The organism is Psychrobacter sp. Ps7, assembly GCF_022129225.1.
Taxonomy (GTDB): Bacteria; Pseudomonadota; Gammaproteobacteria; order Pseudomonadales; family Moraxellaceae; genus Psychrobacter; species Psychrobacter immobilis_A.
Map to the genome: position 1 here is coordinate 3608 of NZ_JADQAH010000007.1, position 57671 is coordinate 61278.

Consider the following 57671-nt stretch of genomic DNA (forward strand, 5'->3'; position numbering starts at 1 on the left):
TGACAGTTTGACAGTTTGACAGTTTGACAGTTTGACAGTTTGACAGTTTGACAGTTTGACAGTGAAGAAGGATAGTTTGTTATTATTTTACTTAAGCCACCTTCGGGTGGTTTTTATATTTATGACTCTCAAATCAAGCTCGAACTCCAATAGCAAACAGGACAACTACCAGTATCATCCTGCTACTTTGATGCAACTAGGGCTTGATAGAGAAGTAAACGACCACAGGGCAATTAATAAGGCATTGGAAAACAGTAATAATAAATAGCAAGCCAACACCTACCAACAAATATCATTGACACTGATTAATATGTACAAGTAAGCATCTAAAGGATTACAAAATGAGTCACTTTATTATAGACGAAGGATTTGATTACTTTTTAGAAAAATTCGGTCAACCTGATTGGCAACAACCGGTTGATCAAGCTACCTTAGATTATTATCGTGGAAAGTTACCTAGTAAACTTCTTTTTTATTGGCAGCATTTTGGTTTTTGTCGCTTTAAACAAGGGCTGTTTTGGATGGTTAATCCTGCTGATTATGAAGATGAATTAGCTATCTGGCTAGATGAAGAAATCACGCGGAAAGATAACTATTATGTGATCGCTCGTAGTGGCTTTGGCAAGCTCTACGTTTGGGGAGAAAAAACAGGTCATGCCTATACAATCACTCCGACTCGTGGTTGGGTATATCAAGAAGAAGGAGACAAAAAAGATATTGCAGAAGGGTACGCAGATAAAAAGTTAGAGCTATTTTTTGGTTTTAGTAAGCTAGATCATACAGATATATATGACAACAACGACAAACCACTATTCAAACGCTGTATCAAGAAGTTTGGTGCACTTGATTATGATGAAATGTTTGGCTTCGTTCCCGCCCTTGCGATTAGTGACAATGCTTCTATCAAAAATATAGATAAGATGAATATCTTTGTACATCTCAATCTTTTACCCGACTTGATTGAAATCCAATACATAGACTTTAAGAAGTTGGGACAAATGGCCTTCGGCGTTGAAGATTCATCAAACTTGCCTGATTTAGATAATTTGAAATGATTCATAATGACATAAGCCACCTTCGGGTGGTTTAAATACAGATACACTATCCTAGCAAGTCTTACTCATATCAATGGCGTACCTAGTAGACTCAACCTTTTAAGGCTTATGGTCGACAAAGGTGGCGACGCGCATATTGATACAGGCACTAGCGAAATTTTAGAAAAAATTAAAAAATATAGAGTAGAAGAAGCAGTACCTTAAGAAATCTAAGACACTGCTTTTTATCTAAAATACCTCCACTCTTAAGCACTCATTATTTAACTATTGTGCTTGGCTATCCAGTTTTGCATTTGCTCAATTTCAGGCTGCTGCGCGTTAATTACTTGTTGTGCCAATTGACGCATTTCTTCATTTTTGCCATACTTTAGCTGTATCTTTGCCATATCTACTGCGCCAATATGATGCGGCAACATACCGCGAGCAAATGCCATATCTGGGTTAGGGTCAGCGATACCTGCCATCATTTCACTATGCATCGTATCCATACCTTTAGCATAAGCTGTCTGCATGGCTTCAGTATCAGACGTTGGCTCAGCAGCATCAGGATGGTTGGCAAGCCAGTTCTGCATTTGCTCAATTTCAGCTTTCTGAGCGTCAATAATCTCTTGTGCCAACTGACGCATTTCTGCATCCTTACCATACTTTAGCTGAATCTCTGCCATATCAACAGCACCCATATGATGACCGAGCATTCCTTGGGCAAAGGCAGCATCGGGATCGTTGTATGCCATGCCTGCCATCATCTCATCATGCATCTTAGTCATAGAGTCGTTATACTCTCCATGCATGCCCGTCATCGCATCACCTGACATATCATGACCTACATGAGCATCCATCGCGCTAGTGTCTGTTGTAGCATTATTAACGGGAGCCGCCTCGTCTTTGACAGTAGCCTCTGTTACGTCATTCGTCGGCTGACAAGCGCTAAGCATCATCACGGCACTGACACTAACTGCAAGCATGGCAAGACGTGAATTTCTTATCATTTTCATGGTAGATCCTTAATTACGATCATTTGGTAGTTATGGTTCATATAAAAACTGGCAAATCAGCTAAGATCCACCAGTTGGAAAAATCATTTAATTTATGTACTAAGAGCAGTGTGTTTTAAGGTTATTTACTCTAATGCTTCGATCAGTGCCTGCATCTCTTGGATTTCACGTTTTTGTGCTTCGATGATGTCGTCAGCAAGTTGCTGTACTCTAGGGTCTTCTATATCGGCTCTTGAGCTGGTTAAGATCGCAATTGAATGATGCGGTATCATAGCCTGCATCCAATCCACTTGATCGACGGTTGCTTGAGATCTGACGCCCCAGATACCCACGGTAAATAGCAATACGCTAAGACCATAAATCATTAAATTGACCTTAGTTTTCTTGTACATATTGCTCATAAAGGCGAGCATAATCACTGCCATGCCTGCGCCCATATATAGCGCCATATAAGCTCTGGTCTCACTAAAATAAATATGATCCCACTCATAAGTATTGAAGTACATCATGATATACATCACCACGGTAGACGTCAGAATCATGAGGGTGAACTTTACGTAAGGGTTCATCTGTTTTTGCTCTGTATGATTCATCAGTCAGTCTCCATCAATGCTGCTATCAGTACTACAATGAGTAGCTGAAATTTAAAAAAACTATCTAAATAAAGTATTGGCTTATAGCTGCTGCTCTGCGGACTCAATCTCAGCGTATACTTGGTTTGTGCCATCTTTATTGATTTGCATAATTTGGTATGGCATAAACTTATCTTGATATTCCATACCAGGGCTACCGACAGGCATACCCGGTACCGCCAAACCAATGGCTTGCTTTGGTGGATTTTGCAAAAACTCAGCCACATACTTAGCAGGAACATGACCTTCGATGACATAACCATCACTGGTAACGGCGGTATGGCAAGAACGCATCTCAGCAGGCACGCCGTAACGCTCTTTAAATAATGACAAGTCTGCAACATCATGGGCAGTTGTCGTTAACCCATTATCTTCTGCGTGCCCTATCCATTCTTTACAACAGCCACAGTTGGCATCTTTATAGACAGTGGCTGACACGTTCTTGAGCAGGTCTGGGTTGTTGGCTGGTGTCTCTGTCACTGTTTGCTTACTCTGTATAGCGTTTGCCTCACCACTGCTGGCGTTAGCGGCATTGGCAGTAGAGGTGCTAGCATTAGAAGCATTGCTGTCAGATTGCCCACATGCTGATAATATGGCAGCGGTTAATAAGACCGCTGACCCTCGAACAAACTTAACGGTAAAAGGAATCATAGAGGCTTCTCATAGTGTTGAATATTTCATAGTATTGAATATTAAAATTAGGATGTATTGGAGCCAAACTAGCATAGCCACTCTGACAGTCAGATGACGCCAAGATGACAATTTTGTCATCTTCTAGACTGAGCATAGGTTTATTACCAGTATTCCTCTATGATTGATAACAATAGAGACATTTTATATTGATCTCATCCTAAATAATTGGCGCGAGTATGCTATGAAAGTATTGTTAGTCGAAGATGAGTTATCACTTGGCGACTACATTAAAAAAGGTTTAAGCGAGGCAGGTTTTATCGTTGAGCATAAAACCACAGGTTTAGATGGGTATCATGCTCTGATGACTGAGGACTTCAATGTCGTGGTGATGGATGTGATGCTGCCTGATGTCAGTGGTTTTGAGCTGGTCAGTAATTATCGCGCTGCTGGTAACACCATCCCTGTGTTATTTTTGACCGCAAAAGATGACCTTAGCGACCGCATAAAAGGCTTCGAGATTGGCGGTGACGACTATCTCACTAAACCTTTTGCCTTCGCTGAGCTGTTGGTCAGAATCAAAAGCTTACTACGCCGTGCCAATCAAGCAGATTACGCCAGCACAGTGCTTCAAATGGCTGATTTAAAACTGGATATCGCCAAACGTAGCGTGCATCGAGATAAGGGTTCTATCAAATTGACGGCCAAAGAATTTGCGCTATTGCAGTTTTTACTTGAGCATCAAGGCGAAGTATTGCCCCGCTCTGTCATCGCTTCACAAGTATGGGATATGAATTTTGATAGCGATACCAATGTGATTGATGTGGCGATAAGACGCTTACGAAGTAAAATCGATGATGGCTTTGAAAATAAGCTCATTCATACCGTACGCGGTATGGGCTATAAACTAGAAGCGGACAATATCGCCGTTAAAGTCAATAATGAAACTAGCATTGATATGAGTAATGAGGCTAATACGGTTTCTAAACTCAATCATGTTGAAGTGAAATAGCATGGCATATAAATCTGAGCATCGACGCTTGTCATTACTGTGGCGCACTACCCTAGTATTAACGGTGTGTGTGCTGATATCTCAAGCTTTTTTGTACATATGGATACAGCGTTCGGTTAATGATCATTTTGAACAAATGGACTCAGAGATCCTGACTCACGCTGCGTTTAATTTACGACAGTACATGACAGAGGTGACATCGGATGATCAGCGCTCTGACAACCTTTCCGACCCTGCTCATCTCGCCAATACAGCATCATCTGTGGTAGATATCTTTCGACCAGATTATGAAGTTAAAACAATTATCACTGACCATAATGGACAAGTCATCAATAGTCAGCCAAAGGATTTTATTGATAAACTCAATGACTCCCAATTGGTCGAAAAACTATGGCAGCAGCACCGCGATCAACCCTTTGACTTGCAGCTTAATCATCGTCATTATCGCGCGCTGGTCATTGAGCACTCTAATCGCTTGGCATTAATCGCGCTACCGATTGATGTGCACCATCAATACCTTGCCCAGTTTAATCACCATCTTATTCTGATACTTATTGCGATTACTTTTATCTTGGTATCAGTGGCGGCTTTTAGCGTCTATTTAGGGTTCGCTCCCTTAGCGACCATCAGTCAAAAAATGGCACGTATCAACGCCGAGCAGTTAGACGATAGAATCATCGTCTCTGAAATGCCAAGCGAGCTGCGACCCTTGGCTGACGCTTATAATGCCATGATGGATAAACTCGAACACAACTTTGCCTCATTATCACAGTTTTCAGATGACATTGCTCACGAACTGCGCACACCACTGGCAACGTTAAGCACTCAAACTCAAGTAATGCTCAGTAAACCTAGAGACCATCAAGAATATGTCGAGCAGCTACATCATCAACACGACACGCTCAAGCAACTATCCCTGCTAATTAACAATATGCTATTGCTGGCAAAAACTCAAAAAGGCCTCTACGATTCACAACGTCATCTTGTCGATACCGACTCACTGATAATTAAGCTCATCGATTATTTTGAGCTGATAGCCGAAGAGCGCGGTATCTCTTTTGAAAAAAAGGGTGCATTTGATGTGGTATTAGGGGATGAGAGCTTGTTACAAAGGCTGTTTGCCAACTTGATATCCAATGCGATTTACTACGCCGCCAGCGACAGTATCATTACTATTACTGCCGTTTCTAAGACTGCTAGCCTCATAAAACATAACGCTCACGCCCTTAGAGAAACGGTTCAGCAGCCATCGCTAAACATCACCATCACTAATCGCTTGCAGACGCCTCTAACTCAAGCGGAAGCAGATAGACTGTTTGAACGCTTTTATCGTCATCGCAAATCCAATAATCAGCATTCGGGCACAGGATTGGGATTGGCCATCGTACAAGCAATCGTCAATGCCCATAACGGCAAAGTCAGTATTACCATTAAGGATAAGTATTACTTTCAAGTTAACGTACAGTTATTAAAAGAATCATAGGGCGGGTTTGATCGAGAAATGGTCACCTTTTGGTCACCGAGCAGGTGGTCAGCAAGGAGGTGATCAGCGATTTTCAAAAGTTAGAATGTATGCAACCAAACTGATAAAGAATACACTATTGAAGATAGACTATTCCCTATCAGTTGATAAAGAAAAATAGCCACCCTTTATAGATAAAGGCTGTAAGAGGAATTTTAAACACAAAAAAACCCCAAACAAAATTATGTTTGAGGCGAAACTTGCTTAAACTCGAGAGTTTAAATTTGTTTTAGCTTTTTACTAAATATGGCGCAGCGGACGGGACTCGAACCCGCGACCCCCGGCGTGACAGGCCGGTATTCTAACCAACTGAACTACCGCTGCTTAGGTCGTCTTAGCATCTTCTCGTATTACAGAGACACTCGCTAAAAAGAGTGGTGGGTGATGACGGATTCGAACCGCCGACATTCTGCGTGTAAGGCAGACGCTCTACCAACTGAGCTAATCACCCTGAAAAGCGTTAAAAAATTGCACTGCAATTTTAGCTTCGCAATTTAAAACTCCTTAAAAGGAATTTTATAGAAAGTCTAATCTTTAAAGTTGTCACGCTTTAAGTCAGTAAAAATTCTAACAACATTGAACTTAATTAAGTCCCCTTGCTGTGGGTGTGTATTATATAGATTTACACATGGCTGTCAAACAGTATTTTCAGTTTTTTAACCTATTTTATAGGTTTTTATTTATTAATCTGACAAGCCTATGTTTTCATTGGATTTATATTTTTATAAAAAACCAATAAATTTTCAAGCATGACCCTATTTACTGGCTAATGCTTGTTCGATATCCATTTTCATGGCTTCTGGTTTGGTGGTTGGCGCATAGCGGTCAATGACCTGTCCATCTTTACCAATTAAAAACTTAGTAAAATTCCATTTGATACCCTCTGTTAATACGCCACCCTTTTGCTCTTTGAGCCAATCAAAAATAGGATGAGCGTCTTTGCCATTGACATCAACCTTCGCCATCATTGGGAAACTGACACCATAGTTCTTTTGACAAAATTCGCCAATCTCCTCATTACTGCCTGGATCTTGCCCACCAAATTGATTACAAGGGAAACCAATAACGACCAATCCTTGATTTTTATATTGCTGATATATTGCTTCTAGGCCTTCAAATTGCGGCGTAAATCCACATTTGCTCGCGGTATTGACGATTAATAACACCTTACCTTGATAATCAGCAAAGGCTTTTGCAGTACCGTCCATACGCTCAGCAGTAAAATCGTAAATCGTGCTCATCATTTGTCCTTAAATCGATTAGTTATTATTTTGATAGTCTTTTAAGCCATGCTCATTTTTCAATAACATTGAAAACGTTAATAATACTAATAACTGGCAAGGCAGCATCTCGCGCTTCCATGCCATGACTCTAAAATACTCTAAGCAATTTTTTTAACAATTACTTTTCAGATTTATCTAAATCAATAGACACAGAATTGATGCAATAGCGCATCCCCGTCGTCTCGCTTGGGCCGTCAGGGAAGACATGACCTAAATGTGCGCCGCAGTTACTACAGGTTACTTCTGTCCGCGTCATGCCAAGCGAATTATCCACATGCTCCTCAATAGCGCTGTTATCAACTCCTTGGTCAAAACTTGGCCAACCACAGCTGGCATCAAATTTATTGCTTGAGTCAAATAAGCTCGCACTGCAGCCTTTGCAGCGATAAATACCGTCATCAGTCGCATCGTTATATACGCCCGTAAATGGGCGTTCTGTACCCTTTTCACGCATCACGTGATATTCATCAGCACTCAAACGCTCTTTCCAATCAGCTTCTGTTAATTGGCTGATCTCTTCTTGGCTAAGTTGATTGTCTTGCATAATGTATCCTTAATTTGGGTATGTATTATCTCATCCATTAGCATTAGCTTTTATCTGCTATTAACTAACACTTTATCGCCATATTTTTATAAAAACGATGGGTCTTATCTATTGTTTATCCACTCAATATTCAAGGCATACATTACAAGAAAACCATCATAAGCAAGTGATAGCGTAAGGTATTGAAAAAGCTATAATAAATAAAATACAGCAAATTTTCTTAACATATCAATGAATACAGATGTAGCCATAATAATAACTCTCTGAAAGAAGTTTGATATATAGGGCGTGTCCTCAATTCAATTGCTTATCTTCTAAATGAGCTAAAAATGGCTAAATTTTGCCAAACATCGTCAAATAGCTTAGCAATATCTCAATATTATTTGCACTACTTTCCTTGTCTGACGACAATTTATCTCATTTTTATTATCATTTTTAAAATAAGGACACGCCCTAGTAGAGCAGAAATGAGGCAACGATAATACTACCAATGCAAGTTATTCTTGCATTGGTAAATACACTACCCTTAAAAACAGCTTGCATTGATACTGATAATGCAATAATATCTTGCATTAAGGCTCAATTAAAACAAATGCCTGCTTTCCTTCTCTCTATTACCAACTACTGAATAAAGGCTTGAATGATTATGGCTGATGACAAAAATAAAAGCACACAAGCCGAAAGACTGGTACAGCTACGTCGTGATAAAGGGCTGACTGCTGAACAATTAGCGCAAGCCATGACCGCAGCAGGCGCAAAAGTCAGTCGCGGGGCTATCTCAAATTGGGAGCGTGGCACCAATGGCATTGTGTCATCTAAGCTGCCAACGCTCGCACACATTTTAGGCTGCAGCGAAGGCTATCTGTTACGCGGTGAACTAAAAAACGACAGTAATAATAAAGAGGTGAGTAAGAGCGCTCATTCTCATAATAAGAATAGTCAAAATACGTCATCTGCTCAAACTGACGAGATACATGACTCCCAAGCCAATCAAACAACTACAACTCCTACTATAGATACAAACTCACAAAATAACCCTATGAGTGGTCACACTATGAACACAATAAAAAAATCGGATAAATTACAAAATGTTTGCTATGACATTCGCGGTCCGCTACTACAAACAGCCAATAAGATGGAAGCCGAAGGCAAACGTATATTAAAGCTGAACGTCGGTAACCCAGCCCCCTTTGGTCTAGAAGCCCCGCATGAGATTTTGCGCGATGTGGCGATGAACCTACCAGACGCGACCGGTTATTCCGACTCGCAAGGGATTTTTTCAGCGCGTAAAGCTGTCCTACAGTACTATCAATCAAAGGGGTTGCTATCGGCAGTTGATGTCCGTGACGTCTATTTGGGCAACGGAGTTTCTGAGCTGATTGTAATGACCATGCAGGCTTTAATGAATGATGGTGACGAAGTGCTTATCCCAATGCCAGACTACCCGCTTTGGACGGCAGCGGCGAACCTAGCTGGCGGCACAGCGGTACATTATCGCTGTAATGAAGACGATAATTGGCATCCTGATATCGAAGATATTAAATCTAAAATCACCTCTAAAACCAAAGGTATCGTGGTGATTAACCCTAATAATCCAACGGGTTCACTTTATAGTGATGAATTGCTGAAACAAATTATTGAGGTCGCTAAAGCGCATGATTTAATCATCATGGCCGATGAAATTTATGATCGTATTCTTTATGATGATATGGTACACACCCCAATGAGCACCTTGACTGATGATGTGCTGGTGCTCTCATACAATGGATTATCAAAATCGCATCGTATCGCGGGATTCCGCGCAGGTTGGATGATGGTGTCTGGCAAAAAGCACCATGCCACTGACTTTATCGAAGGCTTGGACATGTTAGCGTCTATGCGCTTGTGTTCCAACGTCCAAGGTCAATACGCTATTCAAACCGCGATGGGCGGCTATCAAAGCATGAAAGAGCTCACGTCAGAGCGTGGGCGCTTATATAAGCAGCGTGAAATGGCCGTGTCACGACTTAATGCGATCAAAGGTATCTCTTGTACCATGCCACAAGGCGCGTTTTATTGCTTTCCAAAGATGGATCCTGATGTTTACCCTATCGAAGATGATATGGCATTTATGATGGATTTGCTTGTTGAAGAAAATGTCTTAATGGTGCAAGGAACAGGCTTTAACTGGGATAAGCCCGATCATTTCCGCTTGGTATTTTTGCCAAACCTACATGATTTAGAAGATGCCATGGACCGCTTAGATCGCTTCTTTGCCAAAAAACGCAAACAATTTGGTACCGAATAGACCTTAATTTGACATAAAAAAACGCTTATCGGCATGATGCTGATAAGCGTTTTTTATTTGGAAACGTGCTTATAAATAACGTTAAATAAGACTTAATAAGCGTACGTGTTAAAAAATATTGACCAAAATAATATAACTGATTGCAGACATTGCCGCTGCTGCAGGAAGAGTAATGATCCATGCCAAACCGATAGGTTTCATCAACGCCCAATTGGTGTCTCTATTGACGATACCGATACCAAGTACCGCGCCAACTAGCGTATGCGTACTTGAGACGGGCAGACCCATGGTTGACGCGCCCATTACCACTGCAGCCGCGGCCAATTCAGCTGAAAAACCAGAAGCGGGATGCATTTTTGCCAAATTTGTACCAACCGTTTGAATGACTTCTTTACCAATGAACCAAAGACCAACGATAAGCGCAACACCAAAGGTCAGCATAACCGCAGGCGGTACAGCGGCTTCAGTCGCAATGCTATTGGTACGGATAACATCCATAATCGCAGCAAAAGGGCCTACTGCATTGGCAATATCGTTTGAGCCATGGCTAAAGGCAAAAGCAGAGGCGGTAAAGACTTGCATCCAGCTAAACATAATAAACGTCGCTTTGGTCAAATCCTCTTTATGTTTACCGCGGATACTCTTGGTATAGATAAAGGTCGCAAGCCACACCAGCGCCGCGATCATACCCATGATTAAAAAGCCTTGCAGCGTCGTCATGCCATTATTGACATTCTTTAGACCCTTAAAGATGACCAAAGAGGCCATGACCGCGCCGCCTGCTGCCGCAATGATAGGAACCCATTGCTTCAACGCTTTTAGCGTATCAAGGTTGCTGCGTTCATTTTCAATCTCATAAAGCTGTTTATAGTAGTCAGTCTCTAAATCTTCAACATCGCAATCATCATCTTTATAGATTTCTTGATCACGTAACATCGCTGACGTATAGGCCAGCTGTTCTGATTCTGTTAAACCGTCCAAAAATTCTTTGTGGTTTTGTTTTAAGGTTTTTTTGTCGCCTTTCAAAGTCGCAATGTGCGCCTCTGTTCTATCATTATATTCAATGATGTTTTTCTTAATCTGTCCATATAATACATAGGACAAAACGCCGCCCAATAGCGGTGACAATACCCAAGAAATCGCGATGGTGCCTATCGTACTCCAATTCACCGTTGATAATGCCATTTCAGTACCACCTAACGTGATACCTAATACAACAGAGCTACCAACAACGCCGCCAATAATAGCGTGCGTGGTCGAAACGGGCAGACCTTTTTTAGTGGCAAATAACAGCCAAAATGCGGCAGCGATGAGCGCTGACAGCATGACATAAATGAATTGGTTGGGCGTTACTGAAAGACCATCTAAATCGACAATGCCGCTTCGAATGGTATCGGTGACTTCACCACCTGCCAGTACGGCTCCGGACACTTCAAATATCGCTGCGATACCCAGCGCTTGCGGGATAGTCAACGTCCCTGCACCCACTGAGGTACCAAAGGAGTTGGCGACATCGTTACCACCAATATTGAATGCCATAAAGACACCAAAAGCGGTGGCCACAATAAATAGCGTCGTCTGTTGACGCATCGTGTAATCTAGACCCCACCACAAAAAGTAGGAGGTCATCGCAATCAGTAAAATGGCAAAAAATAGATTTATTCTCATAGAACCGACTGATTTGGCTGGCTCTGTAGAACTGTTGCTAATACCCATACGTTGATACGTCCTGCGTAAGCTGATTGAAATTATAGGCGGTTGATGACATTGCGCGGCTATTAATAATGCTCGTGATAGCTTCTGACATTAATATAACGTATATGAAACGCGCAATATGCTTGCTAAAAAACGGTTTTTCTTACTGCTATCTTGGTGCTCTACCCTAACGCTTATCTTTTATTTACTCGTATTTTATTTTACGTAAAGGCAGTAAATAAGGTAAAACACATCACTCAATATGTCACAAAGCCGCAAGGAATATTGCCAAATCGTCTGATTACAGCAGCTTGCGGCTTAGAGATGTCGTAGTAATAATTTTGGTGCTAATAACTGCTATTGTAAGAACCTTTGCCAAACTTATTAACCAGAGTGATTAAAATGTCTGTGTCAAAGGGTAAAAACACTCTACTCACTCAGTGAGTTTCGTGCACAGCAGGAGCTATTACGCGCCTATTATATTAAATATAAGCGCATAATGCATGATGATATTGCAAGATTTGTAACTGCCAGCATATGTGTTAGAAAACATCCTGCTGTAACGCCGCATTATACTCTCTTTCCCTGAATTTATTTAACGTTAAATATATAATAATGACCAATCACATATCAGCTGCCACACACCGCTGATAGTTGCTTAATCGCATGATCTAAAACATCCAAACGTGCTTGACGCTTCTCATTGGTCGCGATGACGCACCACGGTGCGTACTCTGTATCGGTACGTGCCAGCATATCCGCCGCAGACTGCACATAATCTGACCATTTATCACGGTTGCGCCAGTCATCGTCCGTCAGCTTAAACTGCTTGTGCGGTGTCTCCTGACGTGCCTCAAAACGTTTAAGCTGTTCTTTTTTATCGATAGCCAACCAGTATTTGATAACGATTGTCCCCGCCGCGGCTAAATCCGCCTCAAAACGATTGATTTCATCGTAAGCACGCTGCCATTCCTCATCCGTGGCAAAACCCTCAATGCGCTCAACCAAAACGCGCCCATACCAAGTCCGATCAAAAATGGCAATACGGCTAATACGGTCGGTTTGCTCGTTCGGAAGTTTGGTCCAAAAACGCCATAGATAAGGATGTTGCAGCTCATACAGCATTGGCGCACTGATATTATAAATTTGATACTCGCGTGGGTCGAGCGGCGCAACCAACCTTTTAATCGCGCCACCTTTGCCAGCAGCGTCCATTCCTTCAAAGGCAAAAACGATATGACGCCCTTTGCGCGCACGCAGCAACTGGGCAAGGCGAACTTGTTTTTCTACCAACGCATCACGGTAGTCCGACTTATCAATCTCTGCATCATCGATATCTTTTAAAAATTTAGGAATTTTTACGGGTTCAAACTTTGCTGATTTGAGTGCTTGCTGAGCTTGCTTCTTAGCCTTCGATTTATTAGAGGTTTGTACTGTATTTATTTTACTACTCATTAGCGCGGTTTGCATCGCTTGTAGCACTTCATGGCAAAAATGGTCAGCCGCATCTGACTTGTCATCACCATCAATGATGATCCAATCATCTTGCTGGCGTAGCAGAACGGTAGCCACTTGATTAAAGGTTTCGATAACTTTTTTACTATTCCAGTCAATTTGGTATAAAAACTGCGGATCGGCTTCATCGTCATTCAGTCGCGCTTGCAACGTTTCGATATCGACATGGAACCAGCATTTAAGCAGTCGGGTTTGATTGGCAGCGAGGTCCTGTTCGAACGCTTGTAGTTTAATAAGCTGCTGCTGTAAATATGCTTGCCATTGCGCAATCGGTAACGCTTTGTCCTTGTCAGACTTGTCATTGTCAGGCTTTGTGCGTTTTGATTTTAGATTTTTTGACTGTTCCTTATTATCACTATCATTATCATTGTCTGACGTTGCCATACGCATGACGTTATAAAGCAAGTCAGCATACCAGTTGCCAAAATGAACCATCACATCGCCATGACGGGGTAACGCCTTGGTATGTGCCTGCCAAATCGGCTGATATGCTAAGGGACAATCACCAACGGTTGCCTCAACTTTAAGTAGTCGAGGATCTACCCATTGGCGCAATTGCTTGACAGCGGTACCCTTGCCTGCCTGCTCCATACCATTGACCAATACCAATAGCCCTGTTGGTTTATTGAGGATTGGCGGCGTCTGTTGCCGCGTTGCTCGTAGAGCATATTGGGCCGTGACCAGTGCCAATCTCAGTGCATCTTTGTCCATAGAAAACTGGCTCAGGGGATTGGGGGTTAGGCGCTCATCGACAATTTGCTCACTAAATTGTGTACTTAGCGCTTGTGGTGCGGTGGATTCAGTCGTCTTATTATTTTTGCTCATAACTGTCATCATCCTATGATTGAAAGCGTATTAGCGTCATCATAGCATTGCAGCAATTCGGTAAATAACGCTGCTATGTAACAGTTTGACATTTGTATTCTGCTTTATTTTCTTTTAAGGTGAACACAATCTCAGACACATGCTGTAATCACGCTCTATAAATACAAAAACCAAAAATATAAAACACGGTTTATCCTGAGCTTTTTATTCGCAACCTTTTAATCCTCTTTACTTTTATGCAGGTTTACTGACCATGGCCTCTTTAGCCGACTTACAACAACATTTGAACCGTTTTTGGGCACTGCCTTATCATGAAGATTTGGCATTAAACGATAAACTTAGCGAGGTGCAAGCTTGGCAACGAGATCGTATTCAGAACACTCATAAAACCTTATTTGAACAACCTCAAAATCAGCTGATGGCAGATTATTTTTTGACACAATTGTATGGCGGCGATGAGTTTAAATTGCTGGCCAGACAGTTAGAACGTATTGTGCCTAAAGCGCAAAAAGTTGAACGTTTTGCGCCAGCAGCGGCTTTAGAGACTGGCAGCATGGCAATACAAGCAGCTATCTTAGCGATAGAGCTAGATTTACATTTAGCAGAATGGCTATTGGCCCAAGATTTAGCCGTTAACGAAGACAGCATGCTGAACGCCTATCGTGCGGTCAATGAAGCCGACACCAGACGTATCCAAATTGGTCACTTAAAAGAGGTGTGCTATCGTACTGATAAATATATAAACTCTTTTATGTTGCAAAAAGCCTTTGCCTTAGCAAAAGGCACCGCCTACCGTTACAACTATCAGCCTTTGTATGAATTTATCGATTCAGGCTTTAAAGCGATGAAACCACTAAAAAGTGTCAGCGGCTTTATTGAACCATTTTGTGAGCGTGAGCTTGAGATTATTGACCGTGTTCATGAGACGGATAATGGCGGTAAGCCAATGACGTTTGGTGTATGATAGACGCATCATTTGCTTGGTTAGCTGCTATTTTATACCTTGCAAACCAATAATCATAAAAGTGAATAACAGGATAATGCTATGACCGATAACACCCATAATAACAACACGCATCTCAATCAAAAGCCTACCATCAATGGTCATTTACAAGATAAATTGGTCAGAGATAGCATCACCCACAATCAAAATATTACGGCACAAGTGCAAGCACGTCAAAGCTATGAAACTAATACCACGCTTAATATGGGGATTGATGCTGGCATCGAAAACAGCAAGAGAAATGACTTTACACAAGTCCAAGACCTACCAACGGGAACGCCACAAGGCCAACAAACCACTATGCCAAACCATACTACCAGCAACAACGCCAATAACAACACTGTAGACAATGCATCTGCACAAATACAAACCGCCAAACAAACACTTTTTAATCAGCGTGATGACATCAATAATCCGCATACGCCTGATACTGACGGTAATGAAGAAACGCATTTTGGCTACAAGACTGTAAATAAAGCTGAAAAACAAGCACGCGTTGCGGACGTATTTACCTCAGTTGCCAAAAAATACGACATCATGAACGACTTAATGTCATTTGGTATCCATCGTCTATGGAAGCGTTATGCCATTAGCTTATCAGGTGTGCGTGCGGGTCAACATGTGCTTGATATCGCTGGTGGTACAGGTGATTTAGCCAAAGTATTTAGTCGTGAAGTCGGTAGAAATGGCCATGTGGTGTTATCAGATATCAATGCCGCCATGTTAGAAGTCGGTCGTGAACGCTTAATCAATGCTGGCTGCAACAACGTCGATTTTGTACTTGCCAATGCAGAAACACTCGCGCCATTTGATGACAATAGCTTTGATTTGGTCACTATCAGCTTTGGTCTACGTAATGTCACGGACAAAGACGCAGCGCTCAAATCGATGTACCGTGTGCTTAAGCCAGGTGGACGTTTATTAATTTTGGAGTTCTCAAAACCTGTATTTGAGCCATTGTCTAAAGCCTATGATTTATACTCATTTACCGCCTTACCTATTATGGGCAAGCTGATTGCCAATGATTCTGAGAGTTATCAATATTTGGCCGAATCGATTCGTATGCATCCTGATCAACAGACGTTGAAACAAATGATGCAGCAAGCGGGCTTTGAAAATTGTGATTATCATAACTTGACGGCTGGTATTGTCGCTGTCCATCGCGGCTTTAAAGCGTAATATTAAGTTAAAAACTATCGTAATAGACATGCCATCACGTAAAGTGGTGGCAACTGACCTTTACAAATGATGCGCTCTTTTCAGGCGCTCAACTGACTATGCGAGAGCCTTATGCTGACTGTTCTACTTTTGGCGGGTGCCGAAAAGCTGATTAACCTTGCTATTGCTAGTGATGAAATTACCAAATCAGGATTGGCACCGCTTGCTGGCAAAGTGTTGCGACTCAATATGGCCATGCCTGAGATTCGTTTGGATATTTTATTCACTCATGAGCGTTTGCGTTTTGAGCCGGTGACAACCGAGAGTGTGTTTGAGCAAAGTGGCGCGATGAACGAGCACCAACAAGCCAGTATGGAGCGCGCACGGATTGGTCATAGTCGCCCAGACTGTACCATTACTGTAGATAACCCAGCGCAACTGCTGAATCTGATGCGTGGTGCCGAAGGCAATTTACCTATCGCGGGTGATTACAAGGTACTAATGCAGCTCAAACAACTGGTCGCAGGTTTCGATCCAGATGTTGCAGGACAGCTTGAGCCATTTATTGGTAAGCCGATGGCCAGTCAGTTACATCTACTTATATCACAGCTAAAAGGTAACTGGCGTCATAGTGCCAAACGCGCTTTTGACGATGTCAGCGACTGGGCTAATGAGGTAGCAGGTAATAGTGCTCCTGATCCTACCGAGACAGCAGAAGTAAACGATCTTAAGCAGCAACTGTTAAAGCTGCGGGCTGATGTCGAACGTGAAGAGGCCAAACTTGCTGCTATCAAAGATGAACAGGCACGATTTCTCAATAACTCGTTTCATCAATAACTGTTGTCGTCGATGATCGCTAAATTCTATTATCGATAGCGCTTTTTATAGATAAGTGCAATTTATAGATAAGTGCAATTTATAGATAAGCACAGTTTATAAATAAGTGCAGTGCCCACCCTATTTTCGACTTTCTTTAGAGTACCCATACCTCATGCTATTATCTCATCGCGCCCGTTTACTTGAGCTTTGGCGTATCGCCGCAACTTATCGCATCGATACTCATCTTTCTATCGAAGACGCGCCACAGCTGCAACCTTTGGCGCGTTTGATTCGCCTACATCCAGCGGCGTGGGGTAAAAAACACCAACCCAATGCGATTAAATATGCACTTGAAGACATGGGCACACTGTTTTTAAAGCTCGGACAACTATTGTCAACGCGTCGCGATTTAGTGCCGCCTGAGATTATCGAGCAATTGGTTCAACTACAAGATAAAGTCAAACCTTTCAATTCTGATGTGGCCATTACCCAAATCCAAGACCCTAAACACGGTCTTGGTCAATCGATTGGCACCTTGTTCGCACGCTTTGATGTCAAACCTCTAGCGGCGGCTTCTATTGCCCAAGTACATACTGCTGCGCTGCATGATGGTCGTGAAGTGGTGGTAAAAGTGGTGCGTCCTGATATTCGTACCACCATCATTGCTGATTTTGAGCTACTACGTGAGCTGGCCAATTGGGCATCAGCGCGTATTGAAGCGGCACGTGCCATTCATATCATCGATATTGTCGAAGACTATCGCCAAGTGATGTTAAACGAGCTGGATTTGATCTTAGAGGCAGACAATACCACTCAGATGCGCAACAACTTCTTGGGTTCCGCATTGATGTACGTACCAGAAGTCTATGATTCTGCCAAAAATGTGATGGTCATGGAGCGTATCCAAGGCGTTCCTATCTCGCAAGTTGAAGTGTTTGATAAGCTAGGTTATGACCGAGCAGCACTAGCAGAAAAAGGCTTAACGATATTTTTCACCCAAGTTTTTCGCGATAACTTTTTTCATGCCGATATGCATCCGGGTAATGTCTTTGTAGAGACGCCGCCGGTTAAAACGCTCACTGCAGATATGGCAGCGATTGACTTAGGGCACGAGCCGCGCTATATCGGGCTTGATTGCGCCATCATGGGTACGCTATCAAAAGACGATCAGCTCATTGTGGCGCGCATGCTGTTGGCGGTGATGAATAACAACTTTACGGCGATGGTTGATATCGTCAGTAGAGCTGGCTGGATTCCACCAAATACAGACAAGCATGCCCTAATGCGCGATATGAAACGCACGGTTGGACCTATGCTACAAAAGTCTATCAATGATATCGACTTTGCTGGTGTCTTAATGCAAATCTTAGATATCGCCCGTCGTCACCATATGAGTATTCCGCCGCAACTCATGCTGCTATTGAAGACCTTGGTTCATGTCGAAGGACTCGGTCGCGACTTGTATCCTGACCTTGATATCTGGTCACTTGCCAAGCCGATTTTAAGCAGTTGGATTAAAGAGCAGCTTGATCCGATGCGTAATTTACAACAGCTGCGTCAGCAGTTACCAGAGATTTTATTATCGACGACTGATATTCCAAAGCTACTGGATCAAGGCTTACAAAGCCTTGCCTCACAAGGATCACGCCAAGACAGTCAACTGCGAGAAATACAACAAATTCGTGCGGATATGCTTAATGATCGCCGCCGAGATTGGCTAGCACTGTCAGGTTTTGCCATTTTCATTGCCATTGCAACACAGGTTGTTGGCTGGCTCTCGCCTATCTTTTATATATTGGCTATTTTGGTTGTCGTTTGGCGTATTTTAGCCTAACGCTTCGTTATTTTTAATGAAAATAAGTATTGGTTAATAGCCATTACTATCTAATTTTTATTCAATAAGCTCTCACTCACTTTCATTGCTTTTTAGTAACATTTAAAGTGAGTGAGAGCTTAATCTTTACATTGCCTCATTTCTCATTGTGTCGTTAAAAAAGACGCCCTGTATAGGAGTCACCCATGTCTACCTCTAAAATATCAATTGCTAAAAAAGACCACAGCGAGGCTATTGCTGCCTTACAAACTCGTTTCGGTAAACAACTTACTACCAATATAACGGTACGTGAGCAGCATGGGCATACGATGACGTGGCTTGCCAATCAGCCACCCGATGCCGTCTTGGCAGTACAAGATAAGCACGAGGTAGCAGCTGCGGTGGAGATTTGCAATCAGTATCAAATGCCAGTGATTGCATTTGGTATTGGCTCATCCTTAGAAGGTCAATTAAATGCGCCATATGGCGGATTATGCATCGATATGCATGCGATGGATGGAATATTGCAGGTACATAATGAAGATCTGACGGTGACCGTACAACCAGGCGTCACACGTGAGCAGCTCAATCACTACTTACGTGATACAGGACTGTTTTTTCCAATAGATCCGGGTGCCAATGCCAGTATCGGCGGTATGGTCGCCACTCGCGCTTCAGGCACCAATGCGGTACGTTATGGCACGATGAAAGATGTGGTACTCGCGCTTGAGATAGTCACCGCTAGTGGAGAGATTGTCCGCACTGGTACCCGTGCCAAAAAATCTGCAGCGGGTTATGACTTGACGAGATTAATGATCGGCTCAGAAGGGACACTTGGTATTGTTACTGAGGTGACGCTTAAACTATTCGGCATCAGCGAGTGTATTGGTAGCGGTATTTGCCATTTCACAACGATTGAGGATGCCTGTCAGGCAGTGATGCTGACCATTCAAATGTGCTTGCCGATTGCGCGCATTGAGCTACTTGATGCCATGCAAATTAAAGCCTGTAATCAATATGCCAATCTTGATCTGGATGAGACGCCTACCCTATTTGTAGAGTTTCATGGCACAGATGCCAGCGTCGCTGAACAAGCTCAAATCTTTACGGATATTATCGAAGAATTCGGCGGTCGTGACTTTGCTTGGGATACCAATGAAGCCGAGCGCAAACGTCTGTGGCAAGCACGGCATAACGCTTATCATGCCAGCTCTGCTCTACGTCCTGAAGCCAGCGCCTTATCGACGGATGCTTGTGTGCCTATTTCACGATTAGCAGAATGCGTCAGTGCAACAGCAAAAGATATCGAAGCATCGGGTATGATTGGGCCTATCGTCGGTCACGTTGGCGATGGTAATTTTCATGTTTTGTTATTAGTCGATACTGAAAATCCTGAAGAAATCGCTACCGCTGACGGCATTATCAGCCGCCTTGCCAGCCGTGCAATTGAGATGGATGGCACTTGTACAGGTGAGCATGGCATCGGGCAAGGCAAACAAAAATATATGCAGCAAGAGCACGGTAATGCCTTAGTGCTGATGCAAGCGATTAAATCAGCTCTTGACCCTAACAATATCTTAAATCCGGGTAAAATATGGCCTGAACCTTTACCCGCTGTTTAATGGTGCTTATAAGAAATCAAAGCCTAAAAAATGCGCCTACGTTTAACTAGAGTATTAAACGTAGGCGCATTTTTTAGGCTAATTTCATAACATCTGGTCAATCGCCATCTGGGTCAGTACGCGTCCACGTGCAGTACGTAATACGTAGCCTTGCTGAATAAGGTATGGCTCAATCACATCCTCAAGCGTACCACGATCTTCAGCCATTGCTGCTGCTACCGCTTCAACGCCAGCTGGACCACCATCAAAACGTTCGTGCAATATCTCAATATAACGTCTGTCCAAATGATCAAGACCACGTCTATCAACTGCCAGCATATCGAGCGCACTGCCCGCAATCGCGCCATTGATGCTACCGTCGCCTCTCACTTCAGCATAATCACGTACACGGCGTAATAAACGATTGGCAATCCTTGGCGTACCACGCGCGCGACGAGCAATCTCCACCGCGCCATCTTCACTCATCGGTACACGCATCAAACGGGCGGCACGACTCACAATCGTGGTCAAATCAGCAATATTATAAAATTCGAGCCGCTGCACAATGCCGAAACGATCACGCAGTGGTGAGGTCAATAATCCTGCTCGCGTGGTTGCCGCGACTAAGGTAAACGGCGGTAAATCCAGCTTAATAGAACGTGCCGCAGGCCCTTCACCAATCATAATATCCAGCTGAAAGTCTTCCATGGCGGGATACAGTATCTCTTCAATAACGGAACTCAATCGATGAATTTCGTCGATAAATAGCACATCACCTTCTTCTAGATTGGTCAGCATGGCTGCCAAATCACCGGGGCGCTCAAGCACAGGTCCTGAGGTAGAACGCAAGTTGCCACCCATTTCACGAGCAATAATATTGGCAAGCGTCGTTTTTCCAAGACCAGGCGGACCAAAAATCAAAGTATGATCTAATGCCTCGCCTCGTCCACGTGCGGCGCCAATAAACACCTCCATCTGCTCACGTACCACAGGCTGACCAATATATTCAGCCAATAATGCCGGTCGAATATTGGAATCAGGCGCATCGCCTGCCCCTTCGAATGGATTAATCAAACGATCTTGCATCATAGGTTTTATCATTATATTAAAAAATTATTTTTAAAGAATAGGTATAAATAGCATAACCAAACGCTACGTATAAGTCATGCAAAACATCATAAAGCAGCGACTAAATAAAGCACAGCCTAAAACAAAAATAAGCGACAATGAATGTCGCTTATCTGTTTAAGAGTTATTGATACTTATTGATAGTAGTGAGCTGAATGAATCAAAATCCTGACAACTGTTGCAGTGTGGCTTTTAACAATCCTTGCGTATCGACAAAGGTATTACCATTACTCTTAGCGGCTTTAATCGCTTGCTGTGCCTCTCTTTCTTTATAGCCCAAGCTAATCAACGCGCCTTCTACCTCAGCGATGATGCTGCCCTCGTGAGACACCTCAGCAGGTTGCATGGCAAACTCTAAATGACTGCTATCGACTTCGATATTTTTCAGCTTATCTTTTAGCTCAATCAATAAGCGCTGCGCTGTTTTTTTACCGATACCCGGAATACGGGTTAATGCCGTCTCTGACTCTTGCTCGACATGCATCTTTAGCTCAGCAGCTGACATCGCAGATAGCATTGCTAACGCCATTTTTGCGCCAACGCCATTGATCTTGATCAATTGCCGAAAGACGTCACGCTCTTTACGATCGATAAAACCATAAAGCAGCTGCGCATCTTCGCGCACATGAAAGTGCGTCCAAATGCTCGCCTGTTCATTGAGACGCAACTGGCAAAATGACGGTAGCGGCAGCTCTATATCGTAGCCGACACCAGAGGTAGTCATGACACAGGCAGTCGGTGCCATCAAATACTGCACTTGACCACTAATCAATCCAATCATAATCCACTACCTTTATTAGAGCTGATATAAAAAATGAACTGAGCTGCTATTTAATGATAAATGCTATTAAATAAGCATATCTTGTTGGCAACGCTTATTTATAAAAATCGACCATACCTTCAAGGCTGATTGGACGAATTTTATGCGCTTGCCCAGCTGAGCCAAAGGCTTCAAAACGATTGGTACAGATATCTGACATTGCAACCATAGAGGCTTTGAAGTATTTACGCGGATCAAATTCGCTAGGGTTTTCTGCAAGGAATTTACGAATAGCGCCCGTTGATGCCAAACGCAAATCGGTATCGATATTTACCTTACGCACACCATGCTTAATCGCTTCAACGATTTGCTCAACCGGTACACCATAAGTCTCACCGATGTTGCCACCATTTTCATTGATAACTTTTAACCACTCTTGCGGCACTGATGACGAGCCATGCATGACCAAATGAGTGTTAGGAATACGGGCATGAATCTCTTTTACACGCTCAATCGATAGGATGTCGCCTGTCGGTGGACGGGTGAATTTATAAGCGCCATGACTGGTACCGATAGCAATGGCTAACGCATCGACGTTGGTGTCTTTAACGAACTGTTCTGCTTCATCAGCACTGGTCAATAGCTGCTCGTGATCTAATACGCCTTCTGCGCCAGAGCCGTCTTCTTCACCAGCCATACCAGTCTCAAGACTACCTAAGCAACCAATTTCACCTTCTACTGAAACACCGCACGCGTGTGCCATCTTGACAACTTCGCGAGTCACGCTGGCATTGTAATCATAATCCATTGGCGTTTTACCATCTTCACCGAGCGAGCCGTCCATCATCACTGATGAGAAGCCAAGCTGAATTGAGCGTTGGCAAATCGCTGGTGACATACCATGATCTTGATGCATAACGACTGGAATATGTGGCCACTCTTCGATAGCAGCAATAATCAGATGACGCAAAAATGCAGAGCCTGCATAACTACGTGCACCAGCACTAGCCTGTACGATAACAGGAGAATCACAGGCGTCGGCTGCCATCATGATTGCACGCATCTGCTCTAAATTATTGACATTGTAAGCAGGGACACCGTAGTTATTTTCGGCAGCATGATCTAGAAGTTGACGTAACGATATTAAAGCCATAAGACGCTCTCTGATTAAATTTTGAATATGATATTAAGAAATCATTCTTAAAAATACGATGTTGCAACAATTGCCCTAAAATCCTAGCCTGATAATAATCAGACCAGCAAAAAACCGGTGTTTTTTGATCGTAATTATTACGCCGTGATTATAGCAAAAATTGCCAGCGCTTCGTAGCGGTTAACCGACTATTTCTTTCTTTGCTTGATTCATAAAACAGAATGATAGCGAGTTTCATAAAACAATTTGATAAGTTCCATATGATACGCAGCTGATTGAAAAAATGGATAAAACTCGTACACCATATTCTTGACTGACTAAGGCCTGCCCTCAATTCAATCAATGGATATTTAAATGGGCTAAAGATGAGGACACACCCTAACCTCTAAATTGTGATTTTAAATACAAAAAAGCCTTGGCTATCACCAAAGCTTTTTAAATATTTTGAGGGCTTATACAGCAATCAATATCTGCAACCAACAGCTTAATAAGCTATTCATTAATCGATAAATTAGTAGATCAATGGCTTAGGTTCAGTTGCTTATGTATTGATGATTAGTACTGTTGTTCTGCTTCTACTGCGTTTTCACTGGCTTTATTCTCAACAGCAGATGCGCCATCGGCAACCACTTCAGCAGTTTTGGCAACGGCTTCATTTGCGCCTACCACAACTGCTTCACCAGTGTTTTTTAGTGCATCTGTAGCAGCAACACCGGCAGTTTCAGCGCCTTCGGCAACTTCAGTACCAGCATTTTGTGCAGCAACTTCAGCTTCAGCAGCGGCGGCTTCTGTTTCAGCAGCGGCAGTATCAGCGTTAGCAGCAACATCATCACCAGCAGACTCAACAGCAGCTTCGGCGTTCTCTTCTGTTTGTTGGCTACATGCAGTGATTGCAAAAGTACCAGCAAGTACGCTAGCAAGTAATAAATGGCGTTTTAACATAATAAATCCCTCATAAATAAAGCATGTCAAATACATGATTTGCGCTATTTTATAGAGTGCAAATTAGACATGCAATCATAATTTTCAGTATAGAAACAAATAATTACTACTTAATAATAATGAGTGGCCACTGACTCTTATTTCTCTTAAAACAATAAGATAAGAATAGTAGCCAAAATATTATTGATACAGCGTACATGAGATGGTGAGGCTAAATTGTACGGCTAATGTTACTCATCTGCTAAATATCGTTAAAGCGTTACGCATCAATCTGTAGAGCAGCAACCGCAGGCAATACTTTGCCTTCTACAAACTCTAAAAATGCGCCACCACCTGTTGACATGTAGCTAACGCCATCTGCCACTTGATATTTATCAATTGCAGCAAGCGTATCACCACCACCAGCGATCGAAAATCCTTCGCTGTTTTTAACGGCATTTGCTATGATTTGTGTGCCCTGACCAAAAGCATCGACTTCAAAAACACCGACTGGACCATTCCATAAAATGGTTTTTGCGTTGATAATAGCATCCGCTAATTGCTTAGCACTTTCTGGAGCGATGTCCAATATCATGTCATTTTCGCCAATCGTATCGACAGATTTGATGGTCGCAGTGGCTTGTTGTAATGAGCCTGTGAAGTCAGCAAAATCAATCTCATTTTTATCAGCAACGACAACATATTCAGGTAATAAAATCTCAGTCTTAGTCATAATGTCACGAGCTGTCTCAACCAAGTCCGCTTCATAAAGTGATGCACCAACGCTATGACCTTGCGCGGCTAGGAAGGTATTCGCAATACCGCCACCAACGATAATCTGCGAGCATAATTCAGACAAACTGTGCAGCACTTCTAGCTTTGTCGATACTTTTGAACCACCAACGATTGCTAACATTGGCTGTGCTGGGGTCTCAAGTGCCAAGCTTAACGCATCAAGCTCAGCCGCCAATAAAGGTCCTGCACAAGCTGTTTTTCCTGCTCGATGCATAGCTTGAGTAACGCCTTCTGTTGAGGCCTGCGCACGATGTGCGGTGCCAAATGCATCCATCACGAATACATCGCATAAATCAGCGTATTTCTGTGCTAAATCCGCATCGTTTTTCTTTTCGCCCTGATTAAAGCGCACATTTTCTAATAGCACGACCTCGCCTGCTTTAATTGCCACGCCTTTAGTAAGGTAGTCATTGTTTAAGCTAACGGGCTTTGAAAGTTGTGTGGCTAATTTATCGCTTAAATATTCAGCCACTGGTGCTAGCGAATATATCGATTCAGGACTGCCTTCAGCTGGACGACCTAAGTGTGAACAAACAATAACGGCCGCGCCTTTTTCTAACGCCATCTTAATCGTAGGCAAACTGGCTTGTAGGCGTGCATCACTGGCGACTTTACCGTTTTTAATAGGCACATTGAGATCTTCACGAATCAACACCACTTTATCCGTTAAGCTCAGCTCACTCATACGCAAAAAATTCATTACCTGCTCCTATGCATCATCTCTTGTTAATCTATCGGTTGGCTTTTTACTCATTACTGAAAATATTTATCAAATCGGCTGCTCTTGTCCATAGCTGTATAAAAGTAACCAAGCAAGAATTTGAGGCGGTGTATTCTAGCAGTTTTCTAGCAAGTGCTCATAAAGAACGCACTATTAAATTTTACTCGGGCGTGTCCTTATTTTGAAAATGGGGATAAAAATAAGACAAATGGCTAAATTTTAATAAAAATCAGTAACATTTCATGGTGGCACTTAGTAATAAGGCTGTTTAAGATACTATTAGCACTGATAATAAATAATACCTAAAATAAAAATAACCCATTAGGAGAACCCAATGAGTATCGACCTTCAAGCTGCCAAACAAAACCTACTAACACTTAAAGAAGAATATGAGACTCGTATCGATAAAATCGAAGATCATATCCAAAACCCGCAAGACGACCTCAATGAGCATTGGGAAGACCAAGCCATCTCTTATCGTCAAAATGACATGCGTACAAATTTGATGGTTGAAGCCCGTCAAAGTTTGATCTATGTCGAAAATGCATTAAGCCGTATTGAAAATGGGACTTATGGTAAATGTGAAGTCTGCGGCGAGCAAATTGAAGAGCAACGCTTACAAGCACTGCCTTACGCTACACTATGTATGGAACATGCTGAATAATGACTCATTTTACTCTAAGACAGCCATTCTAAACCAAAGTTCCAGTAATCAAGCAGGCGTTTTCCATTGAGAGAACGCCTGCTGCCATTGTTTACAGCGCGCAGCGATTTGATCCACGGGCAAATCCATAATATCTCCAACGACCGCCACGTAAGTAATGGGCAAACCTGCCAGCTCGGTGACATTTTCTGCCGTCAAGCCACCGATAACACATATCGCTATATTTTGCTGACAGCCATCTATGAGCTGCTGGCGCGAGATAATATTGGCGTTAGGTTTTGTATTTGAGGTAAAGATCGCACCCATAGCGGCATAGCTTACGCCCTCATTTTTTGCTTCTTCAACCAGTTCTATCTTGCCATGACAAGTTCGTCCGATCATTTGGTTGGCATGTAATTCGTGCTTAGCATCAGTGACTTCGCCATCTTGTTGACCCAAATGCACACCAACGCCGAGCTTGGCAGCCAGTTTAATATTGTCATTGATGACGACTGGTACGTTGTACGCTTTCGCCAACTCAACTATTTGTCTAGCCTCTTCGTATAGACGAGACTCACCATCAGGTAGCGCCAATATCTGCTTGCGACGAATTTGTAACAGCGCAATGAATCCTGTTGCTAATGCTGCTTCTAATTTGCGATACAGCAGCGCAAACTCATCGTCATTGGTCAGTAAATATAGCTTTGGCGCTGGTATAACAGTCGATGTTTGAATCATATTATTTTTCCTAGAGTGTGTCCTCATTTTAAAAATGGAGATAAAAATGAGATAAATTTTTAGCCCATGTAGAAGTCCATTGATTAAATTAAAGACACACCTTAAATTCAACACAATAAAAAGGCTGTTATATCAAATAACAGCCTTTTTATAAATGCTAAAACAGTAGAGTTATACCGTGCGGCGTGTCGCTAAACTGTTTAGAATATTTTTGGCATCACCCCAACGTGTGGCTGAGCTGTTCGCTCCTAAGATGACGATAATTGCTGGGCGGTTATTCACACGCGTTTCCATGACTACACAACGACCAGCTTCATTGATGAAACCTGTTTTTGAGATACCAATTGGATAATCACCGGCACGAACTAAGCTACTGGTGTTATTGGCTTTATAAGTACGGTTACCACTTGAGTAGTTAGACACATAAAAGTCATAGCTCTTAGTGGTCGAGAAACGACGAATCACGTCATAGTTACCCGCCGCGCGAACCATTTTAACCAAGTCATTTGATGAAGCGACGTTGCGCTTATCAAGACCCGTTGGATCACCAAAGAAAGCTGTGGTCATACCCAGATCTTGAGCTTTACGATTCATGGCACGTATAAAGGCGGTATAGCCACCTGGATAATTACGCGCTAAACTCTTTGCTGCTGGGTTTTCTGATTTCATCAATGCCATGAGCAACATCTCGGCACGATTCAAACGATCGCCTGATTTAAGGTTAGAGCTGGCACGCTTAGGGCCGACGAAATCTTCTGGATCGAGTGTGAGCTCTTCACGCATATCGAGACCAGCATCCAATACGACCATGGCCGTCATCACTTTAGAGATACTGGCCATTGGACGTGCAATGTCAGCATCTTTTTCATAAATAGATTCGCCCGTTTCAGCATCGATGACCGCAACACTACGCGAATCAGTGCTGATCGGTATCATGTTACTGCTACCAAATGAGCCACGATACGTTGTATTGTAGCTATTACTGCTATTGTAACTGTTATTACTACTACCGAAGCTATTGGCGTTGGTGATACTGGTCGTACCATTGCCACTATCAACTTTCTTGATAGCTGAGCCTTTGGATTTGTACATAATATTGCGTGCTTCAGACAAACTATCGGCACCGCCCCAACTCATGCGAGCACTAGAGCTAGTGTCAGCGCTACCATTAATAGTAAGTGCGGCTTGTGCAGCACTGCCCAAACTCAATGAAATCATAGCAGCGATTAATTGCTGTTTGGTTAATGGTAGTTGCTTCATTATGCCTCCTGCTGTCACGATGCTGTTAATTAGAGAATCAGTTACATACTAACTAATAGCAACAACGTACGTAGCGTTTATGAATGGGTTTATAAGTACTCGTATAGAGTTTTTGTATTTTTAGTGTATCATGGTTTGCATTTAAGTTTAATGTATCAAGCTGATTTAATAATTTATTTTGGTGTAATTCAAATTTTACTACAACCACTTTATATTACAGAAACATTGACTCACATTTCAGCAATATATCTTAACTTTGAACACTGTAATTATTCGTTTTTTGTTATATTAAACAATGGTATCTATCTAAAAGATTAGCAATATTTTATTTTTTTCAAAAACTAAAAAAACGACTCTAATGATTTTATTTTTTGTCATTTAGCGTCAATAAAAGCCTTCATTCTGACAAACAACAAAGAGTATCGTTATGATTAAAGTACTGGTAGTAGATGATCATGATTTGGTGAGAATGGGTATTAGTCGCATGTTGTCAGATAGTATCGATATCGAAGTAATCGGCGAAGCAGACAGCGGTGACATGGCCATCAAATTGGCCAAACAATTGCGCCCTGATGTGGTTTTGCTTGATGTCAATATGCCTAATATTGGTGGGCTTGAAGCAACCAAACGCTTAATTCAGCTGGATATGGGTATCAAAATATTGGCCGTCAGCAGTATGTCAGCGCAGCCGTATCCTTCGATGCTTATCAAAGCGGGGGTCAATGGCTATATTACGAAGGGCACGCCGCTCGATGAGATGATTCGCGCTGTCAAAAAAATCTATCAAGGTGGTCGTTATTTTAGCCAAGATGTCGCTGAGCAACTGGCTGATGTTTTGCTGTCAGATAATGCCAACTCGCCTTTTGACTTACTGAGTGATCGCGAAAAACAGGTGGCAATGATGGTCGTTAACTGTCAAAGCCCGCAGCAAATCGCTGACCAACTATTTGTGAGTGTCAAAACCATCAACACTTACCGCTATCGTATTTATGAGAAAGTTGGGGTTGATAGCGATGTGAAGTTAACACATTTGGCCATTCGTCATGGTCTAATTCAGCCATAACTCATTAGGGCGTGTCCTCAATTCAACTGATGGACATCTACATGGGCTGAAAATGGCTAAATTTTATCAAGTATCGTCAAATATCCTGATATTAATGGCGATATATTCCTTGTTTGATTGTAATTTATCTGATTTTATCTCTATTTTAAAATGAAGATACACCCTAGCAACTGTTCCCTTATTGCGGTCAATCTATGAAGCCTGCTACTAATATCGTTTCTGCTGTTACTCACTATTTGCATCGTGATGACACGCTATCTCCACCTCAATTGCGCAGGTTAGGGCTTATTTATAGCAGTTACCGCTTTGCTGTTAGTCTGTTTTCTCTACTGATGGTATATATCACCGCTCACTCTGACAACAGCCTCTCTCTACCAAGCTTTTTACAACAAACAACCCTTAGCTTTTATTTCCTGCTTAGCCTTATTTTACTTGGCTTGTTTTATGTCGTTAATCAGCAAATGCGGCGACAGTTGGCCTTTGGTTTAGTATTAGACGTCATTATATTAAGCTTGTTGTTATATACAGCGGGTGCGCCTGATTTACAGTTGACCATGTTGTATATGGTGGTCGTCGCAGCGAGTTTTATGTTGCTACACGGCTCGCAAGCCTTAATTATTACCCTACTCGCTATTATTTTTGTCATTTATCAGCAATTTTTTTATGCCATTGCCAATAGCATGAGCTTAGCAAATTTAGGGGACGCATTGCTCATGTCAGCCAGCTTTTTGGCGGTTGGTGGTTTGAGCTGGTCCATCTCACAGCGTTTGGTACAACTTGAGAAAGTAGCAGCGAGTCACGCTAAAGAAGTTGAACGATTAAACGTCATCAACCAAGAAGTCATCACGCAAATGGCTAATGGTGTCATCGTCATCGATAAACAGCATATCGTTTTAGCAAACCTTGCCGCTCACCAATTACTTAGCCTTTCGCCCACCCCTTCCGTATCATTGTACAACACCTCTATTGATATAAAAGATACTCGAAACAATACTCGCAGTGCACTATTATCTAACTTTCAGCAGCAGCTTGGTCAACAACACACGCAGCTATTTAAAGCCTGTTTGTCAGTAGCGGTAGGCCAATCACGCACCTTTATTTATGATTTGCCTGCAGTCGCAAACGCTTCCATATTCGGTAAACTGCGCGTACAAATCATTCCATTGAAAGATGACAGTAAACTGATAATGTTAGAGGACTTACGCCGCGAGCAAGCCAGTGCCCAACAATTGAAGCTGGCTTCTTTAGGGCAATTGACGGCGAGCATCGCCCATGAAATAAGGAATCCTTTGGCAGCGATATCACAAGCCAGCCAATTATTAATGGAGGATGTTATAGAAGCCAATCTAGAATTCGATACAGCAGATAATACGATAACGGCGACTATCTCAAATGACGATATGGCAGCGAATCATGAGCTTTATCAAATGATATTTTCACAAACAAAACGTGTGAATCGTATTATCGAAGATGTACTAAAACTGTCTCGCCAGCAAACCGCAAACCAGCAAGCGATTATACTGACAGACTGGATGCCAACATTTTTAGAGAACTACTTTCAAGGACACGATGTTTTTCTACATGTAAAAACACAACCGACCATATCATTCGACACGCATCAACTAGAGCAAGTCTTAATCAATTTAATTAACAATGGCTTGCGCTACAGTAGCTACGACCACCCTCATGCCTATGTGGAAATCGAGATTTATTGTGCGGATAACGATGTTATAATTGATATCTTGGATGCTGGTCGCGGGGTTAGCACCAAAGACCTAGAACATTTGTTCAATCCATTTTTTACGACAGATCAAGCAGGGACAGGCTTGGGACTGTATCTATCACAAGCTTTTTGTGAGGCCAACCAAACTCGTTTGCTTTATATTCCTGAACATGAGAAAACCTGTTTTCGCTTGATAGCACCTGCTATTAGTGCTGATACTCATGTAAATAAAACTGAACATAATGTTAATACCACTATTTTATAAATATTAACGTTACCAAGTATTAACATTACATAGAATACTTTGCCATTAAGGCCTCTTGGTTTTTACCATTTTATAGCTATTGAATACGATGAGATGATGTATGACAACAACCGCGCTAGTCGTTGATGACGAAGTGGATCTGTGCCGATTGATGCAAATTACTTTGACCAAAATGGGCATTAAAAGTGATGTAGCATATACTCTGTCACAAGCAAGATCATACTGGCAAGACAATGATTACGATTTTTGCCTGACCGATTTAAAGCTGCCTGATGGGTCAGGACTAGAGTTGGTAAAAGAAATCAGTAATAGCTCTAGTACGCCCATTGCCGTGATTACTGCTCACGGCAGTATGGATCTCGCCATTGAAGCATTGAAGCTTGGTGCTTTTGACTTTGTGAATAAACCTCTTGAGTTACCGCGCCTACGTCAACTGGTGGAAAATGCTTTAAAAGTTATTCATCAAGACAATGAAGCAAAAGCCACAGCCGAATGCTCACCCGAACAAAAACTGTTAGATAGTAGACTCATTGGTGATTCTGCTGTAATGCACCCACTGAAAAATACTATTTTAAAATTGGCACGCTCACAAGCACCTGTATTTTTGTCAGGCGCTTCGGGTACTGGTAAAGAAGTGGTTGCCCGATTGATTCATGATTTAAGCCCACGCCGTGATGGTAGCTTTGTACCAGTAAACTGTGGAGCAATACCATCAGAGCTGATGGAATCAGAGTTCTTTGGTCATAAAAAAGGCAGCTTTACAGGAGCTGTCGCTGACAAGCAAGGGCTGTTTCAGCAAGCCAATGGCGGCACGTTATTTTTAGACGAAGTGGCAGACTTGCCTTTAGCTATGCAGGTAAAACTACTGCGCGCCATTCAAGAAAAAACGGTGAGAGCCATTGGTGATACCAAAGAGGTTCCCGTAGATATTCGTATCTTGTCCGCCACCCACAAAAATCTAAACCAATTGGTACAAGACGGTGCGTTTCGACAAGATTTGTACTACCGTATCAATGTGATTGAGTTAAAACTGCCGACGCTCAATGCACGTCGTGATGATATCCCTGTATTAGCCAAGCACTTTTTAGCATTAATTGCTGATGAATGGCAGTTAGAGAACCCACCGATACTCACTGTTGAGGCATGCGAACGTTTGCAAGATCATAACTTTGCGGGCAACGTTCGTGAACTGCGTAACGTCCTTGAACGTGCAGTAACCCTAGCAGAGACACCGCACATTGACATCAGCCACTTGGGTTTGCCTGATATTGATATAACCCATCACCGCGCAGTCTCTCAAGATCAGAAAAGTGAGCCAGCGGTTGTCAATAATACTCAACATTCTGAGCGTCAAACAAACCATCAGATGGTCGCTCAATCGATAGAAAATAGAGAAAAAGTCATTCAATCTATGGATAAGACAATAGCGCCACAGGTCAAGCAAGTGACGACCAACTTACACCCTTATCGTACTAACGCTCAGCACTACCCTTCTATGATACAGCGTTCAGAAAGCCATCATGCAGAAAGCCCAAACCATACAGCCCGTCATAATCACGAAGAATCTGTCACCCATCGATCTATTCTGCAAGAAAGTGATGAAAAAGCAATTCTAAGCAAATTAAAGGATGGTCAGTTACCCTCTCAAGGGTTAGAACACTACCTACAAGAACAAGAAAAACAGTTGATTATTACCGCGCTAAAACAAACGGCTTGGAATAAAACGCAAGCAGCTGAACTACTAGGCACCACTTTTCGCTCGTTACGCTATCGCATGAAAAAACTAGAGATAGCTGAGGATCAATTCGAGCCATAGCATTTGCCATTTTTGAATAATGACAAATGCTATTTTAACGTTAATACATCGTGATAGCCTGTCTTTAAGTGAGCCTTACTGAACCCTTTTGCCTGCCACCGCTTGATCGACTTTGGCAGGTTTTCGGACAAAACGAATACCCGAATCAAGTGCTTTTGTTTTTAGTAAAGCGAGCGCTTGCTGCTCCCATGTACTTTCACTTCCTGACAAGGTCATATCAGGCTCTACACCGATTCCATCGATCTTATTGCCTGACGCTGTCATATAGTTGGCGACGGTGAGTTTGACAGCCTGCTCATCATTCAGTGGGATGACCGACTGTACAGACCCTTTACCATAGCTAATTTCACCAACGATTGTGGCACGTTTTTGTGCTTGTAAGCTACTGGCCAGCACCTCTGCCGCTGACGCCGAATAGCGATTTTGCAGCACCACCACTGGCAATGATTCAAGTATCGCCAGACCTTGAGTGGATAGCGTACGCGTATCACTTTGACGACCCTTTACTTGTACCACATCAGTGTCGCTCATAAACAAACTGGCTACACTCACCGCCGACGTTAGCACCCCACCTGGATTATCACGCATATCTAGCAAGATACCTGTAATAGGTGCGTCTAGATCTATCAAGCCTTCCAATAGTTTTTCACGGCTATTATTTTGAAAGGCAGGTAACTTGATAACAGCGATACCGTCAATGAGACTTGCCTCGACCGTTTGAGGGTGGCTGTTATTACGCTGCAAGGTCGTGGTATGTTTGCGGCGACCAGCTTTTGAGGTGACAACATCTACTTGCGTACCCGCAATCCCTGTCAAAAGTTGCTCGATATCGTTACTTTCTTTATCTTCATCAAGTTTGAAATCACCGACTTGATGTAAATAATCGCCAACCGCAATGCCCTTTTTATCTGCAGGCGATGCATCAATAACCTCTGTAATCACCCAATAGCCATCTGTAGGCTGATAATTGACTTTAATACCGACGTCACCCACATCACCTTCAGTAAAGGCACGCAGGTTTTCATAAGCCTCAGCATCTAAAAATTCAGCATGACTATCTAGCTTAGTCAACATACCACTCAACGCATTATTGAACAGCTCTTCATCGTTGACCGCATCTACATATTCACGGCGTACCAAATCCACTACCGCAACAAACGTCTTGAGCGTTTCTGGAGAAATGGCATTCAATGATACTTGCGCAACCTCAGGTGGAATACTGACATCGATCTCATTCGTGTCATCGGTCAAGGCACTCTCATCTGCGACACTGTCTATCGAATCGTCAACTTGGTCGGCCGACTCAAGCATATCAGCGACATCTGATAAATTATTAGTGTCATCTTCTGTGGCTATCTCATTAGCATTTAAGCTAATCAGTTGTAGACTGGCGGTGGGATTATTGATGGTCGCATTAGCTGGTGACCTCGCTGCTTGTGCGTACATACTAGCAGTACTGAGCCCAAGCAGACCTATCATCAATGCAGGTTTAAAAATAGTCGGCGCAGTGAATACCTTCATTGCTTGTTTGCCCAATCGCTTCGTCACTGGTAAGCGCATAAAATAAATAGAACGCATAAGAGAACTCGTTTAATAATAGAATTATTTTTATGGATATATGGATGAATATTTATCTCATAAGATAGCACCAAGAGCCAGTCTAAGACTAGGAGAGTATTGCAAGTAACATTCACGATAACTAATATGATTTCATCAAATGATGAGTAACGGTGTCAAGTTTGTTTAGCAGGCTAAATATCATACTTGCCCTTATTTTTCTCACTATCCAAACATTTAAAGATAAATAAAGTCAGCCAAATATCTCTTAAAAAACAAATCAAAAAAAGGAGAGACAATAAATATCTCTCCCCTTTCTATTACTTCTAACAACGCTAGTAAGTTGTCAATATAATAGTATTAAATGCCTGACTTACACCGCTGGAACCAGTAAGCTTTCGCCCGTCATTTCAGCAGGCTGCTCAATATCCATCAGCGCCAAAATAGTCGGTGCGACATCGCTCAACTTACCACGACTACGTACTTGTAGCTTTTTCTCACCCACATAAATGAGTGGCACATGTTCAGTGGTATGTTGAGTATGTACTTGACCGCTTTCGTAATCCTGCATCTGCTCACAGTTGCCATGATCTGCTGTGATAAGCATATCACCGCCAGCAGCGCGTACCGCTGACTCAATACGGCCAACACAGACATCTAGCGCCTCTACTGCTTTTACAGCCGCATCAAAAATTCCCGTATGACCTACCATATCACCATTGGCATAATTAACGATTAACACGTCATATTTGCCTGATTCGATGGCAGCCACTAATTTATCAGTCACTTCAGGCGCACTCATTTCTGGTTTCAGATCATAAGTCGCCACATCTGGAGAGGGTACGAGAATACGTGTCTCGCCCTCATACTCTTCTTCACGACCACCGCTAAAGAAAAACGTCACATGCGCGTATTTTTCAGTTTCAGCGATACGCAGCTGAGTTTTACCATTGTCTTGCAAATATTCGCCAAGTGTATTGGTCAACGACGTGGGATAATAAGCAACGCTAGTTTTGGGATTGTCTGCTAAAACGTCAGAATATTTGGTCAGCATCACAAATGCCGCAAGTTTTGGCTGCTTATTGCGGGCAAACCCTGAAAACTCATGATCTGGCAAGACAAAAGCTTGCGCCAGCTCACGGGCACGGTCAGCACGGAAGTTCATAAAGATAAGCGCGTCATTGTCATCAACGGTATATGGCACTTCATCACGGCCAATGACTACCGTTGGATTGATAAACTCATCGGTCTCGCGTGCCTTATAAGCAGCTTGCACTGCGCCATCTGCACGCGTAGACAGACGATCGGCTTTACCTTCAGTGATAAGCTCATAGGCTTTTTGGACGCGATCCCAGCGATTATCACGATCCATTGCATAATAGCGCCCAATGATACTGGCAATCTGTACGCGGCCGCCTTCATAATGAGCATTAAGCTTATTGATATGGTCCCGCAGACGATTAATATACTTATCCGCCGATTTAGGTGGGGTGTCGCGTCCGTCTAAAAAACAATGAACAAAGACATTTTTGGCGCCGTGCACTAACGCCGAGTGGCACATCGCTTCGATGTGATCTTGATGCGAATGCACACCACCATCTGACAGCAAACCCATGATATGGACGTTACCACCCAACTCGTTCGCGGCTTTTACCGCCTTGACTAAGGCTTCGTTTTTATAAAACTCACGATTGGCTACTTCACTTGAGATACGAGTCGAATCTTGATACAGAACGCGACCCGCACCTAAGTTCATGTGCCCAACTTCTGAATTGCCAAACTGCCCATCTGGCAAACCAACATCTTCTCCAGAAGCAGATATCAATCCATGCGGATATTGCTGATAAATCCTATCCAAATTTGGCATATTGGCGGCAGCAACCGCATTATCATTATCGTCTTCACGATGCCCAAAACCATCTAATATCATTAAGACATGCGGCACTTTTTTATTTTGATCGCCATCCTGCTTACTATTGAGCTGAGCCTGATTATCATCGATAAATGCTGATTGTTGCTGGGTATTGGTCATGGATTACCGCTCCTCAAGTGAATGAACGCCTATAATGCTATATTAGGATGTTTAAAGCCCTCTATATTAACACACATCTTAAAATAGCTGAAAAATCGTCATTTTACGCCCACCCTTAAGCGTTAAAGCATACTTATTTAAAGCACATTTATACAGTAGAAAAGGCGGTTAAAACTTAATAGCAATAATGCCACTCTCTAAATCTACGTATCAATCTGTAAATCATACTTGCAATCATTCAAACCATTCGTTAAGATAATTATATTCTGAAGTGTTGGCTAGTAGATGTTTATTCCCTGAGCCGATAATGCTTTACCAGGATGTGGTACCTACTGCTTCATTGTGTATGCCTGCACCGCTTGCGGTGTATCAGGAAACCTGCAGAGGCAGTGACGCATCCGCCCTGAACTTCACGGTTCATGGGTCACCATCTTACAGCGGCACTTCGGTTGTTCTATTCGGTTAATTATTATTCTAATAATATTTGATAGGTTTACTTATAATCTACCATTTCATAAAGACTTAGTAATAACCATTAAAAACCCCCTTTTATCATTGATGAAAGGGGCTTTTCTTATGCTTGCCTATTAATTTAACTATTCATCATTAGCAGATTTGGTGATTTTTTTCACATCCTTGGGAATGGTTTTTGCTGTCCCATCAATCGTTGTATGCTGTTTAAACCCATCACCAAACGGGTTTTGTTGTTGACCGAATGGATTTTGATTATTCATACCACCTGCGCCGCCGAATGGGTTTTGACCGCCCATGCCACCAAACGGATTTTGTCCGCCGCCCATCTGTCCACCCATTTGCTTGGCCATCATTTCCATCATTTTTTGCTGATTATTCATGACATAATTATTAGCAAAGTCTTTGAGCTTCTTTTGCACGGGTGGCAATATCACCAATAATGCGAGTAAATCGCTCAGCACACCTGGAATGAGTAGCAAAATACCAGCCGCTGCCATGGCCACACTTTTCATCATGGTTGATTCTTGCGGACGCATTGATGGGTTCATCATGCCACCTGCTTTCATCTGCTGTGCCATTGGATTGAGGGCAGCCATCCCTTTACGCAAGAGGGAGATACCGATGACTGCGGCGATAATAAACCACATAAATACCCACCAACCACTCATAAACTGAGCAAGCAAATACCAAAGTAGCATTTCGATAATAAACCAAACAATGGCAATACCAACTATCTGACCCATAAAGTGTCGTCCTATAAAATAAAAAACAATAAATTGAGCGCCATGCAAATTAAGATGGCTAACATATGATGTATATGGGGATTGATTGCTATACTATCAAACTTAAGGCTGATTTTTAAGCCATATAGTCGGTACAATATAATTTGGATACAAGGAAGATGAGCAAAAGCACTACGAGTAGTAGGCTGAGCGAGTCTGACACCGTATCCAACTTATATAGGATTGAAAATAAAATGTAAGCAAGATGGAATATTATGGCAATTATTATTGGAATTGATCCTGGTTCGCGCATGACCGGTTATGGCATCGTCCAACAGACAGGCGATAAGCTCACCTATATAGACGCAGGCACTATTCGTACAGACACCAAAGAGATGCCTGAACGTCTAAAGCGAATTTTTAATGGCTTGACCCGTATTACCCAGCATCATTTGAAATATGCTGATGAGCCTATCTATACGGCTATTGAGCAAGTGTTTATGGCTGAAAACCCTGACTCAGCGTTGAAACTTGGGCAAGCGCGAGGTGCTGCTATTGCCGCCATGGTTGCTCTAGATTTAGAAGTATCGGAATATACCGCTCGCCAGATTAAGCAAGCCGTTTGCGGTTATGGTGCAGCGGCAAAAGAGCAAGTGCAAGAGATGGTCTGCCGCATACTATCTTTGGATGTCGTGCCACAGCAAGATGCCGCCGATGGTCTTGCCTGCGCCATCTGTCATGCGCATTCAAGCCACTCCATGAATAAATTAATATTAAACAGCGCCATGCGTGGGCGCAGTGCGTCTAAGAAAAAAGGTCGCTGGCGTTTGACAGAAGAAGATCTAGGGAACTTGCGTTAAGAACGCTTATAAAACAAGCATAAAAAAACACGCGTTCAAATGCCGCGTGTTTTTCGAACTGTCTAACTTATTTACACTATCGTTTTGCTATAAAATCACTTTACTATAAAAATGTAACGGCTTAAACCGACTACTCTGCGACGGCACTTTCAATCACTGCATCCAACACATAAGCATATTCTTCGCCTTCTATACTATTGCTATCGTCACTGTCTAATGGGTAACGCTGTAGACGTAATACTTCATCGTGCATGCCATCATGCTGATAGCCATCGATTTCACCCGTAAAGACTGCCCACTTGCCTTCGCTCGTTTTAATACCTTGGTCATCATAGGTAATGGGTTTCACTTGTAGACACATCTCTGAGCCATTATCGGTGCAAGGTATCATTTTCGAGCTTACTGCCCAAAATACGGTCTCGCCTTTACTATTATACTTGGCTTGTGAGGTAAGCCTACCTTCCCAAATCAACGTTGCTCTATCACTGGTGACTTGGGTTAATATGGGCTTATCACCCTTGAGACTATCATCCTGAGAGTTGTTGTCTTTAGCGTCGCCATCTTTAGTACTGTTAGCTTTCATTAATGTTAACTGGCTTTCACCTTGCATCAGCTGACTTAAACTATTTTCAGCCTTATCAAGCTCACCACAAGACATTTTCGTACTCATACCCTCTTCAATAGTCAAAGTATGACCTTGCAATTGGTAGCCGGCGCTCATAGTATTACAGCCAACGCTATAACTTAACGTATTCTCACCTTGGTATTGATTAAAAGACAAACGCACTTGGTCTTTAATATCCGTCAGCATGTTTAATGGCTGTGCGCCTTTGTCCATTACAGACATCAATGTCCAACGATAACGTGAAAGATTGGCAATCATTTTCTCTTCATCGCTCATCTTATCCATCTGAGTATCATCCGTTACTGCATCAGCGTTCATATCTATGCCATCACCATTTATTGCATCAGCGCTTGTCTGAGTGCCTTCTTGTACGTCACTTTCATTGGGTAAAGAGGCATCTTGGCAGGCACTTAAAAAAACACTTAGTGCCAACAAACTTGGTAGTAAAGTGAATCGAATTGGCCGTTTTTTAACAGATGAGGTCATAGCAGTCATACCTTGTGGTTATCCCTTTTTTAAGTCAAAGTATTTAAAAAATCAGGTTGAATATTTAACAATAAGGGGCTGATGATATCCACTTTATTAAAGCGTCACAATTCACCACTATAGCGCCGTCGATTACCATGGTTGTAACAAAGTGTTTATTTTTATGGATTCATCGTAACTGCTATTTTAATATTTAAAAGCACCATAAAAAATCAATGGTCTCAGATAATTGGAAATTTCATCAATTATTCAAGACCATCAATGATGTCACATTTTTAATTTTTCGCGCTAGTCTTACTCGTTTGTATGAGCAATTTTGGCTTTTGCCATATTTTTAATACTAAAACGCTCATTCATCATTTGATAAAAACGCGCAAGATTTTCGCCCTGCTCGTTCGGATTTACGTTAAGGACTTTACCAAAATCTAAACCGAGATATAGGACGATATCAGCAAAGCTTAATTGTTCACCGACCAAATACTCACGACCTTTTAAAATATTTTCAAAATAAGCAAGGGCTTTAACAGCTCGTGCGACAGATGGCGCGACAAACTCTGGGACTTGCTCAACGCGTTGGGCTTTGGACGGATGGCTGTGCTGGAAAGCCAGCATAAAGTTATATAATACCTCAAACTCAGCAATGCGGCGCATAGCGCACACTTGCGCACGTTGTATCACATCATTACCCATCACCGAACGCTCACCATAGACACGGTCGAGATACTCACATACAGCCTGCGAATCATTGAGTACCGTGCCATCACCTAGTGTTAGAACTGGCACGGTCTGCATTGGATTTATTTTGGTGAACTCGTCTGACATTTGCTCATTGGCAGCAAAATCAATGTCAATCACGTCCACGTCATCCATATCATCGACATCGATGCCTTTTGACGCTAACAAAATAAGGGCTTTACGTGGATTGGGCGCGGTACGGGTGACATATAGTTTTTTCATGGCAAACTCCTTGTAAGATTGGACAAAAGCGACTCAACGCTATCTGGTTTTATTATGGTTATTACGCTGTTGATGATAGATAAAGACTGGCGATTCTTTATACAACAGTTATATCCTACTCTGCTCATCATAGCAAAGCCTTATTAGGCTTGCTTTTTTGATCAGAGACTAAACAACAAAAAGCCCCACAACGTTACGTCATGAGGCTTCATTTCATTCATCTAATCATGCTACTTATTTATTGGGTGCAGGCGTGGTACGTAAATAAGGCTTAATTTCTGTATAACCTTTAGGGTATTTAGCCGCGATATCTTCGTTTTTGACACTTGGTGGAATGATGACATCATCACCGTCTTTCCAGTCAACTGGCGTCGCAATGTTATATTCATCAGACAGTTGCAGAGCATCAATGACACGAATAATCTCGTCAAAATTACGACCACAGCTCGCAGGATAAGTCAGCGTTAAGCGGATTTTTTTATTTGGATCAATAATGAAGACACTGCGTACCGTATGCGTGCTATCTGCATTTGGATGCATCATGTCATATAGCTCAGCGACTTCTTTGTTCGGGTCAGCAATGATTGGAAAATTTAGCTCAGTACCTTGAGTCTCACCAATGTCTTTTGCCCACGCATGATGGTCATCGATACCATCAACAGAGATACAAATTGGCTTGACACCACGCTTTTGAAATTCGCCATTCAGTGCCGCAGCACGACCAAGCTCAGTAGTACATACTGGCGTAAAATCAGCTGGATGGGAGAAAAAAACGACCCAATTATCGCCTGCCCACTCGTGGAAATTGATATTACCCTCTGTGGTTGCAGCGTCAAAATTTGGTGCGGTATCGCCTAAACGTAAATGTGCCATGCTTAATTCCTTAGCTATGTTAGTGATGAGCACTAATATCCAAAGATATTCGCGTGCTCTATTATTATCAACGTACTTTTTATTATCAACGTGCCCTGTCAGATATTACACAATAACTCAAAGCACGTCAGTAAAAATCCTATTTTATCTTAGCAAACTGGTTATGACTGTCTTGTGAAGGATTGTAATACGGTTATTCTGTTTATTACTAGGTAACTTAGCATACACTTAGCGAATGAATCAAACCACCATTCCAGAATCCCACAAACAAAAATCACCGAATTTACCTTTTTTACTGGTACCACCTGCTGCACGCCCAGCATCTGTTAATGTAAGCTGTCCTTCTTGCTCTTGTAAATATCCCGCTGCAAGCAACTTATCATTTAACTCTTGGGTCTTAAAACCCAGCTCTTTGGCAAGCTTCGCAGTCGTTAATTTAGAGTAATTAGGCGTTGCCGCTTCTGTAGTAGTAGGTGCGACCGTTGTATTAGCATTATTGCTGGGCATTGTATGACTGGCAGTAGCAGTATTATCAGTCCTACCATCAGATTCAGTCACTTTTTCAAGCGACATGCGCACTTCATCGCTGATACGAATAATGCGCTGTGCCTCCTCATAAGTATCGGCATATAGTTTGGCATCTTCATTACGATAAATCAGCACGCCCATTTCATTATTATTGACTTGGCTAAATTCATAAAGGTTCAAACTGGTAATAATGCATTCGTTTTCATTCAGATAACACTTAGCATGCAAATTTTTACAAAAACTGGTACGAATAAAAGTCAGATTTTTGAGCCAGTTTATTTCTTCTGGGTGCAAATCATTCTTGCCATAAACGATTCTAATATCAATTTTGAGACGATTACGATCTTCTAGCAACTCTTTAATACGCTCATTCAGCTTTAGATAGGGACTGATGATAATCAACCTATCAGACGCACTTTTAATCAATTCTTCTAAATGGTAAGTCGTGCCACTGCTGTTTAAAAATTTTGCCATTATTATTTCCTCAAGTCTTACGATCAATCACTTTATAATCATGCACAAAAAAGCCCATCCCTAGCGTACTAGAAATGGGCAAGCTTGCAAACTACTATTGTTCAGTAGCTTTTCAAATAAGCGCTAATGCCGCTAATAGTGATAAATTAAGCTGGCTTATAGCTGTCACGCAAGCTCACGATTTGGTTAAAGACTGGTTTATCAGTGCTATGGTCTTCGCTATCAGAGATAAAGTAACCTTCACGCTCAAACTGGAAGCGTGTGCCAGCGTCCGCATTCACCAATGACGGTTCCACCACGGTATTGAGTTCAGTCAACGAGTTAGGATTCAATGCTTGATGGACGTCAGCGACGCCACTTGGGTCTTCGACACTAAATAACTGCTCATACATGCGCACCGTTGCTGGGATGCCTTGGCTAGCTGATACCCAATGAATCACGCCTTTAACCTTACGACCTTCAGGATTTTGACCCAAAGTCGCCGGATCAATCGTCGCTTTTAGTTCAACGACATTGCCCGCTTCATCTGTAATGTGCTCAGTCACTGCCAATACATAGGTATTACGCAGACGAATTTCTGGCTTTTCTGGTGATAGACGCTTATAACCTGCTGGCGGCTCAATTTCGTAATCACCTTGGTCAATATAAAGGGTTTCGGTAAACGGAATTTCACGCTCGCCCATATCGACATTAGGATGATTTGGCTGCGTCAGCCATAAGGTTTGCGAAGCATCATCAAAGCGAGCATTGACGCTGTCCGCTTTTTGCGACTCCCAACTGCTGACCGCTTCGGCAAAGTTGGTAATGGTCACTTTTAATGGCTTAAGTACCGCCATACCACGACCTGTGGTCGTCTCTAATGATTGACGAATGCTGAATTCTAATAAGCGAAAGTCGACGACGCTGTCTACTTTGGTTACACCAACACGCTCACAGAAATCACGTAAACCCTCTGGTGTATAACCACGGCGACGCATGCCAGCGATCGTCGGCATACGCGGATCATCCCAACCACTAACGATATTTTCGTCAACCAACTGTTTAAGCTTACGCTTGCTGGTCAAGGTATGATCGACATTTAAGCGGCTAAATTCATACTGGTGCGGTGGTACATCAAAGCCAATTTTGTCAATGACCCAATCATAAAATGGACGATGATCTTCAAACTCCAGCGTACATAATGAATGGGTAATGCCTTCGAGTGCATCAGAGAGCGGATGGGCAAAATCATACATGGGATAAATGCACCATTTATCACCCGTTTGGTGATGCGCTTGATGCATGACGCGATAGATGACAGGGTCACGCATGTTCATGTTTGGGCTTGCCATATCAATCTTGGCGCGCAACACCGCTTTACCTTCTGCAAACTTGCCTTCTTTCATATCATTAAAGAGGGTCAAATTTTCTTCAACACTGGCAGAACGCTGCGGTGATGCTGTGCCTGCCTCATTGAATGAGCCTCGGTTTTCTTTAATTTGCTCAGGCGATTGCAAATCTACATAGGCATCGCCCTGCTCAATCAACTGCACGGCCCATGCATACAACTGGTCAAAGTAGCCTGACGCATGGTGCGCCTCTCCTGCCCACTCAAATCCAAGCCATTTGACATCATTTTCGATATTATCGATGAAGTCTTGCTTTTCTGCGGTAGGGTTAGTGTCATCAAAACGCAGGTTACAAACACCACCAAACTCTTCGGCCACGCCAAAGTTTAGGCAGATAGATTTTACGTGCCCCAAGTGCAAGTAGCCGTTTGGCTCTGGCGGAAAGCGCGTCACGATTTGTGGGTATTTTTGCGCCTTGACATCGTCACGAATGATATTGCGAATAAAATCGTTTTTTTGTTCGTCTTTTTGTGCATTGTTGCTTGAGTGCTCACTCATCGGGCATTGCTCCTAACGCAAATTGTCAGTTCATGCTACGTGCCATCACGCAGCATGGAAAATTCAAACCAAATCATTAAAAACAAGTTATTAAAAATGATAATAAAAAGCTAAAGTTGCGTTATTCTATCAGCTTTTGCGAACGCATTAACAGCCTGATACATGACACGAGATAAAAAAGCCGTTAGACTAGCCATAACTTTTTAATCACCAACTTTTTAGCCACCACTTAACAGCGTCATTTTAGGCGCTGCAATCAAAGAGGAATATCACATGGTAGACATGCCACCAGTAGTAGAACTAGACACCAATATGGGTGCGATCGTTATCGAACTCAATGAAGAAAAAGCACCAAAGACAGTAGAAAACTTTTTAAACTATGTAAAATCTGGTCATTATGACGGTACGATTTTCCATCGCATCATTGACGGCTTTATGATTCAAGGCGGCGGAATGGACGCTGAAATGAATGAAAAAGCGACCAATGCTCCAGTTGAAAACGAAGCAGACAACGGTCTAAAAAACGACGCTGGTACGATTGCGATGGCGCGTACTCAAGATCCGCATTCAGCAACCAGCCAGTTTTTCGTTAACGTAAAAGACAACGATTTCCTAAACCATTCTGGCAAAAACATGCAAGGTTGGGGCTACACCGTATTTGGTAAAGTAACAAGCGGTATGGACGTGATTGAAAAAATGCGCGGCGTACCTACTGGTCGTTTCGGCATGCATGCTGATGTACCAAAAGAGCCAGTGGTTATCAACTCAGCGACTATCATCACTAAGTAACTGCTATTAAATAACGGTTTCTCAGTAATCATTCTTCAATAGTTATTACTCAGTAGCGATGAGTCTGTAAAAGCTTATGAGTCGTTGCTGTTTAAAATTACGAGGATAAGGATAAATGCAAAGTTTTGACCACCTAATTACCACCCGCCCTCATGAGGTGCGGCAAGTATTGATTAGCGATTTGCATTTATCGCCTGAAGAGCCTGCCTTAGTGCAGGCTTTTTTGGCGCTGCTTGATGATTGCCTTGCTCTGCCTGCGCTCAAGCGCTTATTTATCTTAGGTGATTGGTTTGAAGTTTGGCTCGGTGATGATTTTTATTTGTCTTTATCCGACGAGGAACGACAAAGTCATTGGCTCACTCCGCTTATCGTTAAATTAAAAAAACTGCGCATAGCTGGCTGCGAGATTTTGGTCATGCATGGCAACCGTGATTTTTTGTTAGGTCAGCCATTCTGCAATCTATTTGGTGGCGAGCTTATTTACGAGCCGTATACTTTGACTGTCGGTCAGCAAAATTATCGTCTAGAGCACGGTGATGCCTTGTGTACTGATGATAAAAAGTATCAGTTTTTTCGCAAAATCATGCGTAATCGTTTGACTCAGTGGTATTTGCTCAATAAATCGTTAGAGAAACGCTTGGCAATCGCCGATAAAATGCGGCAAAAGAGCCAGCAGAATAATGCCAATAAAGCGGCGCATATCATGGATGTCAATAAAGATGCAGTGATACAAGCAGTGGCTGATAGCGATGCATTACTACATGGTCACACCCATCGTCCAGATATTCATCAGGCTACCACTGATAAAAAACGCTACGTGCTCGGCGACTGGAGATTGTTAGATAAAGATACTCGCCAGCCAAAAGTAAGTGCGGTGATTGGCGCAGTCACAGGCGACGAGCATTCAAATGACAGTTTTAATAGTAATGCTGCTGAATTTAGATTGATTGAGTTTAAATCGCTCATTTAATGTCGTTTTTTTTGAGCGCCTCTGAACAATAAAAAAGGTCTGTTGAATTATCAACAGACCTTTTTTCTTTAAATTACACTGCATGTTTTTATATAAATGAAACTGCATGATTGACGCGCATCTAAGTGTCAAACTATTGATCGCTCAACTCTTACTTTACGGTATTAATTTAAAGAAATGTTGGCGATAATGCTTCAATTCACGAATAGAATCGCGAATATCGTCTAAGGCCAAATGACTGCCGCCTTTTTCAAAGTTTCTGAGAATATCAGGACGCCAGCGGAAGCAAAGCTCTTTAATTGACGACACATCCAGATTGCGATAATGGAAGAATTTTTCTAATTCCGGCATTTGACGCGCCATAAAGCGGCGATCTTGGCAGATGGAATTGCCACACATTGGCGACTTACCACTATCGACCCATTTATTGAGAAACTTAATTGTCTCAGCTTCGGCCTCTGCCAATGTCACGGTACTACGGCGGACACGGTCGACCAATCCTGACTGACCATGCTGCTTGGTATTCCAATCATCCATTTTATTTAACGTTTGATCCGATACTTTTATAGCGAACACTGGCCCTTCGGCAAGGACATTCAAATCTTCATCAGTGACAACGGTAGCAATCTCGATAATCTCGTCATTCAAGGTATCCAGTCCGGTCATTTCTAGGTCAATCCATACCAGCCCTTTTTTGCCTTGGTTTCTGATTTTAATCTTGTTGGGGTGGTCACCGGTACTCATAAAATATCCTATGGTCAATAAAGTTTAGAACAACTTTGGAGCAATATTAATTAAATAAATCGCCTGTCAATGTTCATGGCTAAGTAGCAAACTGTAGCAAAACGTTGCATCTACTGATTTATAACCCTTAAAACGTTACAAAATCTCTGTCTGCAGCAGGCGCTTTAGGCTGTATGTTATCAAACTTTCACGCTACACTTAGCAATATTTTTTTAATAGGTTCAAAACCCATGGCATTAATTCGGCAACGCAAACTGACTAAGCAACAGATTCGTCGCATCGACAAACAACAGCTGGCAAGTCAAGACAGCATCGATGACAGTTTGATGGATGGCGTGGTCATGGCGCATTATGGCAAGCAGTTGGAAGTACAAGTGACCAGCTTGCCTGCGGTGATACCTGTGCAGCCGGAGATCGCACCCGATGATCCTGAGCCATTTTGGCAAGAGCTGGCATTAGGCGATATTTGGCGTTGTCATGTGCGTACCAACTTACCGATGCTAGCCGCTGGCGACCAAGTACGCTGGAGTGCCGATCCTAACACGGGCTTTGGACGTATTGAATCGGTCAAGCCGCGTACCTCTCTGGTCTCGCGTCCTGATCGTTATCATAAACTTAAACCTGTCGCCGCCAATGTCGATATTTTGGCGATTGTCTTCGCGCCACTACCTGCTGCCGCGCCAACCCTCATCGATCGTTATTTGGTCGTCTGTCATCATGCTGGCGTAAAGCCACTGTTGGTACTTAATAAAGCCGATTTATTGGCAGAAGAAAACGGCGTCGATACCAAAGAATTATTGGCACAATATGCTTCTCTCGGTTATGAGAGCGTCTTGACCTCAGTCGACTGCCCTGAAAACGTCGCGGATAGCGATGAGCAAGAAGGGCTGGATGAGCTAAAACGTTATATCGATAAAAAACTGGTTATTTTTGCGGGGCAATCTGGTGTCGGTAAAAGCAGTTTAATCAATGCACTACTACCTGAATCGGCACAAAGCGTCAATATCATCTCTGATAACTCAAAACTTGGTCAACACACCACCACCACCAGTCGCTTATTACCATTTAATCCAGCCGACTTGACCCAAGGCGGTATCGTCGATACGCCAGGTATCCGCGAGTATGGCATTTGGCATCTCACACCCGATGATATCATTTCAGGATTTGTAGAGCTTGCACCGTTATCTGGCAACTGTCAGTTCCGTGATTGTCGTCATACTCACAACAGCAAAGGCTGCGCACTATGGCAAGCGGTTGCTGACGGCGTGGTATTGCAGCGCCGTGTAGAAAACCTCGTTACCCTAAGAGAAGAGGCAGATACTAAGCCCTATTAATATTTGCATTATTGGTATCCGCCTTATTAATCGTAATCGCTGCCTTATAGCTCGTTAATCGCTCGGTTGACCATCGCCCGTTTACTATGGATGGTCTAATCGGTATAATAGCGCCTTGTTCAGTATCGTTAGGCTGTCTTCTCAGCTTAACCGAACACTTATTTTTTTGGAGGTATGGTTTGGATCGTGCGCTGGAATTTGTGGGCAACCACCCGTTTTTATTTGGTATATTAGCCGTACTTGCCGTGCTATTTTTTACGATTGAAAACAAACGTAGTGGCAGAAAAATATCGCCCAATACCTTAGGTATGATGGTTAACTCGCAAAACGCGCAGCTAATCGATATTCGTACCAAAAAGAAGTTTGAGACTGGTTACATCCAAGGCAGCCGTAACATACCGTTCACCGAGCTTAAAGACCGCTTAGAAGAAATCCGTGCAATTGAGCAGCCAGTGATTATCATTTGTGATATGGGTGTGCAAGCAGGCGCGGCAATTCAGATGATCGGCAAGGACAGTGTTTATCGCTTAGAAGGTGGTATCGGCGGCTGGCAAGCAGCGGGTATGCCATTGGTTGGGTTAAAAGATGCAAAGCCTAAAAATAAAGGCAAAGCCAAACCAAGTCTACATAAGTAGTCCGTTATACTGATGTTTAAAAAATATTTAGCCCGTATCAATTGATATATGATTGAGGCGCGTTGAATACTCACAAATAAAAAAGACACCTTATCGATAGGTGTTTTTTTGTTTGTGGCATTTATGCTACCGTCAGCGCTTTTATACTCAAACATCTTGAATTTGCTCTGCTCATCCCCACTTTAATAACGAGCATCACCGAATCTATCTTCAATTTACTTGCTGGTAACGGATTATAAGAATTTTTATCAAATAATTATTTATAATACTTTTTATAATAAAACGATTACCTTCTAAACTTATAAATAAGGATTTACCATGACTGTCGCTGTTAAAGTTTATACGACGCCTATCTGCCCATATTGCTCAAACGCCAAACAACTCTTAAAAACTAAAGGCGTTGACTACGAAGAAATTGGCATGCACGATATGAGCCGCGAAGAGCGTCAAGAATTAATGAAAAAAACCAATAACTATCGTACTGTGCCACAAATTTTCGTCGGTGAGACCTTTGTCGGTGGTTTTGATGAGCTCAATCAAATGAACCAACAAGGCAAACTTGACGAGCTATTAGCAGGTTAATCTGCTACTTTTCGTTGCTGTCTGTCTTTGCCTGTGCAATGATAGACAGCGGCAAAGATAAAAGAGAGTAATAAAAACATCCAGATTTTGTCTCGATTTATATTACAATGAACTTTTATTAAAATGACAGTTTGTCCAACTACTTGATCAACTTTTAGAGGATTTATCATGGCTGAAGAACAAGCACAACCACAATTGGCACTAGAGCGTATCTACGTAAAAGATATGTCACTTGAAGTCCCAGGCGCTAGTGTGTTCACCAAAGAGTGGAACCCAGAGCTTGATATCAATTTGTCTAGCAACGCTGAAAAACTGGATGACGATCATTATCAAGTCATTTTAACGGTGAGCGTTACAGCAAAAAATGCGGAAGAAGCGGCATTTATCGCTGAAGTACATCAAGCAGGTATCTTCTTATTAAAAGACATCCCAGAAGACCAAATCGGTCAAATCTTAGGTGCATACTGCCCGAACGTTTTGTTCCCGTATGCTCGTGAAGTCATCAGCGACATCGTAACGCGTGGTAGCTTCCCGCAGTTATTGCTAGCCCCTGTCAACTTTGACCAAGCTTACGCGCAAAGCCAGCAACAAGCACAAGTTGATGCTGAAGGTAATGCATAAGTTTTAAGCAAAAATGTGCTAGCTTTATTCGCAGTATATTTTAATAAAAAAGCCGTTTACTCATTAGGAGTGAGCGGCTTTTTTGTGGATGCTGTTTAAGCGCTTACTCAATAGAATCGTTGAGCAATGAGAGTTCTGCTTAGTAATATTGTGAGATATACAGTTAAAACCATTAGACATAAAAAAACCCTGCTAATAAACAGGGTCTTCAATCGCGTCATCAATTATTCAAAATCGATGATTAACCTTTTAACGCTGATAAAATTTGTTGCTTAACATCATCGATGCCTTGCGTGCCATCAAATTTATCATAATTAGGGGCATCGGCACCTTCTTTGGCCTTGTCTTGATAAAAACCAACAAGCGCTGATGTTTGCTCATGATAAGTCGCTAGACGATCACGAATGGTAGATTCTTTATCATCTTCACGCTGGATTAGCGCTTCACCTGTCACATCGTCGATACCCTCAACCTTGGGTGGATTGTGATCAACGTGATAAACGCGACCTGAACCAGGATGTTGGCGACGACCAGATAAGCGCTTGACAATCTCGTCATCTGGCACGCTGATTTCGATTACATGATCGATAGCAACGTCAGCATCTGCAAGTGCTTGAGCCTGTGGAATCGTACGCGGAAAACCATCCAAAATACAACCATTGGCACAATCAGGCTTAGCGATACGTTCTTTCACTAGGTTAATAATGAGGTCATCAGAAACCAAACCACCAGCATTCATGATGTCTTTGGCTTTTTTGCCAAGCTCGCTGCCTTCTTTGATTGCTGCACGCAGCATATCGCCAGTTGAGATCTGCGGGATATCATATTCTTTAGAAATAAACTGGGCTTGGGTACCTTTACCGGCGCCTGGTGGACCTAGCAAAATAATACGCATCATTACACGATTCTCCTTAATAGATAGGATTTTGGGACTAATAAAACTCAGGGATTGGTTGTTTGCCAAGCTACCTTACCTTGTGGCTTGGCAAAGCTCAAGTATTTTCATTATTTGCAGTGATAAGTTGTCATGACTTATCTGTTCATATAATGCTGTTGCGCGCTGCTGTATCGGACAACAGCGCTTACGTCAGAGGTGCTGACATCAACAGATATAAATACTATGGAATTTGTTGATTAATTTCAACATTGACCTGATTTTGTTCCGCACTAATCACCACTGGATTACCTGACAAATCCCCTGACTCTGCACTGGCAGTACCACTATGGCTGATACGAGCGATGACAGCCAACTGAACTTTATCCGCTCTCGCCGATTTCAAAGTACGTTCAGGCATCATGGCATCCAAATCGCTTAGGCTAATGCTGGCTTCACCTTGCTTGATAACACTGATCGGCAAACGTTTGGCAGCAAATGGTGGTCCACCATTGACATCACGTATGGCGACAAACAACACATCGTCGGCTTTGACTAACGGCAGCAGGCTAGCATTAATCGTAACAGTCACTTCAACACCTTCAGAGGCTTGCTGTTGCTGAGCGGTGACATTAGCACTTAGCTCATCTAGACTCGCCAATGCTTTGGTATGATCACCAGGTTTAGCCGCAATACTGTCACGTAGACGCTTAATCCAGCCTTGTGCTTGATCAAAATTACTACTCCGTGCCTCACCCATTGCCATGAGCATTTGCGCGCCCTCATGCTCTGGATTTTTAGCCAACACGTCTTGTAGCACTCGGCGACTATTAGCGTCTAATTGGCCTTTATTGGCAAAGAAGCTAATCTGTGCATAAGTGGTTGCAATCTCTTCATTGTCTGGTGACAAACGATAAGCACGCGACAAGGCTTCAATTGCGGAGTCAGTGGCTTCTAATGATAAGAATAATTCTGATAAACGCATCCAGCGATCTGGATCATCAGCGTGACGATAGACATTGGTTTGCATGGCACTAATCAGCTGTTGACCATCTTCAATCGCCCAAGCAGGCGGCTGATCAATCTTACCCGTTAATAAGTCATCAGCCACTTGACCCACTTTGTCTTCAGCTGCCCAAAGCTCGAACACAGGCGTACGATCGCCGACCATCAAATACGCCATCGCCGCGAGGACTGGCACCCAGACAGTAATGATCAATCGACTTTTGATACCAGGTGCGACCATCGGAGTGACTTCACGCTGAGCATCCAATAACTGGCGTTCAAGCTCCAGTTTTTGGTTCTGGTAATGGCTGTCATCGATAGTGCCATTGTCTTTATCTGTTTTTAGTTCTGCTAGACGCTCACGGAACACAGCAACGTTGATATCCAACAGCTGATTGTCCATAGGCTTTTCTGGCGAGCGTGATGCTCGCAGCCAAGGCATGATGGTAATAACAGCGAGTATTAAGGCAATGAGTAAGCTTAGAGCAATAAATAAGCCCACAGTAGAGAATATGGTCATTTTTTGTCCTTGAGGCTTGTAATATCATGGTCGTTTTTGTCATCGCTCGAAGCACGTGATAACAGACGATCAATCTCGGCTTTTTCAGCAGCAGATAGAGCAGTAGCCGTACTGTTGACCGTTACCCCGCTTTCACCACTAGCGACAAGCTGACGTCGTTTGCTTTGCCAGAACCAGCCTATGAGTAAACTGATGAGTAATAGTGGCGGAAAAAACCACAAAATCCACGTTGATGGACGGACAGGCGGCTTATAAGTGATGAAATCGCCATAACGTTCCTGCATATAAGCACGAATCTCGCCATCACTACGACCATCTTTTATCAAATCATACGTTTTTTGCTTTAAATCTTGAGCAATGGGCGCATCCGATCCTGCAAGATTTTGGTTTTGACATTTTGGGCAACGCAGCTCTTCGATGAGACCACGATATTGGGCTTCTTGCTGCACAGAATCAAAGTCATAGACCTCAATAGCAGCATAGCTTGCCATACTTATTATACAAGCTATTAATAAGCTCGCTACTTTTAACGTAACGGTTGTTATTTTATTGGCTATCATTTACACGCCTCCGCAACCTGAGTCGGATCTGGACTGACGTTGTTATTATTGGCTTCATTGAGCACCATCAAGCAGGGCGTGATACGGCTTTGCCAGTTGCTTTCATTGATCTCACCAATGATGTGCTGACGAATAACACCATTACCATCGACTACGAAAGTCTCAGGCGCACCCGTCAAACCTAAGTCCAAAGCAAACTGACCAGATAAATCCTGAATGGACATCGAGAACGGATCACCACCTCGGTTTAAGTAGCCTAGAGCATCACCAATGTCATCTTTATAGTTGACCCCGACCAGATTGACACCTCGCTCCTCTAATTGCATAAGAAAAGGATGCTCAATAATACAAGTTGGGCACCAAGAGCCCCAGATATTCATCAAAAATGGCTTATCAGGCAGATTTTCATTGGTCATGATACGACTGGTATCTGATAATAAAGGCAGCTCAAAAGCGGGAACTGGGCGCTCAAGTGCCGTATTGGTAACGATATCCGTCGGCTTACCCAAACGCAGATATAGCATGATGATTAAGCCAATGAAAACGATCAGTGGAATCAAAAACCATAGCTTAAGTTGCTTTTTATTCATGGTTTTCGTGCCACCTACCTTATCTTGCTTTGCATTTTGATCAGGGGATTGCTTTGATGTGCTCATATTAATTATCCCCTGTCTTTAATGCTGAAGCATCCAAATCGGCGACGGTGGTAAAGCCTGCTTTATTTGCCGCAATTTGTGCCGATGTCTTGGTTTTCTTAATACGATAGCGATGATCAAGAATACTCAATACTGCACCAAACGCCATAATCAGAGCGCCTAGCCATATCCAGCGGATAAGCGGTTTCACATAAATACGTACTGCCCATTCGTTGCTATCTTCGGCGATAGGTTCGCCCAGTGCCACATAAACATCACGCATGAGGCTAGCATCAATCGCGGCTTCTGTGACTGGCATCATACTAATGATGTAATTACGTTTTTCAGGATACAGAGTGGTCACAGCACGGCCATCTTTGCTGATTTCAACCTCAGCTTGGGTGGCATCAAAATTACTGCCTTTGACTTCACGAAAGCCTTTAACGGTAAAGTCATAGCCTTGGACATGAACACTATCGTTTGGTCCAAGCGCGACATCACGTTCAATACTTAACGTACTGGTAAATGCGACGCCGATGACGGCAATAATGACACCGATATGAGCGATCTGTTGACCCCAATAGCTCAGACGTAACTGGCGTAACCCTTTAACAAAATTGGGTGCGTTTTTGGTTTTGTCTTTAAAATCAACCACCATCCATAGCAGTACCCAAAAACTGACCGCCAACGTAACGCCAATATTAAGCATCGCAGACGGGCTCACAAAATACGTGATAACTGCCGCAAGCACTAAACTACTGGCTGCAATGACCATACCAGCGCCCAATAGCGGACGGCTGTCTTTTTTCCAGCGAATGTTCGAGCCCATACCCATTGCTACTAATATCAGCCACGTTAGCGGTACAAACAGCGCATTGAAGTAAGGAGGGCCGACAGACACCTGACCTAAATTAAAGGAGTCAGCAATGATAGGATACAGCGTGCCGAGTAATACGACCAAAGTCGAAATTAAAATAATAACGTTGTTAATGACTAAAAATGACTCGCGTGAGATCAGTTGATACTGACTTTCGACCGTTAAACGCCAACCACGTATTGCAAACATCAACAAGCCACCGCCGATGATCACACCGAGAATGACTAAAATGACCAGACCACGCGTTGGGTCAGCGGCAAACGAATGCACCGAGGTAATAACGCCAGAACGCACAAGAAAGGTGCCCAATAGACTGAGTGCAAAAGCAAAAATCGCCAGCATAATCGTCCATGCTTTAAAGACACCACGTTTTTCTGTGACGGCAAGCGAATGTAACAGCGCGGTACCAGCCAGCCATGGCATCAATGAAGCGTTCTCTACTGGATCCCAGAACCACCAACCACCCCAGCCAAGCTCGTAATAGGCCCACCATGAGCCAAGCGCAATACCAACGGTCAAAAAGCCCCAAGCCGCCAATGCCCACGGACGCGACCAGCGTGTCCACACTGCATCTAAACGACCTTCCCACAATGCCGCCATACAAAAGGCAAACGGCACGACCAAACCCACATAACCCATATACAGCATCGGTGGGTGAATAATCAAACCGAAATCTTGTAGCACAGGATTTAGATCCGCACCATCAACAGGTAAGTTTGGCAATGTACGATCAAATGGCGACGAGGTAAAAATCAGCATCGCTAGCATCATCATCTGCACGCCAGCCAAAATTACCAACACTCGCGCACGCATAGACAGTGGCAAACCACGGCTAAAGTAAGAGACTAGCGCACACCAAGTAGCCATGATGGTCATCCAAAGCAGCAATGAACCCTCATGACCACCCCAAGTTGCCGACAGCTTATAATACCAAGGCAACAGCGTATTAGAATGCTGAGTGACATAGACGAGGCTGAAGTCATTGTAATAAAATCCTGCCATCAGCGCGGCAAATGATGTGATCATGGCAGCAAATTGTGCCCACGCCAGACTTGGTGCCAAACGCTGCCACGCAACGTGGTCACGCATGATACCGACGGTTGGTAATACCACCTGCAAAATCGCCAATATAAAGGCGGCTAGCAAGGCAAAATAACCCAATTCTGTGATTAACATACGGTCTAACCTTGTTTACCTTAATACGGTCATTGTTTATTTTAGGGATTGTTTTTTAGGATATTCGAAAGTATCCAGTAATCGTTACTACGAGTATTTATACTGCTGGTCTTTATTAGTATTATTTATGATAAAAGCGCCATTAGCCATTGCAGCTGAGGGCGCTTACAGCAAGGTACATTAGCGTCAACTTGTCACGTTTCTGTATCCACTCTGTATGCGATGTGTATAAAGACATAAAAAATGCGTCATCACTGAATCGCAGGAAAAAACACTAAGACCAGATGCAACCAGCCTGCTAAAAACCCTGTCAAACCACCCAACACGATTAATGTCATCTCATCTTCACGAAAAGCGGGACGTAATAAGTTCTGAAACTCATCTGGCGTCAGCGCGCGAATACGGTCACGAAACAGCCCAAATATTTTACTGGCACGGCTTTCATTGAGCTCAGGATCTCGCAATGGCACCATTGTCGCAACAATCGACTTATCAATGATGGTGTTTTTTAGCTGTCCATATTCGCGGCGACCCAAGCCTAGGCGCAGTGTCGTACTAATCACTGGCGACTCTAGCACTTTATATAAATGCGACTTCATCAACTCACGCGTTTGCGCAGCACGGTCACCATACATCATCTCATTCATGATGTTTTCAAGCGTCACCAAATCTTTTACGACAATTTCAGCAAAAACCTCAGAAACTTCCTCTTGGCGTTTCATAAAACCGCCTTGCAAACGATACTGGGCGATATGTGGTAATTGCGGTCTAATAAATGGAAAGCGACTCTGGACGGCAAAAAACTTCACATAAGGAATAAATCGCGGCTCTACAGGATTAAACACCATCCAAATAGCAATCCAATTGGTAAGAAAGCCCCAAATCGCGGCAAAAAACGGCACTGTCCAATGCTGCGGCACCACCAAAAATATAAACATTTGGATAATACCGAAGACCAAACCAATCAAAGCACTGATATGCCAAATAAAATCGATCTCTTTTTGACCAACCTTCAAAAACATATTGACCATTAAACGACGATCACTTTCCATCGTGTTAACAATCATTTTGCGCATATCAACCAAGTCTTCGACGTTATGGGTCAAGTCAGTCACCAAAGACTGCATGATATTGGGCAGCTCTTGATGCGCTTGAGCGTAGACACGGCGCTTTAACGCATAAGGCAGATTACCCCACAGCGCTGGCGAATGGTCCAGCATAATTTCATCAATCAATGCTTCAAGGTTTTTGTCCACGGTATCCGTGATGAATACCGCCATCTGCTCAGGCTCCATCGCCTGAAAAAACTCATCAAGCGAGCCAAGCTTTGACAGCGTTTGATCCACGATAACGCCTGATATCTTGCCAGCCTTTCGTGGGACGATGCCTTGCCAGCCAATACCTGGCAACCCAAAAAACGGGAAGTTTGGAATACGAATACCCCGAAACTTAATCGGATAGAACAGCATTTTAAGCGCCATCCACACGTGTATCCATGTG

Annotated in this window: 49 protein-coding genes, 2 tRNA genes and 1 other RNA gene (1 of these 52 cut by a window edge); 21 read left to right on the top strand and 31 right to left on the bottom strand. The window is 42.8% G+C overall.

Annotation, left to right across the window (positions count from 1 at the left end; translation table 11 throughout):
• The first annotated feature begins 341 nt into the window (after nucleotides 1–341).
• Nucleotides 342–1055: a GAD-like domain-containing protein gene (locus I3257_RS04045; RefSeq protein WP_238048893.1), complete on the top strand. Its 714-nt coding sequence runs from the start codon at nucleotides 342–344 to the stop codon at nucleotides 1053–1055.
• Nucleotides 1056–1315: 260 nt separating this feature from the next.
• On the opposite strand, the gene I3257_RS04050 is transcribed toward I3257_RS04045, so the two are convergent.
• The 3 genes from I3257_RS04050 to I3257_RS04060 form a co-directional block, all read right to left on the bottom strand.
• The gene (locus I3257_RS04050; protein ID WP_238048894.1) at nucleotides 1316–2050 is read right to left on the bottom strand and encodes a DUF305 domain-containing protein; all 735 of its coding nucleotides are present in this window, start codon (nucleotides 2048–2050) and stop codon (nucleotides 1316–1318) included.
• Nucleotides 2051–2175: 125 nt separating this feature from the next.
• Entirely contained in the window at nucleotides 2176–2643 is a 468-nt protein-coding gene (locus I3257_RS04055) for a DUF305 domain-containing protein (RefSeq protein ID WP_109589211.1), read from the bottom strand.
• A gap of 81 nt (nucleotides 2644–2724) precedes the next feature.
• On the bottom strand, nucleotides 2725–3333 hold the full coding sequence (locus tag I3257_RS04060; RefSeq protein WP_238048895.1) for a DUF411 domain-containing protein: 609 nt from the start codon (nucleotides 3331–3333) through the stop codon (nucleotides 2725–2727).
• Nucleotides 3334–3556: 223 nt separating this feature from the next.
• On the opposite strand from I3257_RS04060, the gene I3257_RS04065 reads away from it, so the two are divergent.
• A complete protein-coding gene (locus tag I3257_RS04065) occupies nucleotides 3557–4324 on the top strand; it encodes a heavy metal response regulator transcription factor (RefSeq protein ID WP_238048896.1) in 768 nt (255 codons plus the stop codon).
• A 1-nt stretch (nucleotide 4325) separates the two neighbouring features.
• Nucleotides 4326–5807, top strand: a complete 1482-nt coding sequence (locus tag I3257_RS04070; protein WP_238048897.1) for an ATP-binding protein — start codon at nucleotides 4326–4328, stop codon at nucleotides 5805–5807.
• Nucleotides 5808–6093: 286 nt separating this feature from the next.
• Here I3257_RS04070 and I3257_RS04075 read toward each other — a convergent pair.
• From I3257_RS04075 to msrB, 4 genes are all read right to left on the bottom strand, one after another.
• Nucleotides 6094–6170, bottom strand: a tRNA-Asp gene (locus I3257_RS04075).
• A gap of 51 nt (nucleotides 6171–6221) precedes the next feature.
• A tRNA-Val gene (locus I3257_RS04080) sits at nucleotides 6222–6297 on the bottom strand.
• Nucleotides 6298–6601: 304 nt separating this feature from the next.
• Nucleotides 6602–7087, bottom strand: a complete 486-nt coding sequence (locus tag I3257_RS04085) for a glutathione peroxidase (protein WP_055123816.1) — start codon at nucleotides 7085–7087, stop codon at nucleotides 6602–6604.
• Nucleotides 7088–7247: 160 nt separating this feature from the next.
• Nucleotides 7248–7673: a peptide-methionine (R)-S-oxide reductase MsrB gene (gene msrB, locus I3257_RS04090; protein WP_238048898.1), complete on the bottom strand. Its 426-nt coding sequence runs from the start codon at nucleotides 7671–7673 to the stop codon at nucleotides 7248–7250.
• 640 nt (nucleotides 7674–8313) lie between these two features.
• Here msrB and I3257_RS04095 point away from each other — a divergent pair.
• Nucleotides 8314–9960 carry an aminotransferase class I/II-fold pyridoxal phosphate-dependent enzyme gene (locus tag I3257_RS04095; protein ID WP_238048899.1) on the top strand — a complete coding sequence of 549 codons (1647 nt, stop codon included), beginning with the start codon at nucleotides 8314–8316 and terminating at the stop codon, nucleotides 9958–9960.
• Nucleotides 9961–10068: 108 nt separating this feature from the next.
• On the opposite strand, the gene I3257_RS04100 is transcribed toward I3257_RS04095, so the two are convergent.
• Together I3257_RS04100 and I3257_RS04105 are read right to left on the bottom strand one after the other, a co-directional pair.
• Complete coding sequence (locus I3257_RS04100) at nucleotides 10069–11676, bottom strand: inorganic phosphate transporter (protein WP_060491510.1); 1608 nt, start codon at nucleotides 11674–11676, stop codon at nucleotides 10069–10071.
• Nucleotides 11677–12285: 609 nt separating this feature from the next.
• Nucleotides 12286–13995, bottom strand: a complete 1710-nt coding sequence (locus tag I3257_RS04105) for an ATPase (protein WP_238048900.1) — start codon at nucleotides 13993–13995, stop codon at nucleotides 12286–12288.
• A gap of 253 nt (nucleotides 13996–14248) precedes the next feature.
• Between I3257_RS04105 and I3257_RS04110 the strand changes: the two genes are divergently transcribed.
• The 5 genes from I3257_RS04110 to I3257_RS04130 all read left to right on the top strand — a co-directional run bounded on the left by I3257_RS04110 (nucleotide 14249) and on the right by I3257_RS04130 (nucleotide 20410).
• Nucleotides 14249–14959, top strand: a complete 711-nt coding sequence (locus tag I3257_RS04110) for a hypothetical protein (RefSeq protein ID WP_060491512.1) — start codon at nucleotides 14249–14251, stop codon at nucleotides 14957–14959.
• A gap of 81 nt (nucleotides 14960–15040) precedes the next feature.
• Nucleotides 15041–16177, top strand: a complete 1137-nt coding sequence (ubiE, locus tag I3257_RS04115; RefSeq protein WP_087815479.1) for a bifunctional demethylmenaquinone methyltransferase/2-methoxy-6-polyprenyl-1,4-benzoquinol methylase UbiE — start codon at nucleotides 15041–15043, stop codon at nucleotides 16175–16177.
• Between the two features lie 111 nt (nucleotides 16178–16288).
• Entirely contained in the window at nucleotides 16289–16993 is a 705-nt protein-coding gene (locus I3257_RS04120) for a hypothetical protein (protein WP_238048901.1), read from the top strand.
• Nucleotides 16994–17147: 154 nt separating this feature from the next.
• Nucleotides 17148–18809 carry an AarF/UbiB family protein gene (locus tag I3257_RS04125; protein WP_238048902.1) on the top strand — a complete coding sequence of 554 codons (1662 nt, stop codon included), beginning with the start codon at nucleotides 17148–17150 and terminating at the stop codon, nucleotides 18807–18809.
• A 185-nt stretch (nucleotides 18810–18994) separates the two neighbouring features.
• On the top strand, nucleotides 18995–20410 hold the full coding sequence (locus tag I3257_RS04130) for an FAD-linked oxidase C-terminal domain-containing protein (protein ID WP_238048903.1): 1416 nt from the start codon (nucleotides 18995–18997) through the stop codon (nucleotides 20408–20410).
• An 84-nt stretch (nucleotides 20411–20494) separates the two neighbouring features.
• Here I3257_RS04130 and ruvB read toward each other — a convergent pair whose 3' ends face one another.
• The 5 genes from ruvB to I3257_RS04155 all read right to left on the bottom strand — a co-directional run bounded on the left by ruvB (nucleotide 20495) and on the right by I3257_RS04155 (nucleotide 25846).
• Nucleotides 20495–21475: a Holliday junction branch migration DNA helicase RuvB gene (ruvB, locus tag I3257_RS04135; RefSeq protein WP_045447074.1), complete on the bottom strand. Its 981-nt coding sequence runs from the start codon at nucleotides 21473–21475 to the stop codon at nucleotides 20495–20497.
• Between the two features lie 202 nt (nucleotides 21476–21677).
• The gene (ruvA, locus tag I3257_RS04140) at nucleotides 21678–22298 is read right to left on the bottom strand and encodes a Holliday junction branch migration protein RuvA (protein ID WP_238048904.1); all 621 of its coding nucleotides are present in this window, start codon (nucleotides 22296–22298) and stop codon (nucleotides 21678–21680) included.
• 94 nt (nucleotides 22299–22392) lie between these two features.
• Nucleotides 22393–23430, bottom strand: a complete 1038-nt coding sequence (gene fba, locus I3257_RS04145) for a class II fructose-bisphosphate aldolase (RefSeq protein ID WP_045446949.1) — start codon at nucleotides 23428–23430, stop codon at nucleotides 22393–22395.
• Nucleotides 23431–23985: 555 nt separating this feature from the next.
• Entirely contained in the window at nucleotides 23986–24372 is a 387-nt protein-coding gene (locus I3257_RS04150; protein ID WP_045446952.1) for a hypothetical protein, read from the bottom strand.
• 259 nt (nucleotides 24373–24631) lie between these two features.
• Nucleotides 24632–25846: a phosphoglycerate kinase gene (locus tag I3257_RS04155; protein ID WP_238048905.1), complete on the bottom strand. Its 1215-nt coding sequence runs from the start codon at nucleotides 25844–25846 to the stop codon at nucleotides 24632–24634.
• Between the two features lie 355 nt (nucleotides 25847–26201).
• On the opposite strand from I3257_RS04155, the gene I3257_RS04160 reads away from it, so the two are divergent.
• The gene (locus I3257_RS04160) at nucleotides 26202–26531 is read left to right on the top strand and encodes a TraR/DksA C4-type zinc finger protein (RefSeq protein WP_045446956.1); all 330 of its coding nucleotides are present in this window, start codon (nucleotides 26202–26204) and stop codon (nucleotides 26529–26531) included.
• 48 nt (nucleotides 26532–26579) lie between these two features.
• On the opposite strand, the gene I3257_RS04165 is transcribed toward I3257_RS04160, so the two are convergent.
• On the bottom strand, nucleotides 26580–27248 hold the full coding sequence (locus I3257_RS04165) for a thiamine phosphate synthase (RefSeq protein ID WP_238048906.1): 669 nt from the start codon (nucleotides 27246–27248) through the stop codon (nucleotides 26580–26582).
• A 171-nt stretch (nucleotides 27249–27419) separates the two neighbouring features.
• Complete coding sequence (locus tag I3257_RS04170) at nucleotides 27420–28508, bottom strand: serine hydrolase (protein ID WP_238048907.1); 1089 nt, start codon at nucleotides 28506–28508, stop codon at nucleotides 27420–27422.
• 427 nt (nucleotides 28509–28935) lie between these two features.
• Between I3257_RS04170 and I3257_RS04175 the strand changes: the two genes are divergently transcribed.
• From I3257_RS04175 to I3257_RS04185, 3 genes are all read left to right on the top strand, one after another.
• Entirely contained in the window at nucleotides 28936–29571 is a 636-nt protein-coding gene (locus I3257_RS04175) for a response regulator (RefSeq protein WP_055123802.1), read from the top strand.
• A gap of 194 nt (nucleotides 29572–29765) precedes the next feature.
• Nucleotides 29766–31559, top strand: a complete 1794-nt coding sequence (locus I3257_RS04180; protein WP_238048908.1) for an ATP-binding protein — start codon at nucleotides 29766–29768, stop codon at nucleotides 31557–31559.
• A 100-nt stretch (nucleotides 31560–31659) separates the two neighbouring features.
• Nucleotides 31660–33375, top strand: coding sequence for a sigma-54 dependent transcriptional regulator (locus I3257_RS04185; RefSeq protein WP_275950081.1), 1716 nt, complete (start codon nucleotides 31660–31662; stop codon nucleotides 33373–33375).
• A 75-nt stretch (nucleotides 33376–33450) separates the two neighbouring features.
• Here I3257_RS04185 and I3257_RS04195 read toward each other — a convergent pair whose 3' ends face one another.
• Both I3257_RS04195 and gpmI read right to left on the bottom strand, forming a co-directional pair.
• A complete protein-coding gene (locus I3257_RS04195; RefSeq protein WP_238048909.1) occupies nucleotides 33451–34953 on the bottom strand; it encodes a S41 family peptidase in 1503 nt (500 codons plus the stop codon).
• Nucleotides 34954–35305: 352 nt separating this feature from the next.
• Nucleotides 35306–36964: a 2,3-bisphosphoglycerate-independent phosphoglycerate mutase gene (gene gpmI / locus I3257_RS04200; RefSeq protein ID WP_275950082.1), complete on the bottom strand. Its 1659-nt coding sequence runs from the start codon at nucleotides 36962–36964 to the stop codon at nucleotides 35306–35308.
• A gap of 260 nt (nucleotides 36965–37224) precedes the next feature.
• Between gpmI and ssrS the strand changes: the two genes are divergently transcribed.
• Nucleotides 37225–37420, top strand: a non-coding RNA gene (ssrS, locus tag I3257_RS04205) — 6S RNA.
• Between the two features lie 140 nt (nucleotides 37421–37560).
• Here ssrS and I3257_RS04210 read toward each other — a convergent pair.
• On the bottom strand, nucleotides 37561–38181 hold the full coding sequence (locus tag I3257_RS04210) for an FxsA family protein (RefSeq protein WP_055123798.1): 621 nt from the start codon (nucleotides 38179–38181) through the stop codon (nucleotides 37561–37563).
• Nucleotides 38182–38435: 254 nt separating this feature from the next.
• Between I3257_RS04210 and ruvC the strand changes: the two genes are divergently transcribed.
• Nucleotides 38436–39020 (top strand): crossover junction endodeoxyribonuclease RuvC, encoded by a 585-nt coding sequence (gene ruvC, locus I3257_RS04215; RefSeq protein WP_238048910.1) that lies wholly within the window; start codon nucleotides 38436–38438, stop codon nucleotides 39018–39020.
• A gap of 130 nt (nucleotides 39021–39150) precedes the next feature.
• Here the strand turns inward: ruvC and I3257_RS04220 are convergent, their stop codons facing one another.
• From I3257_RS04220 to I3257_RS04240, 5 genes are all read right to left on the bottom strand, one after another.
• Complete coding sequence (locus I3257_RS04220) at nucleotides 39151–40131, bottom strand: META domain-containing protein (RefSeq protein ID WP_238048911.1); 981 nt, start codon at nucleotides 40129–40131, stop codon at nucleotides 39151–39153.
• 294 nt (nucleotides 40132–40425) lie between these two features.
• Complete coding sequence (locus I3257_RS04225) at nucleotides 40426–41088, bottom strand: glutathione S-transferase family protein (protein WP_238048912.1); 663 nt, start codon at nucleotides 41086–41088, stop codon at nucleotides 40426–40428.
• 234 nt (nucleotides 41089–41322) lie between these two features.
• Complete coding sequence (locus tag I3257_RS04230; protein ID WP_045446971.1) at nucleotides 41323–41961, bottom strand: peroxiredoxin; 639 nt, start codon at nucleotides 41959–41961, stop codon at nucleotides 41323–41325.
• A gap of 240 nt (nucleotides 41962–42201) precedes the next feature.
• Entirely contained in the window at nucleotides 42202–42963 is a 762-nt protein-coding gene (locus tag I3257_RS04235) for a phospholipase D family protein (RefSeq protein ID WP_238048913.1), read from the bottom strand.
• A 146-nt stretch (nucleotides 42964–43109) separates the two neighbouring features.
• A complete protein-coding gene (locus tag I3257_RS04240) occupies nucleotides 43110–44849 on the bottom strand; it encodes a glutamine--tRNA ligase/YqeY domain fusion protein (protein ID WP_238048914.1) in 1740 nt (579 codons plus the stop codon).
• 273 nt (nucleotides 44850–45122) lie between these two features.
• Between I3257_RS04240 and I3257_RS04245 the strand changes: the two genes are divergently transcribed.
• Nucleotides 45123–45638 (top strand): peptidylprolyl isomerase, encoded by a 516-nt coding sequence (locus I3257_RS04245; protein ID WP_045446977.1) that lies wholly within the window; start codon nucleotides 45123–45125, stop codon nucleotides 45636–45638.
• A gap of 115 nt (nucleotides 45639–45753) precedes the next feature.
• A complete protein-coding gene (locus I3257_RS04250; protein ID WP_238048915.1) occupies nucleotides 45754–46608 on the top strand; it encodes a UDP-2,3-diacylglucosamine diphosphatase in 855 nt (284 codons plus the stop codon).
• Between the two features lie 156 nt (nucleotides 46609–46764).
• Here the strand turns inward: I3257_RS04250 and orn are convergent, their stop codons facing one another.
• Complete coding sequence (gene orn, locus I3257_RS04255) at nucleotides 46765–47352, bottom strand: oligoribonuclease (protein WP_045446983.1); 588 nt, start codon at nucleotides 47350–47352, stop codon at nucleotides 46765–46767.
• A 230-nt stretch (nucleotides 47353–47582) separates the two neighbouring features.
• Between orn and rsgA the strand changes: the two genes are divergently transcribed.
• From rsgA to secB, 4 genes are all read left to right on the top strand, one after another.
• Complete coding sequence (gene rsgA, locus I3257_RS04260) at nucleotides 47583–48686, top strand: ribosome small subunit-dependent GTPase A (protein ID WP_055123794.1); 1104 nt, start codon at nucleotides 47583–47585, stop codon at nucleotides 48684–48686.
• 179 nt (nucleotides 48687–48865) lie between these two features.
• A complete protein-coding gene (locus I3257_RS04265) occupies nucleotides 48866–49321 on the top strand; it encodes a rhodanese-like domain-containing protein (RefSeq protein ID WP_238048916.1) in 456 nt (151 codons plus the stop codon).
• 318 nt (nucleotides 49322–49639) lie between these two features.
• Nucleotides 49640–49903: a glutaredoxin 3 gene (grxC, locus tag I3257_RS04270; protein WP_045446994.1), complete on the top strand. Its 264-nt coding sequence runs from the start codon at nucleotides 49640–49642 to the stop codon at nucleotides 49901–49903.
• A 168-nt stretch (nucleotides 49904–50071) separates the two neighbouring features.
• Complete coding sequence (gene secB / locus I3257_RS04275; RefSeq protein ID WP_045446997.1) at nucleotides 50072–50524, top strand: protein-export chaperone SecB; 453 nt, start codon at nucleotides 50072–50074, stop codon at nucleotides 50522–50524.
• A 241-nt stretch (nucleotides 50525–50765) separates the two neighbouring features.
• Here secB and adk read toward each other — a convergent pair whose 3' ends face one another.
• The 6 genes from adk to I3257_RS04305 all read right to left on the bottom strand — a co-directional run.
• A complete protein-coding gene (gene adk, locus I3257_RS04280; protein WP_055123793.1) occupies nucleotides 50766–51422 on the bottom strand; it encodes an adenylate kinase in 657 nt (218 codons plus the stop codon).
• 220 nt (nucleotides 51423–51642) lie between these two features.
• Nucleotides 51643–52923 (bottom strand): c-type cytochrome biogenesis protein CcmI, encoded by a 1281-nt coding sequence (ccmI, locus tag I3257_RS04285; RefSeq protein WP_193008326.1) that lies wholly within the window; start codon nucleotides 52921–52923, stop codon nucleotides 51643–51645.
• A complete protein-coding gene (locus tag I3257_RS04290; protein WP_269135318.1) occupies nucleotides 52920–53483 on the bottom strand; it encodes a cytochrome c-type biogenesis protein in 564 nt (187 codons plus the stop codon). The genes ccmI and I3257_RS04290 overlap by 4 nt, the downstream gene beginning before the upstream one ends.
• On the bottom strand, nucleotides 53480–54139 hold the full coding sequence (locus I3257_RS04295) for a DsbE family thiol:disulfide interchange protein (protein WP_238048917.1): 660 nt from the start codon (nucleotides 54137–54139) through the stop codon (nucleotides 53480–53482). The genes I3257_RS04290 and I3257_RS04295 overlap by 4 nt, the downstream gene beginning before the upstream one ends.
• A gap of 1 nt (nucleotide 54140) precedes the next feature.
• Complete coding sequence (locus tag I3257_RS04300) at nucleotides 54141–56171, bottom strand: heme lyase CcmF/NrfE family subunit (RefSeq protein ID WP_238048918.1); 2031 nt, start codon at nucleotides 56169–56171, stop codon at nucleotides 54141–54143.
• 251 nt (nucleotides 56172–56422) lie between these two features.
• Nucleotides 56423–57671, bottom strand: the 3' portion of a protein-coding gene (locus I3257_RS04305; RefSeq protein ID WP_087815527.1) for a hypothetical protein. The gene runs 86 nt beyond the window's last position; 1249 of the gene's 1335 nt are visible here — the last part of the coding sequence; its start codon lies off the right edge, out of view; its stop codon occupies nucleotides 56423–56425.

What these genes read in the sequence shown, in the direction of transcription:
- I3257_RS04170 (WP_238048907.1), bottom strand. Translation starts at nt 28,508, where the DNA reads ATGAAGCAACTACCATTAACCAAACAGCAATTAATCGCTGCTATGATT.
- adk (WP_055123793.1), bottom strand. Translation starts at nt 51,422, where the DNA reads ATGATGCGTATTATTTTGCTAGGTCCACCAGGCGCCGGTAAAGGTACC.
- I3257_RS04065 (WP_238048896.1), top strand. Translation starts at nt 3,557, where the DNA reads ATGAAAGTATTGTTAGTCGAAGATGAGTTATCACTTGGCGACTACATT.
- I3257_RS04240 (WP_238048914.1), bottom strand. Translation starts at nt 44,849, where the DNA reads ATGAGTGAGCACTCAAGCAACAATGCACAAAAAGACGAACAAAAAAAC.
- ccmI (WP_193008326.1), bottom strand. Translation starts at nt 52,923, where the DNA reads ATGACCATATTCTCTACTGTGGGCTTATTTATTGCTCTAAGCTTACTC.
- I3257_RS04110 (WP_060491512.1), top strand. Translation starts at nt 14,249, where the DNA reads ATGGCCTCTTTAGCCGACTTACAACAACATTTGAACCGTTTTTGGGCA.
- I3257_RS04095 (WP_238048899.1), top strand. Translation starts at nt 8,314, where the DNA reads ATGATTATGGCTGATGACAAAAATAAAAGCACACAAGCCGAAAGACTG.
- I3257_RS04150 (WP_045446952.1), bottom strand. Translation starts at nt 24,372, where the DNA reads ATGTTAAAACGCCATTTATTACTTGCTAGCGTACTTGCTGGTACTTTT.
- I3257_RS04045 (WP_238048893.1), top strand. Translation starts at nt 342, where the DNA reads ATGAGTCACTTTATTATAGACGAAGGATTTGATTACTTTTTAGAAAAA.
- I3257_RS04130 (WP_238048903.1), top strand. Translation starts at nt 18,995, where the DNA reads ATGTCTACCTCTAAAATATCAATTGCTAAAAAAGACCACAGCGAGGCT.
- I3257_RS04290 (WP_269135318.1), bottom strand. Translation starts at nt 53,483, where the DNA reads ATGATAGCCAATAAAATAACAACCGTTACGTTAAAAGTAGCGAGCTTA.
- I3257_RS04050 (WP_238048894.1), bottom strand. Translation starts at nt 2,050, where the DNA reads ATGAAAATGATAAGAAATTCACGTCTTGCCATGCTTGCAGTTAGTGTC.
- I3257_RS04175 (WP_055123802.1), top strand. Translation starts at nt 28,936, where the DNA reads ATGATTAAAGTACTGGTAGTAGATGATCATGATTTGGTGAGAATGGGT.
- I3257_RS04295 (WP_238048917.1), bottom strand. Translation starts at nt 54,139, where the DNA reads ATGAGCACATCAAAGCAATCCCCTGATCAAAATGCAAAGCAAGATAAG.
- ubiE (WP_087815479.1), top strand. Translation starts at nt 15,041, where the DNA reads ATGACCGATAACACCCATAATAACAACACGCATCTCAATCAAAAGCCT.
- gpmI (WP_275950082.1), bottom strand. Translation starts at nt 36,964, where the DNA reads ATGACCAATACCCAGCAACAATCAGCATTTATCGATGATAATCAGGCT.
- rsgA (WP_055123794.1), top strand. Translation starts at nt 47,583, where the DNA reads ATGGCATTAATTCGGCAACGCAAACTGACTAAGCAACAGATTCGTCGC.
- I3257_RS04120 (WP_238048901.1), top strand. Translation starts at nt 16,289, where the DNA reads ATGCTGACTGTTCTACTTTTGGCGGGTGCCGAAAAGCTGATTAACCTT.
- I3257_RS04105 (WP_238048900.1), bottom strand. Translation starts at nt 13,995, where the DNA reads ATGAGCAAAAATAATAAGACGACTGAATCCACCGCACCACAAGCGCTA.
- I3257_RS04055 (WP_109589211.1), bottom strand. Translation starts at nt 2,643, where the DNA reads ATGAATCATACAGAGCAAAAACAGATGAACCCTTACGTAAAGTTCACC.
- I3257_RS04070 (WP_238048897.1), top strand. Translation starts at nt 4,326, where the DNA reads ATGGCATATAAATCTGAGCATCGACGCTTGTCATTACTGTGGCGCACT.
- I3257_RS04085 (WP_055123816.1), bottom strand. Translation starts at nt 7,087, where the DNA reads ATGAGCACGATTTACGATTTTACTGCTGAGCGTATGGACGGTACTGCA.
- ruvB (WP_045447074.1), bottom strand. Translation starts at nt 21,475, where the DNA reads ATGCAAGATCGTTTGATTAATCCATTCGAAGGGGCAGGCGATGCGCCT.
- I3257_RS04195 (WP_238048909.1), bottom strand. Translation starts at nt 34,953, where the DNA reads ATGCGTTCTATTTATTTTATGCGCTTACCAGTGACGAAGCGATTGGGC.
- I3257_RS04060 (WP_238048895.1), bottom strand. Translation starts at nt 3,333, where the DNA reads ATGATTCCTTTTACCGTTAAGTTTGTTCGAGGGTCAGCGGTCTTATTA.
- ruvA (WP_238048904.1), bottom strand. Translation starts at nt 22,298, where the DNA reads ATGATTGGATTGATTAGTGGTCAAGTGCAGTATTTGATGGCACCGACT.
- I3257_RS04210 (WP_055123798.1), bottom strand. Translation starts at nt 38,181, where the DNA reads ATGGGTCAGATAGTTGGTATTGCCATTGTTTGGTTTATTATCGAAATG.
- I3257_RS04235 (WP_238048913.1), bottom strand. Translation starts at nt 42,963, where the DNA reads ATGGCAAAATTTTTAAACAGCAGTGGCACGACTTACCATTTAGAAGAA.
- I3257_RS04125 (WP_238048902.1), top strand. Translation starts at nt 17,148, where the DNA reads ATGCTATTATCTCATCGCGCCCGTTTACTTGAGCTTTGGCGTATCGCC.
- ruvC (WP_238048910.1), top strand. Translation starts at nt 38,436, where the DNA reads ATGGCAATTATTATTGGAATTGATCCTGGTTCGCGCATGACCGGTTAT.
- I3257_RS04185 (WP_275950081.1), top strand. Translation starts at nt 31,660, where the DNA reads ATGACAACAACCGCGCTAGTCGTTGATGACGAAGTGGATCTGTGCCGA.
- I3257_RS04300 (WP_238048918.1), bottom strand. Translation starts at nt 56,171, where the DNA reads ATGTTAATCACAGAATTGGGTTATTTTGCCTTGCTAGCCGCCTTTATA.
- I3257_RS04180 (WP_238048908.1), top strand. Translation starts at nt 29,766, where the DNA reads ATGAAGCCTGCTACTAATATCGTTTCTGCTGTTACTCACTATTTGCAT.
- orn (WP_045446983.1), bottom strand. Translation starts at nt 47,352, where the DNA reads ATGAGTACCGGTGACCACCCCAACAAGATTAAAATCAGAAACCAAGGC.
- fba (WP_045446949.1), bottom strand. Translation starts at nt 23,430, where the DNA reads ATGGCTTTAATATCGTTACGTCAACTTCTAGATCATGCTGCCGAAAAT.
- I3257_RS04155 (WP_238048905.1), bottom strand. Translation starts at nt 25,846, where the DNA reads ATGAATTTTTTGCGTATGAGTGAGCTGAGCTTAACGGATAAAGTGGTG.
- I3257_RS04160 (WP_045446956.1), top strand. Translation starts at nt 26,202, where the DNA reads ATGAGTATCGACCTTCAAGCTGCCAAACAAAACCTACTAACACTTAAA.
- secB (WP_045446997.1), top strand. Translation starts at nt 50,072, where the DNA reads ATGGCTGAAGAACAAGCACAACCACAATTGGCACTAGAGCGTATCTAC.
- I3257_RS04165 (WP_238048906.1), bottom strand. Translation starts at nt 27,248, where the DNA reads ATGATTCAAACATCGACTGTTATACCAGCGCCAAAGCTATATTTACTG.
- I3257_RS04250 (WP_238048915.1), top strand. Translation starts at nt 45,754, where the DNA reads ATGCAAAGTTTTGACCACCTAATTACCACCCGCCCTCATGAGGTGCGG.
- I3257_RS04220 (WP_238048911.1), bottom strand. Translation starts at nt 40,131, where the DNA reads ATGACCTCATCTGTTAAAAAACGGCCAATTCGATTCACTTTACTACCA.
- msrB (WP_238048898.1), bottom strand. Translation starts at nt 7,673, where the DNA reads ATGCAAGACAATCAACTTAGCCAAGAAGAGATCAGCCAATTAACAGAA.
- I3257_RS04225 (WP_238048912.1), bottom strand. Translation starts at nt 41,088, where the DNA reads ATGAAAAAACTATATGTCACCCGTACCGCGCCCAATCCACGTAAAGCC.
- grxC (WP_045446994.1), top strand. Translation starts at nt 49,640, where the DNA reads ATGACTGTCGCTGTTAAAGTTTATACGACGCCTATCTGCCCATATTGC.
- I3257_RS04230 (WP_045446971.1), bottom strand. Translation starts at nt 41,961, where the DNA reads ATGGCACATTTACGTTTAGGCGATACCGCACCAAATTTTGACGCTGCA.
- I3257_RS04245 (WP_045446977.1), top strand. Translation starts at nt 45,123, where the DNA reads ATGGTAGACATGCCACCAGTAGTAGAACTAGACACCAATATGGGTGCG.
- I3257_RS04100 (WP_060491510.1), bottom strand. Translation starts at nt 11,676, where the DNA reads ATGGGTATTAGCAACAGTTCTACAGAGCCAGCCAAATCAGTCGGTTCT.